Genomic DNA, 56,785 nt, shown 5'->3' with positions numbered 1-56,785 from the left:
GGCGTTGAAGTCGAGCCTGAGGTCCTGCATCGTGCCGCGCAGGTTCTCCACGTACGGGGTGGTGTCGATGGGTTCGCCGCAGCGCTTGCAGGCGAAGATCTCCTCGTCCTGGCGGGCGGTGTACTTGAAGAGCTGCATGCCGACCGCCGCCGGCCGCTGGACGATGTGGAAGAACTTCCCGAACGGGATGTAGATGAGGGTGAAGACCACCGAGACCATGTGCAGGATCGCCAGGAACTCGTAGCCGCCGCCGTGCAGGAAGATCGACGAGAAGGTGAGCAGCAGCCCGGTCACCGAGATCACGATCAGGCAGATCAGCGGGAGCAGGTCGTAGGCGAAGCGCTGGCCGGTGATGGCGCCGCGGTCCTTCATGCGGCGCCACAGGAAGTACGAGGCTCCGGGGATGACGAGGACGGCGGCGATGTCCAGGCCGTGGAACATCAGCCAGCCCAGGATGTCGAGCGAGTTGAAGCCGAGGACTTTGAAGCCCCAGATCCGCATCTCGTAGCCGGGTCCGGAGCCGCTGCCGGAGGTGAACGTGAACCAGCCCCAGGTGAGTGGGAAGGTGATCGCGGCGGCCAGCAGGCATCCCCAGAAGATCAGCTGGTGGGCGGCCCAGCGGGCGCGTGAGCGGGCGCCGAGGAACTTCTGGAAGCCGAGGTAGGTGGCGATCATCTTCGGCAGGGCGGTGGGCGCCTTCTTGAAGTTGGCGGCCGAGAAGAAGCTGCCGAAGCCCTTCTTGAAGAGGCGGCGCGCGCCGGGTGCGGACACCCAGACCGTGTACCGGTAGGCCACGCCGAAGGCCAGGAAGACCGTGGCGACGGCGTACGGGAGCAGGGCGGAGTCGAAGTCCCGCAGAAGGCGGCTGCCCAGCACGATCGCGGCGATGAGCAGGAGGGAGACTGTGGCGCCGGCCGCGGTGGCCCGTGCGGTGACGGACCGCCCGGCCTGTGGCGGGGTCTCGGGCGGCCCGGAGGGTGGGTCTGCGGCGAGTACTTCTGTGGGCTCGGACACAGCACCACGCTAGGTGGTCTATGCCGATTCAGCCCGTTATCTGGAGCTTATGGTTGGTCCGGACGGGTCATACGGCTTTCAGTCCGTGCGCCTCGAAGACGGCCTTGGCCTCGGCCACCTGCGCGGCGGTGGGCGACGGCGTGTCGTGCAGGGTGAAGGGCATGTCCAGGGCTTCCCACTTGCTCTCGCCGAGCTTGTGGAAGGGCAGTACGTCGACCCGCGAGATGTTCCCGAGGCCGCCGGCGAAGGCGGCGACCCCTTCGACGTTCTCGCGCGCGTCGGTGAGCCCGGGCACGAGCACGAACCGCAGGTGCACTTCCTTGCCGAGATCCGCGAGGCGGCGCGCGAAGTCCAGGGTGGGCTCCAGCGGCCGGCCGGTGACCTTCTTGTAGGTGTCCCGGTCCCAGGACTTGATGTCGAGCAGTACAAGGTCCACGTCGCGCAGCAGCGCGTCGGTGGCCCGGGATCCGAGGAAGGCCGAGGTGTCGAGGGCCGTGTGCAGGCCCAGGTCGTTCTTCATGCGGTGCAGGAGCTCGCCTGCGAAGACGGGCTGGAGCAGCGGTTCACCGCCTGAGACGGTGGCGCCGCCGCCCGAGGCGGAGATGAACCGGGTGTACTTGCGGGCTTCGGCGATGACGGCGTCGGCCGAGGTGCGCCGACCGTTGCGCATCCGCATGGTGTCGGGGTTGTGGCAGTACAGGCAGGTCAGCGGGCAGCCGGCGAGGAAGGTCACGAACCGGGTGCCGGGGCCGTCTACTCCGGTGGACAGGTCCCAGGAATGCACCGAGCCCTCGCTCGGCCGCTGCGTCGCGGCGGCGGCCAGGGTCTGCGCGGGGGTGGCCGGGGGCTGCGCAGCGGCGGCCGGGGGGCGGGTGGCGCCGACGACGGCGGCGTTCTCGGGGCCGACGGGGAGGCTCGTACCGAAGTAGACGGTCACGGCAGGTGCTCCAGTCGCGTTCCGGTGTTCCGGTGTTCCGGTGTTCCGGTGGGAACGCGCGGCTCGGGTTCGGGGTGAGGGCCCGGCCCCGGGCCGCGCGGTCTGCGGACGGCGCTACAGCGCACCGTGGAAGGTGCGGTTCAGCACGTCGAGCTGCTGAGCCCGTGTGAGCCGCACGAAGTTCACCGCGTAGCCGCTGACGCGGATGGTCAGCTGCGGGTACTTCTCCGGGTGCTCCATGGCGTCCATGAGGGTGTCGCGGTTCAGGACGTTGACGTTCATGTGGAAGCCGTCGACGGCCATGTAGCCGTCGAGCACACCGGCCAGGTTCCTGATCCGCTCCTCGGGGGTGCGGCCGAGGCCGTCGGGGGTGACGGTGTTGGTCAGCGAGATGCCGTCTTCGGCGTCCTCGTACGGGAGCTTGGCGACGGACAGGGCCGAGGTGACGTAGCCGTGGGTGTCGCGGCCGTTCATCGGATTGGCGCCGGGGGAGAAGGGTTCGCCGGCCCGGCGTCCGTCCGGGGTGTTGCCGGTCTTCTTGCCGTAGACCACGTTCGAGGTGATCGTCAGCACGGACTGGGTGTGCTCGGCACCCCGGTACGTCTCGTGCTTGCGGATCTTCCTCATGAACTCCTCGACGAGCCAGACGGCGATCTCGTCGACGCGGTCGTCGTTGTTGCCGTACGCCGGGAACTCGCCCTCGATGGCGTAGTCGGTGGCAAGGCCGCTCTCGTCGCGCAGCGCGGTGACCTTGGCGTGCTTGATGGCGGACAGCGAGTCGGCGGCGACGGACAGGCCGGCGATGCCACAGGCCATGGTGCGGCGCACGTCGCGGTCGTGCAGTGCCATTTCGAGCCGCTCGTAGGCGTACCGGTCGTGCATGTAGTGGATGACGTTGAGGGCGTGGACGTAGGTCTCGGCGAGCCATTCCATCTGCTCGTCGAACTTGGCCATGACCTCGTCGTAGTCGAGGACGTCGGAGGCCGGCAGGCCGGTCCGCGGTCCGACCTGGGCGCCGGACTTCTCGTCCCGGCCGCCGTTGATCGCGTAGAGGAGGGTCTTGGCGACGTTGACGCGGGCGCCGAAGAACTGCATCTGCTTGCCCACCGGCATGGCCGAGACGCAGCAGGCGATGGCGGTGTCGTCGCCGAAGCGCGGGCGCATCAGCTCGTCGGATTCGTACTGCACCGAGGAGGTGTCGATGGAGACGCGGGCACAGAACTCCTTGAACCCCTGCGGCAGCCGCGAGGACCAGAAGACCGTCATGTTCGGCTCGGGGGCCGGGCCGAGGTTGTAGAGGGTCTGGAGGTAGCGGAAGGAGGTCTTGCTGACGAGTGGGCGGCCGTCCTCTCCCATGCCGGCGATGGACTCGGTGACCCAGGTCGGGTCGCCGGAGAACAGCTCGTCGTATTCGGGGGTCCGCAGGAAGCGGACGATGCGCAGCTTGATGATGAAGTCGTCGACGAGCTCCTGCGCCTGTTCTTCGGTGAGGAGGCCGGCGGCGATGTCACGCTGAAGATATATATCGACAAAGGTGGAGGTGCGGCCCAGCGACATGGCCGCGCCGTTCTGCTCCTTCACGGCGCCGAGGTATGCGAAGTACATCCACTGGATGGCTTCGCGGCCGGTGGCGGCGGGTCGGGAGATGTCGTAGCCGTAGGAGGCGGCCATCGCCTTGAGCTCGGACAGCGCGCGCATCTGCTCGGCGAGTTCCTCGCGCAGACGGATCGTCTCCTCCAGCGAGCGGTTGCCGGCGGGGAGGGAGTTCAGTTCCTCCTTCTCGTCCTTCTTGAAGGCGATCAGGCGGTCCACTCCGTAGAGGGCCACGCGGCGGTAGTCGCCGATGATGCGGCCGCGGCCGTACGCGTCCGGGAGGCCGGTCACGACGCCGGCCTTGCGGGCGGCGCGGATCTCGGGGGTGTAGGCGTCGAAGACGCCGGCGTTGTGGGTCTTGCGGTATTCGGTGAAGACCTTCTCCAGCTCCTCGGCGACCGGGTAGCCATAGGTCTCCAGGGCGCCGGCGACCATCCGCCAGCCGCCGTACGGCATGATCGCGCGCTTGAGCGGGGCGTCGGTCTGGAGGCCGACGATCAGGTCCTTGTCGCGGTCGATGTAGCCGGGGGCGTGTGCGGTGATCGACGACGGGATGTCGTGCGCGACGTCGTAGACGCCCTTCTCGCGCTCCTCCGGGAACTTGTCGGTGATCGCCTTCCACACGGCGATGGTGCGCTCGGTGGGGCCGGCGAGGAAGGAGTCGTCGCCTTCGTACGGCGTGTAGTTCTGCTGGATGAAGTCGCGGACGTCGATGGCGTCGCGCCACAGGCCGCCCTTGAAGCCCTCCCAGGCCTCGCCGTTCTTCGTGATCTCCACAGGGGCGGCAGTCATCACCGGCACCTTCTCCGAGTCGCCTCATTGCTTGTGTCCATTCCACGCCTTTTGATCGATCATTTGGTGCCGCGATGGTCCTGAGCTCAGGCCCGAAAGTCCCCCGACCGCCGGGACTTGGCCACCACCACCGCCTTTGAACTGCGATTTTCCGTGGGACCAAAGTCCATAGTGCGCTTGTGAATGCATTCACAAGATTTTGGGACGGGGCTGGAAAGTCGGAAGAACTGCATTTTGGCGGCGCCTGTGGATAGTGCGGCGCACGTCTTGAGCGACCCCGGCAGCATGAAGGAAGTCAGAGCGAGAACAGAGGCGGAGAGGAGCGGCAGCATGATGGCGAAGAACCAGGGGTGGACCTGCGCAATGCCGGGGCAGGACGGCCCGGACGGCCCGAAGACTTCGATGACGGCGATCCGGCCGAGGAGCAGGAGGAGGAAGAGGAAGGCGTACGCGGGCCAGCGCGCCGGCGGCGGAGGGGCCCCGGGGGCGGGGGTCTCGGCCTCCCCCGCGGTCGGCCGGAGTGTGTGCCCGGCGTCCTGGCCGAGCCCCTCGCGGTCCCCCGCCTGGACGGCGGCCGCGGCCAGGAGCCCCGGCGGGGCCATCGGTACCGCCCCGGCCGCGGGGCGGTGCGGGTGCCGGCCGCCACCGTCGTCCGGCCCGGTCGCGGCGGCCATGCCGGTGGAAACGGGGGACTCGGTAATACCGCAGCCTGCTGTGGTGGGGGGAGGGTGATGGGCCGCTCGGCCCGGACGGCGCCCTCCGGGGCCACGTCGTGGATGACGGGCGGAGGTGGTGAGCGGCGGATGGCATGAGGCGGACCCGACACCGAGGGCGAAGGCCCTCGCGGTGACGGACCAGGGGCGGCCGAACAGCCGGCGCACTCCGGGCCCGCCCCCGGCGACCCCATCTGGCGTGGCCGAGTGTCGGGGGCCGAGGACCGGGCCGGGGCCGGGGCCGGGCCGAGGCCGGGGCCGGGGCCCGAGCCAGGGCCGGAACGCGGGCCGGGGCCGGGCACGGGCCCGGAGCCCGAGCCGAGGCCGGAGCGGGGGCCGGCGCCGGGCCGGAGCGGGGGTCGGCGCTGGAGCCGGGGCGGGGGCCGGCGTCGGGGCCTGGGCCGGGGCGCGGGCCGGCGCGGGGACTCGGCGCTGGCGTCGGGGGGCTGGTGTTTGGGGATCAGGGCCCTGGCCCGTCCCCGCGCTGCTACATCGGACCCGGCGCCGGGCCCGAGGGCAGGGCCCCGAGGTCAGGAGGCGGGGCCGAGTCCCGGGCCCCGGTCCTGGGCCCCAGGCCCGGGTCTGGGCGCCGCAGCCACCTGCCCCGGGCTCGGGGTGGGTGGCTGCGGGGCCGGGGCTTTGGGTGGGGGCCGGGCGGGGGTGCCGCGGCGCCCGAGGTGGGTCAGCTGGGGGCTTCCGCGTTCTTGCGGGCGTAGAACCACCAGGTCACGGCCACGCAGCTGGCGTAGAAGGCGACGAAGCCCCACATCGCGCTGGTCACCGAGAAGTTGGCGAACATCGCCGGGATGAAGAAGAAGCCGTAGGCGGCGATGGCGGCGGTGAAGCCCGTCACCGCGCCGGACTCGATCTCCGCCTGCTTCAGGGCGGCCGAGTACTGCGGTGTGCCCTCCGTCAGGCCCTTCAGGTGCTGCGCCCGGAAGATGACCGGGATCTGCCGGAAGGTCGAGCCGTTGCCGATGCCCGAGAAGAAGAAGGCGGCCAGGAAGCAGAGGAAGAAGCCGTGGAACGAACCATGGTCAGAGCCCGCAGGCAGGAAGGTGATCACGCCGATGATCGAGGCGCCCATGCCCACGAAGGAAAGGATCGTCACCCGGGCGCCGCCCAGCTTGTCGGCGATCCAGCCGCCCGCCCAGCGGGCCAGTGCGCCCAGGGCCGGGCCCATCCAGGCGTAGGTGGCCACCGAGTAGGCGGGGAAGGTGGTCTTGATGAGCAGCGGCAGGGCCGCGGCGAAGCCGATGAAGGAGCCGAACGTTCCGACGTAGAGCCAGGTCATCAGCCAGTTGTGCTTGCGCCTGAAGATGATCTTCTGCTGGCTGAAGGGGGTGGAGGCGACCTTGAGGTCGTTCTGCCCGAACCAGGCGACCGCCGCGAGCACGAGCAGCACCGGGATCCAGACGAAGGCGGCGTTCTGGAGGTAGATCTCCGAACCGTCGGCCTTCTTCTGGCCCGCCCCGATGGCCAGGACGGAGGAGGTGATCAGGATGGGGGTGAGCAGCTGGACCACGGAGACGCCGAGGTTGCCGAGGCCTCCGTTGATACCGGTGGCGTTGCCCTTCTCCTGCTTCGGGTAGAAGAAGCCGATGTTGGCGAGGGAGGAGGAGAAGTTCGCGCCGCCGATTCCGCAGAGGGCGGCGATGGCGACCATGGTGGTGTAGGAGGTGTCCGGGTTCTGCACGGCGAAGCCGAGCCACAGCAGCGGGACGACCAGGACCGCCGTGGAGAGGGCGGTGAAGCGGCGCTGTCCCACCATCGGGCCGAGGAAGGTGTAGAGGATCCGGGCGGTGCCGCCGGTGATGCCGGGGACGGCCGTCAGCCAGAAGAGCTGCGACTGGGAGAAGCCGAACCCGACGTCCTTCAGGTTGGTCGCCGTGATGCTCCACACCTGCCAGGCCACGAAGGCCACGAGCAGGGCCGGGACCGCGATCCACAGGTTCCTGGTGGCGACCTTCTTCCCGTTGGAGTGCCAGAAGGCGGGATCCTCGGGCGTCCACTCCGTGATGGTGCGGCCCGGGCGGTACTGCGCCGGGTCGGCGAGGACCTGTGGCGCTTGCTGCGTGGCGGAACTCATGGCGTGGTCCTGAACATTGAGAAGGGTCCTGACCTATCCAGGCTCGGCTCCGGGGGGTGGGCCCCGGCAGGGGCGAACGTCGTGTGGGTGGCGGGACCTTGTCCCGCCGGTCGTGGTCCCTTCGGCTCGCGGCCGGACGGGGCGGGCCGGTACGAGTCCGCCCGGGGTACCCGGGGGCCGTCGGCCGCGCGCCTCGCCGGTCGGGGGGCCGGGCCCTGGTGTGCTGGGCGGTATGACGTACGTACCGATGACCGCCCGCAGCCGCGCCGAGGGGCACCGCACGGCGACCTCGCTGGAGCTGTTCTTCGACCTCTGCTTCGTCGTCGCGATCGCCCAGGCGGGGGCGCGGCTGGTGCACGCGTTGGCGGAGGGGCATCCGGGGTCCGGGGTGGTCGGCTATTTCTTCGTCTTCTTCGGGGTGTGGTGGGCGTGGATGAACTTCACCTGGTTCGCCTCCGCCTACGACTGCGACGACGTGCCGTACCGGATCGCGACGCTGGTGCAGATCGCCGGTGTGCTCGTCTACGCGGCGGGGGTGAGCCGGGCCTTCGACGACAACGACTGGACGGTGGCGGTCATCGGCTACCTGATCATGAGGGTGGCGCTGACGGCGCAGTGGTTGCGCGCGGCGGCCGGGGAGAGCGGTGCGGCGCGTTCGGCGGCGTTGAAGTACGCGGTGGGGCTGGTGCTCTGTCAGGCGGGCTGGGTGGGGCTGCTGTTCGCTCCGGATGCTTCGAAGCGCTGGCTGTTCCTGGTGCTGGTGGTGGCCGAGCTGATGGTCCCGGTGCTGGCCGAGCGGGGGCACCAGACGGCCTGGCACGCCCATCACATCGTGGAGCGGTACGGCCTGTTCACCATCATCGTGCTGGGCGAGACCATCGCGGCGAGCACGGTGGCGGTGAAGTCGGCGATCGACGAGCACGAGGCGCTGGACGTGCTGCTGCCCATCGCGGGGGGCGGGCTGCTGATCGTCTTCGCCGCGTGGTGGATCTACTTCGCGGTGCCGATGCACGAGCGGCTGAACTCCAACCGGGAGGCGATCCCGTGGGGCTACGGCCATCTGCTGATCTTCGCGTCGGGTGCGGCGATCGGCGCGGGCATCGAGGTCGCGGTGGAGCACGCGGTGGGGAAGGCCCACATCTCGCAGGTCGCCGCGAACGCGGCCGTGACCGTCCCGTCGGCGCTGTTCCTGCTGATGGTGTGGTTGCTGCACTCGCGCCACTTCAAGCGCGGCGCGGCCCAGCAGCTGGTGCTGCCGGTGTCCGCGCTGGCCCTGCTCGCCTGCACCTGGGCGGGGTCGTACGCGGTCCTGTACGCGGGCCTGGTCGCGACGGCCGCGGTGGTGGTCGGCATGACCCTGTCCGTCCGCGGCGGGCACCCCGGGCGTGCCGGGGCCGAAGTCTGAGGTTCCGGCCGTCACCCCCACACCCCCGAACGCGTTCAGCAGCTCAGCGGAACGGCTACAGGAAGAGACAGCCCCCATGACACTCCCCCCGCAACGGCACGGCTCCGGCACCGACCCCGGAGGGGAACTGGCCGAGCCGGGCTTCTGGCAGCGGCCCCCCGACCAGCGGCTCGCGGCCTTCGCCCGGCTGCGTGCGCTGGACTCCCCGGTGTTCGTCCCCGAGGGGGGCGGTCACTGGGCCCTCGTCCGCCATGCCGACGTGCAGGAGGCGAGCCGGCTGCCGAAGGTCTTCGCGAGCGCTCCCGGAGTCACGACGCCGGAGCCGGCCCGGTGGGTGCGGGCGCTGTTCGGGGACTCGATGGTCAACCTGGACGGCCCGGACCACGCGCAGCTGCGGAAGATCGTGCAGCGGGCGTTCACGCCGCGGCTGCTGGCGGCGGCCGAGGAGGACATCCACGCGGTGGCGGCCCGGATCGTGGACGACGTGCTGGCCGAGGGGCCGGAGGAGTTCGTCTCGGCGGTGTCCTCCCGGCTGCCGCTGGAGGTCATCTGCAACATGATGGGGATCCCGGAGCACTACCGTGCGGAGATCGCGGACCGGGTCAACCACGCCTCCGAGAACATCGGCGTGGAGCGCGGGCTGGCGGCACGGCTGCGGATGCCCGGCCGGGGGCTGCGGGCCCTGGCCCGGATGCAGCGGATGGTCGCGGGCATCGGGCGGGAGCGGCGCAAGAACCCGACCGACGACCTGATCTCGGCCCTCGTGTGCGCGAACGTGGACGGCCAGGCGCTCGGTGCCCGCCAGCTGGGCGCCTTCTTCAGCCTGTTGATGGTGGCGGGGGTGGAGACCACCCGCAACGCCATCAGTCACGGGCTGACCCTGCTGACGGACTTCCCGGAGCAACGGGACCTGCTGCTGTCGGACTTCGAGAAGTACGCGGACGGCGCGGTGGACGAGATGATCCGGCACTCGACGCCGATCATCCAGTTCCGCCGGACGGTCACCGCCGAACACACCCTGGGCGGGCATCTGTTCCGGCCCGGGGACAAGGTGGTGCTGTACTACGCGTCGGCCAACCGTGACGAGGCGGTCTTCCCCGATCCGGACGCGTTCGACATCACCCGCTCGCCCAATCCGCACTTGGGGTTCGGGGGCGGCGGACCGCACTTCTGCCTGGGCGCCCATCTGGCCCGGGTGGAGATGAAGGCGCTCTTCCGTGAGCTGCTCACCCGTCCGGTGGGCCTGCGCGCGGTGGGCCTGCCCGACCTGGCGGGCTCGAACTTCGACAACCGGGTCCGCTCGCTGCGGTTCGCCTTCGAACGGCCCTGACGCGCAGGGGCCGGCCGCCGGGCAGGCTGGGAGCCCGGCGGCCGGAGCACGGCGGCCGCCGCAGGCGCGGCGGCGGCTGCCGCGAACAGGGGCGCCCCCTGGCTAGCGCTGCAGGGTCTGCACGGCGACGATGCAGTGGGCGCTGCTGGTCAGCACGCCCTCGTCGCCGGCGAAGGCCTGGAGGAGCTCCGCGCTCACCGGCTTGCCGGGGACGGCCTCGGGCCAGGCGCGCGTGGCGAACAGGAAGTAGGCCTGGCCGCTCTCGGTGGCCGCCGCGACCCACTCGTCGGGGGCGGTGCAGGTGGCGTTCAGTCCGGGCAGGGTCAGTGCGATCTGGTTGTCCGCGAGGACGATCTTCACGTCGAACTTCTGCGGCTTGTCTGTCCCGTTCACCACGTCGCCGATGCCGAGGCCCATCTCCTCCAGCAGCCCGCGGGCGGCCGCCTCGCCCGCCTCCCGGCCCTGCGGCCCGTCACCGAGCGTGTAGGCGAGCAGGTACGGGATGTCGTGGCCCTCGGCGGGGTCGCCGATCCAGGCGAGCACGGAAAGGGTGCCGAGCCGGCTGCGGTCGATTTCGGCTTGCGTAGAAGTCATGCGCGCACCTTAGTGCTCCGGCGCCGGGCCCTTTCACGGCCTTTCACCCGCGCGGGCTAGACCGACCAGAATCCCCCTCCGGAATTCGCCTGCATGTTCGCGTCCTGGTACTGGAGCCGCACGATCCTCTGGTTTTCCGGAATTTCGAACACGACCCAGCCCTCTGCCCGCTCGCCGACCGCGAGGGAATCGAAGACGAGTGGTTTGCCGGTCGTCAGTTCACCGGTGCGCACCACCGGGTGGCGCTTGCCCGCGCCGTCGTACGCCCACATGCGCCCGAGTGCCCCGTACGAGGCCCCGCCGACGTTGACGAACGACATCGAGGCGGCCACCCAGCGCTTGCCGGCGGGCGGCTGGTAGTTCGGTTCGACGCTGACCGCGGGGTCCACGAACGCGGCCAGCACCACCTGGAGGTGGCGGCCCACCTCGTGTCCTTGCACCCGTACGGAGTCACCCACATGGGCGTCCTTCGCCGCACCGGGCACCGCCCCCGCCCGGTCCTGGGCGGCGGGGTCCTCGTCGGCGCCGGGCGCCCCGTCGTCGACCGGGACGGCGGGTGCCGCGGCGGGGGCGAGCGCGGCGCCCTCGGGGGCGCTCTGGCAGGCGGTGGCGGTGAACAGCAGGAAGGGCATCAGGGCGGCGGCGGCGAGGGCGGAGAGCGAGGTGGAGAGCGAGGTGGAGACGGAAGCGGGCTGACGCATGCGGGAACCCCTTCGGGGATCTTCGGGGCGGGGAGTATTTCCGGCCAGTCTCACGCGCCCGAGCGGGGAATTGCACACACCGACACGAGCGCACGGAACGAGTCGCCCGCCAATTGCCAGCACAATGCGTTCCGGTGGAATCCCGCCACCCACACCCACCTGGAGGCAGAATGCGCACGCCCGCCCGCCGAATGGCCCTGGGGGCCTTCTCCGCCCTGGCCGCGACGACCCTGTTCACGGCTCCCGCCCACGCCACCGTTTTCAATCAGGGAATTTCCGTACAGTCGGAAGCTCACATCGCCGAGGACGGTTCCATCACCCTTTCCGGCACCTACCACTGCGAGGCCGCGTCACCCTCGGGGGCGGTTCAGATCAAGGCCACCGTCATCCAGGACGGCACCCGGCTGAGCATCGGCGCGGGCGGGGTCGTCTGCGACGGCGCCGAGCACGAGTGGGTGGCCGGCAGCCCGCTCACCGGAGGCATCCACCCGGGCGCCGCGAGGGCCGTGGCGGAACTCCAGGAGATCCACCTCTCGGGCCTGATGCCGCGCGCCATCGACACGGTCGCGCAGGACGACCGGGCCATCCAGGTCGTCGAACACCCGTAGGGAGCGCGGCCGCCGCGCGGGTGCGGTAGCCGCCGCTACCGGCACTCGGGCGCGACGCCCGTCATCGACATGAACGCGACCGTCTGGCATCCGGGGTCCGTGTGCGGACGCCCCGTCGTCCAGTCGACGACCGCCCGGCCCCCGGCCGCCAGCAGCAGTACCGCCAGGGCCGCCACGATCCCCGTGACCGCGCCCCTGGTCAGGCGGCGCACCATACCCCCGTCGGCAGCGGGGCGCCCGGGAAGAGCGGCGCATCCCGAAGAACCAGCATCCGTTCCATGGCGGCATCATCACCCCGCACCCCGCACCCCGCCACCCGGAGCGACCGTCCGGTCACACAGTGCTGCCGGCCGCATCAAGTCCCGGTCGCACCGAGCCCCCCGGTCACGGCGTGCCGCGCGGGGTGCCCCCGGCGTCGAACTCGCACCAGACGGCCTTCCCGTCGCCCCGGGACTCCACCCCCCAGTGCGTGGCCAGCGCGTCCACCAGCAGCAGCCCGCGCCCCGTGGTGGCCGCCTCGCCCGGGGTGCGCCGGCGCGGCCACACGCTGGAGCGGTCCTTGACCCACAGCCGGATCCGCCGCACCGGCTCGGGCAGCACCTCCATGGTCAGCACCGCCCCGCCTTCGGTGTGCAGCAGGGCGTTGACCAGCAGCTCCCCCGCCGCGAGCTCGACGTCGTCGGCGAGTTCGGCCATGCCCCAGTCGCGCAGGGCCTGCCGCAGGGCGTAGCGGGCCTCGGACAGCCCCTCGGGGTCGGCCTGGTGGACGTACTGGTGGATCCGCGGCGCCCGGTGGGTGCCGGGGTCCGGGGCGCGGCGCAGTACGAGCAGGGCCACGTCGTCGCCGGAGCCCCAGCGTTCCCAGAGCCGGTCCAGGAGGTGGTCCGCGAGGGCGCCGGCGCCCTGGGGGCCGCTGCGGACGGCGTGGGCGAGGGAGTCCATGCCGGCGGTGATGGCGGTGCCCGGTTCCTCCACGAGCCCGTCGGTGCACAGCACGAGCGTTTCGCCGGGCACCAGGTCGAGGCGGGTCTCGGGGAAGTCCTCCTGTTCGAAGACGGAGGCCAGGCCGAGGGGGAGGCCGCCGCGGACGTTGGGCCAGCCGGTTCGGCCGTCCGTGTGGCGGATCAGCGGGCCGAGGTGGCCGGCGCGGACGGCCCGTACGCCTCCGGTCTCCAGGTCGACCTGTGCGTACATGCAGGTGGCGAAGCGTTCGGTGTCGAGTTCGGCGAGGAAGCGGGAGGCCCGCGCGAGCACGGTGGAGGGCGGGTGGCCCTCGCCCGCGTAGGCGCGCAGGGCGATGCGCAGCTGGCCCATGATGGCGGCGGCGTGGGTGTCGTGGCCCTGTACGTCGCCCACGACGATGCCGACGCGGTCGCGGGGCAGGGCGATCACGTCGTACCAGTCGCCGCCGACCTCGCGCCCGCTCCAGGCGGCGTGGTAGCGGACGGCGATCTCCCCGCCGGTGATGTCGGGGATGCGGCGGGGCAGCATGGCGGCCTGGAGGCCGGTGGCGAACTCGCGTTCCTGGTCGAAGAGGAGCGCCCGCTGGAGGGACTGGGCGACGATGCCGGCCAGGCCCAGGCACAGGTTGCGTTCCTCGGGGCTGAACTCGGTGCGCCGGCGGTAGAAGAGCACGAGTCCGCCGATGGCCTTGGCCTGGGCGATCAGGGGGAGGTAGGCGGCCGCGTCGTAGTGGATGCGGCGCAGGTAGTCGGCGAGCAGCGGGAACTCGCCGGCGAGTTCGGTGAGCGAGGTGACGAACCGTGCCTGCCGGCTGAGGATGGCCTGGGAGAGCGGCAGCGAACCGTCCAGTCGGGTGAACTTCCGCTCGCTGAGGATCTCCAGGGTTTCCCCGCTGAGCGCGATGATCTTGATGGTGCCGTTCTCGACGAGGCCCAGCGCCAGCCCGTCCGCGCCGAGCCGCTCCAGCGCGCCCGCGCCGGTCAGGGCGGCCGTCACGTCGTCGACGGTCACCGCCCGCGACAGGGCCTCGGTGGTGCGCTGGACGATGGCGGCCTGCTGGGTGCGGGCGGTCTCCAGCTTCCGCAGCACCGTCGCGTGGGCGAGCTCGGCGGTGGCGTCCCGGACGATCCCGGCAATCCGCAGGGGCCGGCCGTCCTCGTCGCGCAGCACCCGGCCCGTGGTGTGGGTCCACTGGTCGCGGCCGTCCCGCCGGCGCACCGTGAAGTACGAGCCGTACGTCGACCCGCCGGCCTCCAGCACCCCGGCCACCGTGTCCGAGAGCCGCGCCGCGTCGTCGGGCGGGATCCGCGCGCCGAGGGCCTCGGGGGTGCGGTCGAACTCGGCCGGCTCCAGGTCGAAGACGGCCAGACCGGCCTCGTCCAGGCTGAGGGTGCCCGCGTCCAGGTCCCATTCGAAGCTGCCCATGCCGTTGAGCGCGAGCCGCTCCCCCGGGCCCGTCACCAGCCCTGGAGTGTCGCGTTCCGGTTCGTCGCGCTCCGCCGCTGCCACGAGAGACACACCACCTAACGGCCTGGCCAGCACGGCTGGGAGATGAGCCGCTCCCACTCCTCGTCAGGATGCCCCGGAAGGGTGCGCCCAGCCTCCCGCCACCGCTTGACGAGGGACAGGTAGATCGCGGGCTGGTCACCGGCCCCGAAAGGGCCGGGGGACCGCCATCCGTACGACGCCCCGGCCGCCCCCCGCGGCGGCTGGCCCGCGGTCCCCCGCGGCGGCTGGCCCGCCGCCGCCCGGGCCGTGGGCTGCTCCCCGCGGCTGGCGGGGATGCGCACCCAGCCACGGCCGCCCTGTGCTCGCTCCGCGTCCATCGCGGACCCCTCTCAGGTGGATCTCAGCGTAGATACGTCTCCGGTCGCCCGGCGGCGGCCCGGACCGGCCGGGCAGCGCCGGAGGAGCCCGGCAGCGGACCCCGGGCGCCGAGGCGCTTGCGGACTCCCTTCACCAGTCTCCCCGCCGTGAACCCCGCACCGTGCACGAATCGCATGGAAGGTCCGAATGAGGGAGCCGTCAGCAGTCCCGCGAAGAACAGCCCCGGCCAGGAGGACTCGAAGCCCGCGCTCAGCTCCGGCGTGCCGCTGTCGCCCACGGTGGCCAGCGCGGCCCGCAGCCGCGCGTCGAGCAGTTCCAGCCGGTCCAGCCGCGCCGCGAACCCGGTCGCCGCGATGACGTGCGCGGTGTCCAGTACGACGGACTCCCCGGCCGGCGTGGTCAGTCCGAGCCGGGTACGGCCGCCCACCGCCACCGCCCGGTTCAGCCGGTGCCCCATCAGCGCGGGCACCCGCCGCTCGAAGCGGTCCCGCAGCCACCACGCCCCGGCGGGCCCCAGCGCCGTGGCGGCGATCCGCTCGCGCGTCGGCGCGGGCAGCCGCCGCACCGCCCACGGCAGCTCCGACCACACCCAGCTGCGCCACCCGGTGCCGAGACCGCTGTGCGGGTCGCGCAGGGCCCGGGCCAGCGGCCGTTCCAGGGGCTGCGGGACGGTGTTCCAGTTCAGCCGGGACCGCCGGGCCACCAGACACGGCCGGGCCCCCGCCTCCGCGAGCAGCGCGGCCGTCTCCAGCGCGGCCTGCCCGGCCCCCAGGACGGCGACCTCGCGCCCGGCGAAGCGGGACAGGTCGCGGTGGCCGCTGCTGTGCGAGTAGTGGCCCGGGGGCAGCTCGCGCAGCGCCCCGGGGTAGTGCGTGAAGGGCATCACGCCGACGGCCAGGGCGACCGTACGGGCGAGCAGCGGCGGCCCGTCGGCGGTGCGGACGAGGAAGCCGTCGCCCTGCGGGGTGACCTCGGTGACGGTGGCCTCCTCCACCTCGGGCAGGCCGGCGTGCCGGGCGAACCAGAGCCCGTACGCGCTGAAGGTGCCGATCGGCAGGGGGCTGCCGTGCTCGGCGGCCAGGCCCCGGGTGGCGCAGTACTCGGCCAGGGTGTAGCGGCCGCCGGGCGCGGAGAGGTTGGAGGACCAGGGCTCCGACTTCAGGTACATGCCCTCGGGCATGTGGTCCCGCCAGGACGCCATGGGCCGGCCCAGCACCCGTACCCCGAGCCCGGCCGCCGCCGCGTGCGCGGCGATCGACAGCCCGTACGGGCCGGCGCCGACCACCACGAGATCGTCCGTCCGCCTCACGGCCACTCCTTCCACCAGATCGCCACCGAGTCACCACGTCACCAAGCCACCACGTCACCACGTCGCCGAGCCACCACGTCGCCGAGCCGCGAACCACCGCGTCGCCGGGCCCACCCCGGCGCCGCGGTACGACACCGCCGCGCCGCCGCGTCACCGCACCGCCGGAATGCGACGCCGCGTCACATGTCACGGCGTCACATCCCACGACATCACCGCGTCACCGCGCCATCGGCGCGCGTCACCGCGTCACCGGCTCGCGTCACCGCGTCACCTCGTCACCGGCTCACCAGCTCGTCCGGCTCCGCCGAAGCCCCCGGCGGGGTCTGGCCGGCCGCCGGCCCCGAGGGCTGGGACGGCGGCCACGACCGTTCGCCGCCGCGCTGGCGCGGCGCCCGCACCGCCCGGACCGTACGCCGCCCCTGCGCCGGGACACCCCGCAGGGCGCGGACCCCCTTGCCGAAGCCGCGCCCCAGGAACGCGCGGAGCATCGCCAGGAACGGCCACAGGTCGTCGAGGGCGAACCAGGCCGCCTCCACCCGCACCCGCTCCCCGCGCGGCAGCACCCGCACCGGGCCGGGCCCCGCGTCACGCCCCCGCTCCCCGGCCCCGGCCTCCGCCGGACCCGCCGGACCCGCCGGAACGGGCGCGGCGGCGGCGCGGCGCGGCAGCGCACGGCCCCGTACGGCGGCCAGCAGCGCGTAGTTCTCCGCGACGAAGACCCGCCCGGGACCGCCCGACGGCGTCGGCACCCGCTGGCCCGTCAGGTCCAGGTACATGGCCTGGACCACGTCCAGCCCCGAGTCGTCGGCGAACAGCCTGAACTGCGCGCCCGGCCGCGGGTTGAAGTCCACCAGCCGGAACGTGCCGCACTCGTCCCGGCGGAAGTCGAGGTCCAGGATCCCCTGGTAGCCGAGCCGTTCCGCGAGCCGCAGCGCCGATTCCTCCACCGCCGGGTCCGGCAGCCAGCGCCCCACCGCCGTCAGCCCGGTCCGCACCGGCCAGGACAGCTCCTTGCGGCCGGAGCCGGCCAGCAGCGGCCGCCCGTCCCGGGCGAAGGCCCCGTGGAAGAACCAGTCGGTGTCCGGCCCCGCGGGCAGGAACCGCTGGAGCAGCAGCCGGCTCCCGGCTTCGGCGGAGCGCTCGTACAACCGGCGTGCGTCGGCGGCCGTGTTGACGAGCGTGGTGCTCCGCAGTCCGGTGCCGCCCGGCAGCAGCCACGGCCGGCTCCACTTCGCCACCACCGGCAGCCCGAGCCGCCACGCGGCCCGCGCCGCCTCGGCGCCGCTCGCCGGGATCACGGTCTCCGGGTGCGGGACGCCCCAGCGGCCGCACAGCCGCGACAGCTCCGCCTTGTCCGCCACCCGGGCGGGCAGGTCGTCGGGCTGATGGGGAATCCGGAAACGGTCCGTCAGCATCGGTGCGACCCGGGACACGGCGATCGCGCTCATGTCGTCCATGGCCACGAGCACCGCCGGCCGCCCGATCCGCTCCGACACCCCGACCAGGCACTCCAGCAGCACCTCGGGCTCCTCGGGATCCAGCCCGCCCACGGGGCCGGCGTGCACGGCGCGCAGATAGCGCGAACGCCCCACGGGACCTCCCCCGGCTTCGACGACGGCATGGACCTCCACGCCCTTGCGCCCAAGGGATCTGACGGCGCCGAGGGTTCCGTGGTGGAACGGATTCCGATCGAGTCTGAGCAGAACAGCGGGCACATGGCCGTCGAACGCGTTCATGGGAACGGTGTCTTTCACCTAGTCGGACCAAGCGGAGAGGATGCGCACCTGCGAATGGCCTACCCAGCGGCCACCGGACAGGCCATTCGTCAGATCTGATGCCTAACGTCTTTTACAAGCACACCGGTTCGCGAAAGCTCGGGAGACGCCATGCCCAGACCACGCCACCGCCTGGTGAGCACCTGCGTCGGTACGGTGACGGCCGGGCTGCTCGCCACCGGCGCCGCGCTCGCGGCCCCGGACGACGAGCCCCCCAGGGGCTCCGACACCGCCATGGGCGCCTACCTCGGCTACGGGCCGCCCGGGGTCGCCCGCATCCCCTACCTGTCGCGCTGGCTCGGCGGCAGGGAGATCCGGGTCGGGCACACCTATCTCCCCGGCGACCAGTGGCCGGGCATCGAGGGCAACGTGAGCTTCCTCGCGGACTGGGCCGAGTGGCGCCGGGCCGAGGACGACCGGATGTTCGTGCTCAACGTGCCGATGCAGGCCCGCAACGAGGACCGGGTGCCGGACTGGCAGGTGGTCCAGCTGATCCGGGCCGGCGCGGAGGGCCAGTACGACCGGCACTTCCGCAAGCTCGCCGAGCGGCTGGTGGCCCTGGGCGTGCCGGACACGGTGATCGTGCTCGGCTGGGAGATGAACGGCACCACGTACACCCACCGCTGCGGGCCCGACCCGCAGAACTGGAAGGCGTACTGGAAGCGCATCGTCAACGCGATGCGCTCCGTCCCCGGGCAGCGGTTCAAGTTCGATTTCGCCCCCAACCGGGGGACGGACGCGATCGGCTGGACCAAGTGCTACCCGGGCGACGACGTGGTCGACGTCATCGGCATGGATTCGTACGACCAGGGTCCGGGCCGGACCTTCGACGAGCAGGTCCGCCAGCCGTACGGGCTCCAGCAGCACGTCGACTTCGCGAAAGCACACGGCAAGCAGATCTCGTACCCGGAGTGGGGGCTGTTCCGGAACGGGGACAACCCGGAGTACGTCCGGCAGATGCTGAAGTGGATCGACCAGCACAAGCCGCTCTACCACACCATCACCGACTACTGCCCGCACGGCGTCTGGCGGTGCAAGCAGAACCCGCAGTCGGCGAAGGTCTTCCGCGAGGCGATGGGCGAGCACGAGCCGTCCGAGCCGACCCCGCACGTCCCGACGCCGCCCGTGGTCCCGACGCCCCCGGTGGTCCCCAAGCCGGACATCCCGACGCCCCAGGTCCCGATCCCGCAGTTCCCGACGCCGAACGTCCCGAAGCCCGAGGCGCCCAGGCCGGAGGCGCCCAAGCCGGAGGCCACGAAGCCCGAGGCCCCGAAGCCCGGCATCCCCAAGCCCGAGGCGCCCAAGCCCGAGGCTCCGAAGCCGGACGCCCCCAAGCCCGAGGCTCCGAAGCCCGACGTGCCCGCCCCGCAGATCCCGACCCCCGAGGCGTCCGTGCCGCCGGTCGGGCCCGCTCCGGCCGAGCCCGCTCCGGTCGACCCGGCGCCCGTCGACCCGGCGCCGGCTCCCGTCGAGCCCACGCCGGCCGTCCCCGAACCGGTGCCCGTCACCCCGTTGCCGGAGGTCACCGTCCCGCCCCCGTTCCCGCCCGAGCCGGCCCCGGAGCCGTCCCCCGAGGTCTCGGTGCCCGTGCCCCCGGTGCTGTCCCCGAGCCCCCTCGCACCCAGGCCCCAGCCGAGCCAGCCCACGCCGCCCACGCAGCCGACCAAGCCCGAGCCGAGGCCCCAGCCCAACGACAGCAGGCAGTGGTGCCTCCCGCTCGACCTCGGCGAGTGGCTGAACAGCCTCCTGGGAAACCAGTCGATCTGCTTCCGCTTCGACTGGGGCAAGGACTCCGGCTTCTGGCCCTTCTAGACGGGTCACCGGACGGATCGCTGGACGGGTCATCGCACCCGCAGTTCGTTCAGCCGCGCCCGCCAGTCCCGGGCGGCCGGCAGCGCCTCGCGCAGCGCGTCCACCGCCCGCTCGCGCCCCGTGATCTGCGACTCGTACAGCCGCAGCAGGGGCGCGAGCCCGTGCGTGGCCAGCAGCAGGCGCTGGTTGACCACCGTCTCGGGCCGCCAGTGGTTCTTGTACGGCTCGTTGCCGCGCAGGAAGCTCACCACCGGCCGGCCCTCCTCCAGGGCCCGGCCCGCCTCGTAGCGCAGCAGCAGCGTCGCGACGTCCACCTTCCGCTCGCGCAGGTCGGGGTCGGCCCCGTACAGGTAGCCGCCGCTCAGCGCGGCCGAGAGCAGCGTCACGTTGGCCGCGACCACCTTCCCGTCCAGCCGGAACTCGGTGAGCCGGCCCTCCCCCGCCCGCACCATCCGCCGGGTGGCCCGGGTCAGGTGTTCGGCGAAGCGGGGCCTCAGGTGCTCGGGGGTCACCCCGCGGCCCCGCCACTGCTTCTCGTGGAGCCGCAGCAGGGTGCGTACGGCCTGCGGCACCTCCCGCTCGGTGACCTCGTGCTCCTCGATCCCCACGGCGTCGGTCTTGCGCAGCTTGGCCCGCACGCGCTGCGCGCCGGAGGCCGGCATCCGCTTGACGAGCTGGTCGAAGGGCAGCGCGGGCAGCTCCATGCAGGTGGAGTCGGCGGTCTTGGCGCCGACCCCGGGCCACGCCTCGTACAGGGCCTCCGCGACGGCGCCCGGGCGCACCTCGCGCAGGTCGACGACGGCGGCGCGGGCCGCCCGGTGCAGCCCGTTGGCCAGGGCCGGGACGACCTGGTCGGCGTACTCGGCGGCGGCGAGCACGTCGAAGTAGTCGGTGATCGGCCCGCCGAGCGGCACCAGCCGCGGCAGCGGCCGGTGTACGAGCATCAGCGCGGCCGCGCCGACGAGTTCCTCGCCGCGCCGCACGAGCAGGACCCGGAGCCGGCCGTCCTTCCCGTACGACAGCCACCAGGAGTGCAGCCAGGCGTGGCTCTGGAAGGGGGTGGCGGTGGGGCAGTTCCGGACGAGCCGGTTCCAGGACTCCTCCAGCGCGGCGAACTGCCGGGGGTCTCGGCACAGCGTCACCGTCAGGGCCCCGGCGGAGCCCCGCGTCATCGCACGGACTCCTTCTCCTTGGTCTCGGTGTGCTCTCCCTGGGCGGGCAGCGAGGCGTACTCCTCCACCACCGGGCGGCCGGTCCCCTGTTCCTTGCGGCGGGCCGGCCGGGCCAGCATCCACAGCCCGCCGAGGAGCCCGCCGGCGCACAGTCCGACGGCTCCGCTGATGGGGGCGGAGGGGGAGGCGGGGTCGCTGGGCGCGACGGCCTGGTTGAACAGCAGCAGCTGCACGCCGGTGTTCTTCGCGGCCTGGTTGCTGCTCAGCGAGAGGGCGTCGGCGACGGCGTTGGCGATGTCTGCGGCCTCGGAGGGGCTCTTGGAGGTTCCGGTGATGGCGATCATCGGGGAGTCGGGGGAGGTCTCGGCGCGGACCTGGGTGCGCAGCCGCTGGGCGCTGATGCCGGCGCGGGGCTGGGCGTAGGCGAGGGTGGAGCTGCTGGTCGCGATCCGGCCGTAGGCCTGGGCGAAGCCGAGGGCGGTGGCCGGCTCGGTGGTCTCGTTCGGTACGGCGACGACGTAGCTGGTGGCGGCGTATTCGGGGGCCTTGAGCACCCCGTACGCGCCGCCCGCGGCCAGTCCGAGCAGGGCGCAGGCGGGCAGCGGCCACCAGGCGGGCGGCGGCAGGAGCCGGCGCTTGCGCTCGGAGCGGTGGTCGGACTTCTTCTGGTCGGGGGTGTCGGCCATGTGCGGTGCCTTCCTGGGTGGAGGGGGGTTCGTGCGGCCCCGGCCGTTCCCCTGGCCGGGGGTGGAGCGAGGGGGGATCAGCCGTCCCCGCCGGGTTCGGCGCGGGCCGGCCCCGCCTGGGGGCACCTCCCAGCGGGGGCTGGGGGAGTCCGGGGCGCGGGTTCCGCGGCCGGCGCGGGTCCGGGCACGGGCGCGGGCGCGGCCGACGCGGGGTCCTGCGGGCGGGCCGCGGGCAGCGGCCCCGGCACGGCGGGCCCGGACCCTGCCGGGCCGGTGGAGGCGGGCGCCGCACCGGAACCCTCCGCACCGGAACCCTCCGCACCGGACCCCGCCTCCGACGCCGCAGCCCCCGACGCCGGAGCCCCCGAGCCCGGTTCCGCCGCCACGGCCGCGGCGTCCGCCGCCTGCGGCACCGGCACCGGCGCGGCCAGCGCGAGGGCGTACACGTCCAGCAGCTGCGCGGCGGTGCGCGTGATGTCGTACCGGCGCACCACCGGGGGCGGCGGGAGCCGGCGCGCGCCCGCCTCCATGTGCCCGCGCAGCGCGGCGACCAGTTCCTCCGTGCCGGTGCCGATCCGCCGGGCCCCCGGGGCCTGGGCGGCGGGGAGGTCGTCGATGGCGGGGCAGGTCACGTGCAGCACGGGCAGCCCGGCGGCGAGGGCCTCGACGACGGCGAGCCCGAACGCCTCCTCCCGCGACGGCGAGACGAAGACGTCCATGGCGGCCAGCAGGGCGGGGATCCCGGGGGTGCGCCCGTCGGGGCTGTCGCCGAGCGGGTCGCGCTCGCCGAGCAGGTGGATCCGGCTCTGGGCGCCCAGTTCGGCGGCGAGCAGCCGCAGCGCGGCCCGCTCGGGGCCGTCCCCGGCCAGCAGCAGGTGCGCGCCGGGGAGTGCGGCGACGGCCCTGACGAGTACGTCGAACCGCTTGCCCGGCACCAGGCGCCCCACCCCGCCCACCACGAAGGCCCGTTCGGGCAGCCCGGTCCGGGCCCGGGCGGCGCGGCGTACGCCCTCGTCGAAGCGGAAGCGGGCGGCCTCGATCCCGTTCGGGACGACGTGCACCCGGGCGGCGGGCACCCCCCACCCCTCCAGCCGGGCGGCGACGGTTCCGGAGACGGCGACGGTGGCCGCGCCGAGCCGTTCGCTCGCCAGGTACAGGGCGCGTACCCCGCCGGTGAGCGGACGGCCCTCGATCTCGCCCTCGCCGAGGGAGTGTTCGGTGGCCACGGTGACCGGGACGCCGGCGAGCCGGGCCGCGAGGCGCCCGTACACGCAGGCCCGGTAGAGGTGGGTGTGGACGAGGTCGTAGCGGCCGCGCCGGATGAACCGGACCAGCCGCGGCAGTGCGCCGAGGTCGCGGTTGCCGCGCATGCCCAGGTGCACGACCCGGACCCCGTCGGCCCGCAGCCCCTCGGCGACGGGGCCGGGGTTGGTCAGCGTCAGCACGTCGCAGGGCATCGGCATGTGCCGCAGCAGCAGCCGCAGTTGCTGCTCGGCACCGCCGACGCCCAGCCCGGTGATGACGTGCAGGGCCCTGATGTCCTTGACGTCCTTGACGCCCTTGGCGGCTTTCACGCCCTTGCCGCCCTTGCCGCCCTTGATGCCCTTGGCGCCCTTGGCGGCTTTCACGTCGCTCACCGCAGCACCCTCCTGCGCAGCTCCCGCACCTGGTGCCGCAGCCGCTTGACGCGCAGCCGCGCGGGTCCGTCGGCCTGGCTGACGTGGGTGCGGGGCAGGGCGTGGCGGCCGGCGAGCCGGCCGGGGGAGATCGCGCAGGCGTAGTCGTAGCCGGCGGTCCGGGAGGCTTCGACGACCCGGGCGTCGAGGTGCCCGTACGGGTAGCAGAAGCCCTCGGGGAGGGTGCCGGTCAGTTCGCGGATCAGCTCGCGGCTGCCGCGCAGCTCCTGTTGGAGGACGTCGTCGGGGGCGGCGGTGAGGTCCTGGTGGAGCAGGCCGTGGGAGCCGATCTCCTGTCCCGCGGCGGCGACTTCGCGGATCTGCTCGGCGGTGAGGAGGGGCTTGCGGGGGCCCAGCGGGTCCCAGACGTTGTCGACGCCGAGCCGGCCGGGCAGTACGAACAGGGTGGCGGTGCAGCCGTGGCGGCGCAGCAGGGGCAGGGCGCGGGTCAGGAAGTCGGTGTAGCCGTCGTCGAAGGTGAGCCCGACGAGGCCGCGGCCGCGCCCGGCGGCGCGGGCCCGCAGCAGTTCGCCGACGCCGACGCCGCGCAGGCCGCGGGCGCGCAGCCACAGCAGCTGGGCCTCCAGGACGGCGGGGGTGACGGTGATGCCGTACGGGTCCTCGGCGGGGTCGGTGAACTCGGCGACCGAGTGGTACATCAGGACCCACGGGGACCTGCTCCGGCGGGCGGGGCCCGTCACGGCGGCGGGGGCCGTGTCGGTGTCAGCGGACATTGCGGAACCTCTGGGTGAGCTGGGTGATCCGGACGGCGGTGTGGGAGCCGAGCTGGCTGATCTGGCCGGGCAGGGCGGTGATCTCCAGCGCCCGTATGGCCATGCCGGTGGCTCCGAACATGGCGGGGACGAGCAGGCAGCCGAGGGCGGCGCTGACGAGCGGGTCGGCGATCATCGGGCCGGCGAGCCAGCCGGTGCCGCAGGCGGCGGCGGCCGCGACGGCGAGCCGGCCGATGCTGACGGCGACCCGGCGGACCTGGATGGCGATGATGCGGGAGCCGAGGCCGGTGAGGAGCAGGGCGGCGGTGGTGGAGATGCCGGCGGCGTTGGAGGCGGCGATGCCGTAGGTGCCCCACCAGCCGACGGCGAAGGCTCCGGCGACGATGTTGACGAGGAGTCCGGCGCCCATCGCGAGCGCCGGGAACCAGGTGGGCCGGGAGGTCGAGAAGAAGGGCCGGGACAGCGCGCCGACGAGGCAGTGGCCGAGGAGGCCGAGGCCGTAGACCCGCATCGCGGAGGCGGTGGCGAGGGTGTCCTGGTGGGTGAAGGCGCCGCGTTCGAAGAGGACCTGGATGATCTGCGGGGCGTAGCCGATGACGAGGGCGGTGCCCATGAGGACGGCCAGCGAGGCCAGCGCCAGGTCCTGCTCCACCCGCCGGCGGGCCTTCTCGCGTTCCCCGCCGGCCATGGCCTGGGCGACGACGGGGAAGGTGACGGTGCAGATCATCAGGGACAGCACCATCGGCATCTGCGCGACCTTCTGCGCGTAGTTGAGGTGCGAGATGGCGCCGGGCGGGAGGGAGGCGGCGAGGAAGCGTTCGACGAGTACCTGCGACTGCCGGAAGACCGCGAAGAAGATGACGGGGGCGATGAGCCCGAAGGCGATGAGGGTGGGCCGGTCGCGGTCGCGCTGGCTGCGCGGGGCGCCCTTGGCGCGGCTGGGGGCGAAGCCGACGTTGCGGATGAAGGCGGGGAGCTGCACGAGGACCATCAGCAGCCCGCCGGCGGCGACCCCGGCGGCGGCGGCCCGGACCCCCCACAGGGTGTGGAGGGCGACCATGGTGCCGATGATCCCGACGTTGTACGAGACGTAGATCGCGGCGGGCGGCAGGAACGAGCGGTGGGCGCGCAGGGCGGCGCTGAAGTACCCGGCGATGCCGAAGGTGATGACGGTGAGGGCGGTCATCCGGGTGCACTGGACGGCGAGTCCGGGGTCGGGCAGGCCGGGTGCGAGGACGCCGACGACGAGCGGCGCGGCGACGATGAGGACGGAGGCCACGGCGGCGAGGAACACGGCCAGCCGGGGCAGGGTCGCGCCGACGAGGAGCCGTACGGGGTCGGCCGCGCGGGCTTCCATGCGGGTGAGCCCGGCCCGGCTGGCGGCCCGGCGGGCGAGGGCGTGGCTGAAGGCGGGGACCATCAGCAGGGCCATGGCGTCCTCGATGAGGAGCGTCGAGGCCATCTCGGGGACGGTCCAGGAGATGAGGAAGGCGTCGCTGTCGTGCCCGGCGCCGAAGAGATGGGCGATGGTCTGGTCGCGTACGAGCCCGAACACGGCCCCGGCCGCGGTCAGTCCGGCGGTGACGGCGGCGGCCTTGGCGAGGAACCGCCCGAGCGGCGCGGTCCCGCTGCCGCCGGTCTCACCGGCTGCGGGAGCGCCCGCGCCGGGCCGCCCGCCGTGCCGCCCCCGCCGCACGGGAACCCGCCCGCCGGCGCCGGCACGGCCCGGCTCCGGGGCGCGGCGGCGGCCGGCGACCGCGCAGCCGGGCCGCGCGTCCCCGCGTACCGCGTCCCGCGCCCCGTCGCGCACCGCCTCCCGGGCTCCGTCGCGTACCGCGTCCCGCACGTCCGACCCCCACGGCTCGGCCACCGTCCGGCCACCTCCCGCCCCTGCTCGGCCCGTGTCCGGCGCACCGGGTGCGCGCCCGCGGCCGTCCGCCGCGCCCTGCTCCCCCGGGGTCCCGCCCCGGCCCGGGCCGTCGTGTCCCGGCACCGCGGCGGGCGGACCCGCCGGGCTTCCGGGACCCGGCGCGCCCGGGCCGGGGGCCGGGTCCGGGGCGGTGCGGCCGCGGCCGGCCGGTGGTCCGGCCGGGGCGGTACCCGCGGAGCCCGCGGGCGCGGCGACCTCGGTCGCCGCGGCCGCGGGCCGCCGCCAGGGAGTCGTATCGGTCACCGGCCGGCCGGCCCCTCGGCGGCCAGCGGGCCGCGCCCGGGCGGGGAGCCGCGGCCGGAGCCGGAGCCGGAGCCGAATCCCCCGGAGGGCAGGGCCCACCACGCCGCGAGCCCGATGATCACGCCGGTCAGCACGGTGGACGGCCCGCCGATGTCCGCGTACAGGAAGTCGGTCAGCTGCCACACGAACAGCCCGGTCGCGATCAGCCCGCAGTCCCGGACGGCCCGGTCGGCCCCCACCGCGCACCGCCGCAGCCCCGCGACCAGCAGCGCGGCCCAGCCGCCCGCCAGCGCGAGCAGACCGATCAGGCCCTGTTCGCTGAGGATGAGGAGGTACATGTTGTGCGGGGACAGCAGCGGCTGCTTGATGAAGGCCTGTCCGGCGCCGGCGGTGTCGCTGCCGGAGGACAGTCCCAGCGAGGAGTGGCCGTCGCGGTGCGCGGGGAAGCCCTTGAGGCCCACCCCCACCGCCGGGCGCTCCCGCCACATCGACTCGGCGGCGGCCCACATCGTGTAGCGGTCCGTCACGGACTGGTCGGGGGCGCTGGAGACCTGGGTGATGGAGGTCAGCCGCTCCGCGACCATCTCGGAGCCGACCCCGAGTCCGCCGACGAGGACGACGCCCAGCGCGGCCAGCGCGACGAGCACCCGCAGGGCCCGCCGGATCCCGGCCATGGCCATCACCAGTACGGCCGCCCCGAGGGTGGCGATCCAGGCGCCGCGGCTGAAGGACAGCACCAGCGGCAGCACCAGCGCGAGGGCGCAGGCCCCGGCGGTCCGGCGGACCCGCTCGGGCAGTCCGGGCGCGAGCGCGGCGGCGGTCGCGACGACGAGTCCGTACGCGACGACGGTGGCCATGCCCATCACGTCGCCGGGGCCGAAGGTCCCCACGGCGCGGACGTTCTCGCCCTGGTACGAGGCCCCGGTGTGGGTGGCGTACTGCACGACCCCCACCGCTCCCTGGACCAGCGCCAGTACGACGAAGCACCCGGCGGCGATCCGGAACTCGCGGGCGTCGCGCACCAGCAGCACCACGGCCGCCGGGACGAGCACGAAGACCTGGAGGTAGCGCACGAACCCGGGCAGGGCGGCGTACGGGTCACCGGCGGTCATCGTGGACACCGCGAGCCCGACGCCCGGGGCGCCGAGCACGAGTACGCCGAGCGGGCTCAGGGTCCGCACCCGGCCGCGCAGGGCCTGGATCCCGCAGACGAGGGCGAGCAGCAGCGAGGCGGCGTCGGCGGGGCCGACCTTGCCGGAGGCGGTCGCGTCGCCGGCGGGGAGCGGGGCGAGGAGGAACAGGACGGTCGCGGCGAGGGGCAGCAGCGGCCAGTGGCGGCGCAGCGGGCCCGCGACGAGGGCGCGTACGCCGTCGGAGGCGGAACCCGGTGCGGATGCGGCGAGGCTCATGCTCAGCTCCCTCCCAGCCGGAAGCGGAAGAAGGAGGCGGCGGTGCGGGCGAGGATCCACAGGTCCTGCCACAGCGACCAGGTGTCGATGTAGTGGTTGTCGAAGCGGGCCCGGTCCTCGATGGAGGTGTCGCCGCGCAGCCCGTTGATCTGGGCGAGGCCGGTGATGCCGACGGGCATCCGGTGGCGGGCCTCGTAGCCGGGGTGGACGGTGCTGAACTTGGCGACGAAGAAGGGGCGTTCGGGGCGGGGGCCGACCAGGCTCATGTCACCCCGTACGACGTTCCACAGCTGGGGCAGCTCGTCCAGCGAGGACTTGCGCAGGAAGGAGCCGACCGGGCTCATGCGGCGGTCGCCGGCGACGGTCCAGCGGGTGGCGGACTCGTGTTCGTCGGCGCGCAGGGTGCGGAACTTCAGCAGGGTGAAGGGCCGTCCGTAGAGGCCGACCCGCTCCTGCCGGAAGATCACCCCGCGTCCGTCGGAGAGCCGGACGGCGAGGGCGCAGGCGCCCATGACGGGGGCGGCGGCGAGCAGCGCGAGGGCGGCGAGGCAGGAGTCGATGGCCCGCTTCGCGGCCCGTTCCAGCGGCCGGGAGGGGCGCGGCAGCAGTGGTTGTACGGCGTATCCCCAGAGCTGGTCGGCGGGCTGCGCGACGCGCATGCCGGTGACCTTGGCGGTCCCGGCGGGGTCGGCGAGCCAGAGCCGGCAGCCGTGGTCGTGGAAGAGCCGGACCAGGGAGGCGGTGCGTTCGTCGGCCTCGGGGGGACAGGTGAAGACGGCGTGCCGGACGGAGTTCTGGATGACGGCGCGGCGGACGTCCTCGTGGGTGGCGAGGACGGGGAGCTGGCCGGGGTCCCCGTCGGCGGGGGCGGCGGTGTCGGCGATCCCGACGGGGCGCAGTCCGTACTCGGGGCGGCCGTGCAGGGCGGCGGCGACGGCGCCGGTGCCCTCGCCGGGCCCGACCACGAGGGCCGAGACGGGGCGTCGTACGGCGGCACGGCGGCGGAGCTGGTTGACGAACCCGCGTCCCGCGCACACCAGTACGACCTGGAGGCAGACGGCGCCGAGGAGCACGCTCCAGCCGAGGGCGCGCTGGGGTGCGGCGGCGGCGAGGAGGGCGGCGGCCCCGGACCAGAGCACGGCGGCGCGCCCGGCCAGGGCGGGCAGTTCGCGCAGCGCGGAGGGGGCGAGCCGGGGCCGGTAGAGGCCGGCCTGTGCGTGCAGGGCGGTGAGCAGGGCGGCGGCAGGCAGTACGGCTTCGGGGGGCAGGGTGCCGACGGGCAGGGTGGTCGCGGTGACGGCGGCGGCGAGCGCGTCGGCGGTCAGCAGCGCGGTGACGCCTTCGCTGCGGCGGGCCCGCTGCGGCCGGACGGCGGTGCGCGCCCGGTCGGCGCGGGGTCCGCGCGGGGGGTGGATGGCGGTCACGGCACGGCGGGTTTCGGCGGGAGCCGCGGGGGCGAAGGCGCTGCCGCCGGCGTGCCCCGTGCCGCCCTGCCCGGTGTGCCGGGCGGGTGCGCTGTCCATCGTCATCGGCTGATGCGCTCCTGGTTCATGGGCCGGGGCCTGCCCAGCAGTTCGTGGTACAGGCCGGTGACCGCGTCCGTGGTCCGCCGCACGTCGAACTCGGTCCGGGCGTGCTGCTGGGCCTGCTCCCCGAGTTCGGTGAGCAGCCGCGGTTCGGCGAGCAGCCGCCCCACGGCCTTGGCCAGTGCCGTCGGGTCCTCCGGCGGTACCAGGCAGAGCCGTCCCTGGCCGGACGGCAGGCTCTCCCGGGCACCGCTGACGTCGGAGACCAGGACCGGGCGGCCGCAGGCCATGGCTTCGAGCGGGGCGAGCGCCATGCCTTCCCACCGCGACGGCAGTACAACGAGATCGGCGGCGCGAAGCCACGGTCGGATGTCGGCGGCGGCCCCGGCGAAGTGGACGCCGGGGGGTGCGGTGCGGCGCAGCCGCTCGGCGTCGGGTCCGTCGCCGACGAGGGCGAGGCGGGCGTCCGGGACGGTGCCGAGGACTTCCGGCCAGGCGCGCAGCAGGACGTCCTGGCCCTTCTGCGGGCAGAGCCGGCCGACGCAGACGGCGAGGGGGCCGCCGTCGGGCAGCCGGAGTGCGGTGCGGGCCGCGGCGCGGCCGCCGTCGCGGTCGCCGCGGGCGGGGCGGAAGCGGGTGAGGTCGACGCCGTTGCGGATCACCGCCCAGCGGGCGGTGATCCCTTCGGACTCGCCGGCCCGGCGTTCGGCTTCGCTGACGCAGAGCACCCGGTCGGCCCAGCGGGCGCCGACCCGCTCCCAGCGCAGCGCGAGGGCGGCGGTGGTGCCGCTGACGGCGTCGAAGGACCAGGCGTGGGGCTGGAACACGGTCGGCAGGGAGCCGCGTACGGCGAGGCGTCCGGCGAGCCCGGCCTTGGCGCTGTGGGCGTGCAGCAGGTCGGGGCGCAGGCGCTTGATCAGCCGGGCGGCGCCGAGGACCTCGGCGGCCAGGCCGGGTCCGGGGGAGCGTCCGGCGCGCCAGGTGTGCACCTCGGCTCCGGCGTCGCGCGCGGCGTCGGCGAGCTGCCCGCCGCGCGGGCAGCCGACGAGTACGCGCAGTCCGGCGGCGGTCTGCCCCCGTACGAGGTCGGTGACGACGCGGGCGACGCCCCCGTCGACGGGCTGGACGAGGTGGAGGACGGTGAAGGAGGAACCGGAACCGGCCGGTGACGGGTCCGGCGAGGGGTGTTTCGGCACGTGGAGTGGTCTCCTGCGTTCAGCGGCGCGCGTCTGTCTGAACGAAGAGCACACCGAGGAATTGACCTTGGCTTTCGCCCGCGAACTTGAAGCTCAGGCTGCGGGCGCCACCGGACAGGGCGGGACTCAGATCGAACACGTCCGCGTCATATCCGAGATTATTCATATGTTCGGGCTGTCGCACGAACGAGGGATGTCCGAATTCCGTGATCGTGGAATTCATAACATCATTAAAAGGATTTTCTGCATCACTGACATTGACCCGTCGGCCACTGTCGGCGGTCACGGTGAGTGAGTCCCCGAGGGTCCCCCGGTCTCCGTCGTACGCGACCACCCCGGCCTTCCCGGAGGCGCCGGGCGCCACGTCGAGGCCGGCGACCTCCACCGTCTCCCCCGCGGCCTCGCCGGCGCCGGCGGCCAGCGACTCGAAGCCGTCCCACACCGAGACCCGGCGCACCGGCTCCTGCGGGTGCTCGTACGCGACGACCAGCGTCCAGCCGCCCCAGGCGCCCACCTGCGAGTGGCCCATGGCCACGTTGAGCTGGGCCACGGTCCACATCCCCGCCCCGCCCTTGCGCACCATCGGGGTGACGTCGGCCGAGGCCTGGTAGGCATCGCTGCCCTGGTCGGTGTGGTGCCCGATCACGGTGTCGGCCAGCACCGCCCTGTACGCGCCCCCGGGCTCGGCGACCAGCACCCGGCCGTTGTCCTCCGGCGGCTTCTGCTCCCCCACCCGGAGGTTCCCGCCCCAGTACAGGCGGGCGTACGAGACCTTCGCGCCCTGCGGGACCTTGAGCTCGGCCCGGGTGGAGTTGTAGGTGTCCGGGTCCTTGTCGACCTCGTCGTAGAACATCTCGAAGTCGCCGTTGACCCCCGCCGCGCCCTTCTTGACCTCGGCGCAGGGTTCGGCCTGCTCGTTCTCCTCGTGGCGGCAGCTGATGGCGGAGTTGGAGGCCCTGACCAGCCCGCCGTGCTGGACGGCCTGGTAGCGCTGGGTGAAGGGCACCCGGGGCATTTCGCGCGCCGCGGCGGGCACCGCGGCGCCCGCCGGGGGCACGTGTGCGGAAAGTGTGAGGCAGGACAGCAGACCGAGTGTGCCGAGGATTCTGCGGGAGGAACCCATGACCCTGTCTCCATTTTCGATCAAGGGGACAAAACAGGAGTGAACTTTGTCAGAAATCGGGCTGGAAATCACGTCGGACTCGCTCGTACGGCCTTTTGGGCGATAGCACGCACCCTCTACGTGGGCGGGTCGTTATGCCGGTGCACCATCGTTCAAACCGAAAGGAAATACGGAGATGAAGAAGAGGCTGATGCGCGGCAGCACCGTGGCGGTCGCGGGCGCGGCGATGCTGATGGGCGGCGCGGGCCTCGCCTCCGCGCACGGCGGCGCCTCGGCGGACGGGATCGCCGCCGGCTCCCCCGGCGTGCTGAGCGGCAACCTGGTCCAGGTCCCCGTCCACGTCCCGGTGAACGTCTGCGGCAACACCGTCAACGTGATCGCGCTGCTGAACCCCGCGTTCGGCAACACGTGCGTGAACGCCTGAACGTCAACCGCACCGCCCGAAACGGCGGCATCCGGGTGAAGCCACGCAACCCGAGCCGGGCCGAGGGCGTTGATCCGGATGCTCCAGCACCGGGCAATCCTGCAAAAAAGGGACGATAATGATCAAGAAGTTTGCGGCCGGCGCAGCGGTTGCCGCCACCACCGTGGGCCTCGGCGCCGCCATGGCCCCGCAGGCGATGGCCATCGGGAACGACAACGGCATCAACAGCGTCAACGGCAACAACTCGGCGCAGATCTACGGCAACCAGGCCACCTACGGCAACATGAGCCCGCAGATGGCGCTGATCCAGGGCTCCTTCAACAAGCCCTGCATCGCCCTCCCGGCCAAGGTCAACGCGCAGTCGATCCTCGCGCTCATCAACGTCGGCGTCCAGGACATCCCGGTCCTGTCCAGCCCGCAGAACCAGCAGTGCACCGAGAACTCCACCCAGGCCAAGGGTGACGAGGCCCTGTCGCACATCCTGGACAACATCCCGATCCTCTCCGGCAACGTCTCCGCCGGCAGCTGATCGCGCAGCACCCCGAGCGAGGCCGTCGCACCCCCCGGGTCGCGGCGGCCTCGCCGCATGCCGGGCCCGTGCAATTCCGGTCCCGTTCCGACACCCGTTCAAGCCGGTCCGAATTAACGAAACGGCCGCCCTCGGGCATCGGAGTGAATTGCGCAGAATCCCCGATGAATTCGCGGTTTCTTTTCCCGGACCCACTCGTTGATGTTTTTGCAGCGGATACACCTCTGCGGGAAGGATTGGAAAAAGAAATGAAGCACAAGAAGGCAGTGGTGCTGGCCGCCGGCGCGATGATGGCTGCCGGTGTCGCCTCCCCGGCCATGGCCGACGCGGGCGCCAGCGGGGTCGCCAAGGACTCCCCCGGTGTCCTCTCCGGCAACCTCGTGCAGGTTCCCGTGCACATCCCGGTGAACGTCTGCGGCAACACCGTCAACGTGATCGCGCTGCTGAACCCCACGTTCGGCAACACCTGCGTCAACGCCTGACGAAGCCCTCGGCCCGCGAGGGCGGGGCAGACCTCCTCGGGGTGGCCTCGGAGTGCACGGCGGTGCACTCCGGGGCCACCTTCGATCAGTACCGGCCCACGCGCCGGTGGACAGGGAAGGACCCATGCGACAGGTACTGAGCCGACAGGTACTGGGCAAGGGGGTGCTCACCGCTGCGGCCGCATCGAGCCTGCTGTCGATCGCGACCGGCGCGGCCTGCGCGTATCCAGGGGCGATGGCGGAGGCCTCGCATTCGCCGGGTGTGCTGTCCGGCAACAGCGTCTCGGTACCGATCACGGTCACACCGAACGTGTGCGGCAACAGCGTGGACGGGGGTGCTGCCCTCAACCCCGCGATGGGGAACACCTGCGTCAGCTCCACCGGATCCCACGCCGGCGACGACGGCGGCCGCGACTACGAGCGCTACCTGAGCCCCGAGCACCGCGCGGCCTTCGAGCGCTACCTCGACGAGCAGCAGGGCGGCCGGCACGCGCTGCCCCGCCAGCGCCACGAGGAGGAGCGCGGGTACGGGGAACCCCGCGCGCACGCCCCCAAGCACGCCGCACCGCGCCACGAGGCGCCCCGCCACGAGGCGCCCCGCCACGAACCCCCCGCCCCCCGGCACCACCAGGACGGCGGCGACGAGGGCGGCTACGGCGGGGGCGGCTCCGCCCAGGGCGCGGAGGAGTGCGACGACCACCCGCCGCAGCCCCCGCGCGCGGAGCACCCGGCACCCCACCCGGCACCCCCCGCCCCGGCACCGCAGCACCCGAAGCCCAAGCCCGAGCCGCGGCCCGCCCCCAAGCCGAAGCCCGGACCCGCGGCGGAGCATCCGGCCCCCGCCCCGACGCCGGCGCCGGCCCCCGCCCCGGTACCCGCCCCGCAGCCCGCGCCCCAGCCCGCCCCGGCCCCGGCTCCCCCGCCGCAGCCCCCGCAGGCCGAGACCCCGGCTCCGGTCCAGGAGGTCCCGCGGCCCGAGGAGCAGCCCCACACCCTCCCGGCGCCCGTCCCGCAGCCCGCCCCGGCCCCCGCCGCGGAGCTTCCGGCGCCGCGTCCGCCCCACGGCAGCCAGCCGCAGCGGCCCGAGCCCGCGCCGCACCCCGTCCCGGAGGTCGTCCGCCCGGCGGACCAGCCCCCGGCGGCCCCGGCGGGCGACCTTCCGGTGCACCTGCCCCCGGCTCCCGCTCCCGCTCCCGCTCCGGCCCCGGCTCCCGAAGCGGCACCGCCGGCCCCCGTCCCGGCTCCGGCCCGGGCGACCGCGCCCGAGCTGGCGGCCACCGGAGCCGGCGAGGTCTCGGCCATGGCGGCCCTCGCCTCGGCCCTGATCCTCGGCGGCGCGATTCTGTACCGCAGGTCCCGTATCGACTGACCGGGAATACCGGTAATCAGAAGAAATACCGGCCGGAGAATCCCATCGGATTCTCCGGCCGCTGCCGTGCGCCCGGCCCCGCGTTTCCGCAGCCGCCGGTAATCGTTACCCAGGTCGAAAGCGGCGCGACGGTCGCCGCTGGCACCTCTGTCCACGAATAGAAGAGGATTTTCGATAATGAAGCTCTCCAAGGCCGCCGCTGTCGTCGCCGGCTCCGTCGCCGCGCTCGGAGCGGCGGCCCCCGCCTTCGCGGCGGACGCGCCCGCCGTCCCCATGAGCCTGTCGGCCGGATGGAACACGGCGCTGAGCGCCGTCGAGCCGGTCGTCGCCTCGACCCCCGAGACCCTGGGCATGGCCCTCGCCGAGCAGGGCGACACCGTCAACAAGGTCGTCGGCACCGCCCAGGGCGTCAACAAGATCCGCAACAACGCCCCCGGCGAGGTGCTGGGCCTGGCGAACGGGGCGACCAAGGTCTCCCCGCTGCTCGGCGGCGTTCAGCTCAACGGCGGCCAGCACTGAGCAGCCCGGGAACGACTGTGGGCGCCCCCGGCGATGCCGGGGGCGCCCACAGTCGTGTGGTGCGGACCGATGTACGTCAGTCGTTGATGCAGACGTTGCCGAACGCGGGGTTCAGCGCGCCGATGATGTTCACGGAGTTGCCGCAGACGTTGACCGGGATGTGGACGGGGACCTGGACCAGGTTGCCCGAGAGGACACCGGGGGAGCCCACGGCCGCGCCCTCGGCCGCGGAGTCGGCGGAGGCGGCACCGGCGGCACCGGCGACGGCGAGACCAGCGGAGGCCAGGGCCACAGCGGCCTTCTTGGCAGCAGTGTTCATGGGAAGTGCACCTTCTCTTCGATGTCCTGCCCCGATCCGGGGCTCACAGGAAGCGAAACGGTCCAGCTTCCCCGACGACACGGCCTTGAGCCGAAGAAGACCCGAACCAGACCTGTTCAGCCCAATAGTCGTAACCATTGCCGCCGCTCGGCCTCCGCCGGGCCCCGTCTACCTGCGGATGGGAATGTCGGGGATGTCGGGCACATCCGGGATGTCGGGCAGCTCGGGGATCACCCCGGTGGCCGGCAGCGCGGGAGTGGCCGGCGCCGCCGGCACCGCCGGGACGGCCGGGACGGCCGGCACCGCCGGGAGCTCCGGGAGGTTGACCGGCGGGAGGGTCACCCCGGGCAGTTCCGGCAGTTTGATCTCCGGGAGCTTGATCTCAGGGAGCTTCGGCAGCTCGATCGGCGGCAGCTTCACTCCGCCCAGCAGACCCGAGAGGGAGCCCAGCAGGTCCCCCAGGGTCTTGCTCAGGCTCGCGAGGAGGTCATCGATCGGGCCGGCGGCGACCTGGTCGGGGGCGGCCTGCTTGGCCTCCTCGACCCGTTCGATCCGCTCCTGCACGACGGCCGCCCGCTCTTCGACGGCTGCTGCGGCGCCGCCGCCGTCGGCGGCCACCGCGGGGGCGGCCGCGCCGGACAGTATGACGACGGCGAGGGCCGACGGGACGAGGACGCGGAGGCGGGACGGCTTCGTGCGCATGGGGGCTTCCTTCGGGTGGTCGCGTAAACGGACGGGAACAATCCGTCTCCTCACCCACCGTGCGCACCCCTTCTACGGAGCGCAACACGATCTTGGCCGGAGGGGCCGGCCCCTGGGGGCTGCGTACGGGCTTCGCGCAGGCGTCCGCAGCAGCCTCACCCTCACCGGGGAAATCCCCGCCCCGGACGGGCCGTTCGAGTGAAGGAGCGGAACCAACCTCCCGGAGGGCCGGTTGATCAGGGCGCTCCACAAGCGGGCACTCGTGCGACAAAAGGATCAATGATGCTCAAGAAGATCATGGCCGCCGCCGCGGTCACCGCTGCCGCCGTCGGCGCGGGCGCCGCTCCGGCCATGGCCATCGGCAACGACAACGGGATCAACACGGTCAACGGCAACGGTGCCCAGCAGATCTACGGCAACCAGAAGACGACCGGCGACATGAGCCCCCAGCTCAGCCTGGTCCAGGGCTCCCTCAACAAGCCCTGCATCGGCCTGCCCGCGAAGGTCAACGCCCAGTCGATCCTCGCCGCGCTCAACATCGGCGTCCAGGACATCAACGTCCTGTCCAACCCGCAGAACCAGCAGTGCACCGAGAACTCCACCCAGGCCAAGGGCGACGAGCCGCTCTCCCACATCCTGAGCAACATCCCGATCCTCTCCGGCAACGGCTCCGTCGGCAGCTGACCTCCTCTGCTCGACCCCTTCCGGTCAGGGCCCACCGGTGCCCGTGGAGCGAAGTGACGAAGTGACGAAGTGAAGAGGGCCCCGGCGGCGACCAGCCGCCGGGGCCCTCTTCCGCGTACGCCCCCGTCCGCTCCGGTCAGCCCGTCCAGAAGTCCCACCAGCGGGTCAGGACCAGCATCCCGATCACCCCGGTGTGCAGGGCGGGCGGCGCCCAGGCGAAATCGGTGAACAGCCCCCGCAGCGGCCCGGGCACGGGCAGGTCGCCGGTGCGGACGTTGCGGGCGGTGACCGCCCAGAACATCAGCAGGGTCGCCACCCACGCCAGGCAGCACCACAGGCACAGGGCGTTGATCTCGTACAGCGACTGGACCATCAGCCAGGCGCAGAAGCCGGTACCGAAGAGCGTCCCGGCGTTCAGTCCCAGCCAGAACCAGCCCCGGTAGCGGGCGCCGGCCAGCAGGCCCGCGCCGACGCAGACGACGACGGCGTAACCGGCCAGCCCGAGCATCGGGTTGGGGAAGCCGAAGGCGGAGGCCTGCTCGCTCTGCATGACGCTGCCGCAGGACACCACGGGGTTCAGACTGCAGGCGGGCTTGAAGTCCGGGTCCTCCAGCAGGAGGAACTTGTCCAGGGTGATCACCCAGGAGGCGAGCAGCCCGGCCGCCCCGGTGACCACCAGCAGCCAGGCCAGCCCCCGGGAGGCGCCCGGTTCGCCCTCGGGGCGGATGCGGGGGCGGCCCTGCTGGCGGGGGACACCCACTGTGTTCGTTGCCATACCGCCCATGCTCCCGCGCAATGCGACGGACCGCCGCGAACCCGGGCCATCCGTACCCAACTTGACCTGAAGGTGTGGCGGGAACCCCTGATGCTTCCCGGACGTTTTACCGAATCCCGGACGTGATGTCAGCACCAGGGGCTACGTTGTGCTTCCGCGAAGTGACAAGCAGCGACGGCCTGGAGACCCACCTTGAGCGATCCGTACGAGACAACCGAGGCGCACCTCGAGCGACTCCTGGGCCGCGCCCTCAACTCCTTCGACCTGCCGGACAGGTTGGTCGAGCGCCTCGGCACGGCGCTCGCCCACAGCTCTTCGCTGTACACCACCCACCACAGCCCGTCGGCGGGGCTGTGGCGGGAGACCCACCGGCACACCTACCTGCTGCCCGACGGGGGCGCGGCCTCCCTGTGGGAGCTGGCCTACCGGCTCGGGGGCCACCGCAACACCCGGTACGAGGTGTTCGAGAGCAAGGCCGAACTGGGGCTGGCGGTGGCCCGGCTGTTCGGCGAGTCCCCCGCGGAGCCGGTGCTGTCCGAGGCGCACGGCCCGGGCGACGGGGACGGGAACGGGGACGGGGACGGGAGCGAGGGGCTGGAGGGCGATCTGGCGGTGCTGAGCGCACTGTTCGCGGCCCCGTCGCCGCAGCAGCGCCGCCGCGAGTACACGGTGGAGCAGTCCGCCGACCACGCCCGGCGGGTGCTGCGCCGCGCGGAGAACGCCGACCGGCCCGGTGAGGCGGTGGCGGTGCTGCTGCGCTCGGCGTACGCGCACCACATCACGCAGGCGTTCGGCGGCCGGCAGTGCCTGGCGGACGGGCGGGACGCCGGTTTCAGCCTGTACGAACACGCCTTCGTGCTGCTGGACGGGAGCGAGTTCAGCCTGTGGGAGGTCGAGCACACGGCGACTCCGGACGGGCGGCACATGTGCGAGGTCTACGACAGCGAGGCCGCCGCGCGCGGGGCGATGGAGCTGCGGGCCAAGGTCCGCTGACGCCGCCGCCGGCCGGCGGCCGCGGTGGCCGTCAGCCGGCGGCCGCCGGTCGCCGTCAGCCGGCGGACAGCGGGAGGTCCAGCGGCAGGTCCCGGGTGATGCGGACGGCCTCGGGGCGCAGGTCCGCCGGGCCGGGCATGACGCTGCCCGGCAGCTGTACGGCGGCCGCGCCGTGGGCGAGGGCCGAGGCGAGGGCGGCGGTGCCGGTGCCCCCGGCGGTCAGGAAGCCGGCGAGGGCGGCGTCGCCGGCTCCGACGTCGCTGCGGACCGCCGCGACCGGCGCCGTGCCGTGGTGGGCGCCGTCGGCGGTGACCAGGAGCTGCCCGTGTGCGCCGAGGGAGGCCAGTACCGCGCCGGCGCCGCGTCCGACCAGTTCCTCGGCGGCCTTGACGGCGTCGCCGAGGGTGGCCAGCGGGCGGCCCACGGCTTCGGCGAGCTCGGCGGCGTTCGGCTTGACGACGTCGGGGCGGGCGGGCAGGGCCGCCGCCAGGGCGGGGCCGGAGGTGTCCAGGGCGACGCGGGCGCCGGCTTCCCGGGCGCGGGTGACGAGTTCGGCGTACCAGCCGCGCTCCAGGCCGGGCGGCAGGCTGCCGCAGCAGGCGATCCAGTCGGCTCCGGCCGAGCCGCGGACGGTGTCGAGCAGGAGGTCCGACTCCTGGGCGGAGAGCTCCGGGCCCGCCGCGTTGATCTTCGTGAGGGTGCCGTCCGGTTCCACGACGGCGATGTTGGAGCGGGTCAGCCCGGCGATGGAGACGGCGGTGACGTCCACGCCCTCGGCGGTCAGCAGCTCCAGGAGCAGGGTGCCGGCGGAGCCGCCCAGCGGGAGGACCGCCGTGGTGGAGCCGCCCGCCGCCGCGACGGCCCGGGAGACGTTGACCCCCTTGCCGCCGGGGTCGACCCGCTCCCCCGCGGCCCGGAGCACCGCACCGCGATCCAGCGAGGGGACCTCGTAGGTCCGGTCGAGGGAGGGGTTGGGGGTGACCGTGAGGATCATGCGAGCCGCCTGTGGATTCGTGTCCGTTCAATACCGGATGCTGCCGCTTCTCCCCACCCTATGCAGAAAACCGGTGGAAAACAAAGAAAAACGGACATACCCGCTCAGTGGAGCGGGTATGTCCGCACTTCCCGGCCGGAGCCGGGGGCTGTCAGTGGGCGCCCTCGACGGCCCCCTCGCGCTCCGACATCGGGATCTGCCGACGCGGCAGCACGAACATCACCGCGAAGATCACGACGAGGACCGCCACGACCCACCACAAGGCGCCGCGGAAGGCCTCGGCGTACGGCACGCCGAAGATCCGGTCGTCCTCGATGGAGCCGAAGAAGACGACGGAGGTCAGCGCGAGGCCGAGCGCGTTGCCCATCTGGCCGGTGGTGTTGATCAGGCCGGACGCCGAGCCGGCGTGCTCGCGCGGCACCTGGGACAGGATGGTGTCGTTCAGCGGGGCGACGATCAGGCCCATGCCGATGCCCATCACGATCAGCGGGGCGGCCATCTGCCAGGAGGTGATGTCCATGCCGTAGCGCTCGGACTCCCAGATGTAGAGGAGCAGGCCCGCGGCCATGACCAGCGCACCGGCCTGGAGCACCTTGCGGCCGAAGCGCGGGACGAGCTTCTCGACCGAGATGCCGGCGGCGACGGAGACGGCGATGGAGAAGGGGATGCCGGTGCTGCCGGCGTGCAGCGGGGTCCAGCCGAGGCCCATCTGCATGTACAGCGTCCAGACCAGGAAGAAGATGCCGGTCGCCAGGCCGAAGGCCAGCTGGACCGTGATGCCGCCGGCGAAGCTCTTGATCCGGAAGAGGGAGAGCTCGACGAGCGGGGAGCCGTCCTTCTTGATCTTGTACTTCTCGTAGCCGATGAAGACGGCGAAGACGACCGGCGACGCGATCATGCAGATGAAGCCCCACAGCGGCCAGTCGTTCTCCCGGCCCTGGGTGAGCGGGTAGATCAGCATGACCAGCGCGAGCGTGGCGAGGACGACGCCGACGAGGTCCAGGCGCAGGGCCTTGGGGGCCTTGGACTCGGAGATGAACTTGCGGCCCATGATCACCGCGGCGATGCCGACGGGCAGGTTGATCAGGAAGATCGTGCGCCATTCGAGGCCGTAGAGGTCCCACTCGGTGAGCAGCGCGCCGAGCATCGGCCCCGAGACCGCGCCGAGTCCGACGATCGCGCCGAACATGCCGAAGACCTTGCCGCGTTCGTGCTGCGGGAAGGTGACGTGGATGATCGCGAGGACCTGCGGGACCATCAGGGCCGCCATGGCGCCCTGGAGGAGGCGGGAGGCGACGAGCATGGACGGGTCGGGCGCGATGCCGCAGAGCAGCGAGGCGATGGTGAAGCCGGCGACGCCGGCGAGGAAGAGGCGCTTGCGGCCGTAGATGTCACCGAGACGGCCGCCGGTGATCAGGCCGGCGGCGAAGGCGAGCGCGTAGCCGGCGGTGATCCACTGGATCGCGCTGGTCGAGGCGCCGAAGTCCTGGCGCATGCTGGGTATCGCGATGTTGACGATCGTGACGTCGACCAGGTCCATGAAGGACGCGGTCATCACGATGGCGAGCGCCAGCCAGCGGCGGCGGTCGGCCGGGGTGGCGGCGGGGTCGCCGGGGGCGTCTGGTGCGGGTGCCGCTTCGGCGGGTGCGTTCCGCTCTTCTCGTATGGGCCCGTTCTCTCTTTCGGGCGATGCCATGGACGTCTCGGTGCTCATGGAGAGAAACCTAGACGGGATCTAGGCCAGGACGTGTCCTATTTACCTGGCAATCTTGACCTATGAACACCACCCCCGCCCGGCTGCTCACCCTGCTGTCCCTGCTCCAGACCCCGCGCGAGTGGCCGGGCAGCGAGCTGGCGGACCGGCTGGGGGTGAGCCCGCGGACCATCCGGCGGGACATCGAACGGCTGCGGGAGCTGGGGTACCCGGTGGAGGCCACGCTGGGCACCGACGGCGGGTACCGGCTGGTGGCGGGGGCGGCGATGCCGCCGCTGCTGCTCGACGACGAGGAGGCCGTGGCGATCGCCGTGGGGCTGCGGGTGGGGGCCGGGCACGCCATCGAGGGGGTCGAGGAGGCCTCCGTACGCGCCCTGGCGAAGCTGGAGCAGGTGCTGCCGGCCCGGCTGCGGCACCGGGTGGGCGCCCTGCAGTCGGCGACGGTCGCGGTGACCCGGGGCGACGGGCCGAGCGTGGACCCGCGGACGCTGACGACGATGGCCGGGGCGGTGGCGGGGCCGGAGCGGCTGCGGTTCGCGTACCGGGCGCGGGACGGGGTGGACTCGCGCCGGCTGGTGGAGCCGTACCGGCTGGTGAGCACCGGGAGCCGCTGGTATCTCGTCGCCTACGACCTGGAGCGGGAGGACTGGCGCACCTTCCGGGTGGACCGGGTGAGCGAGCCCTTCGCGACGGGGGCCCGGTTCGTCCCGCGCACGCTGCCGATGGAGGCGGCCGAGTTCGTCCGGCGCGCGCTGCGGGGTGAGCGGACGTACCCGGTCGACGTGTCCTTCGCCGCGCCGCCGGAGGAGCTGCCGGCGTGGCTGCGCGAGGCGGCCGCCGCGGAGGCGGACGGGGCGCGGGTGCGCTTCGAGAGCGGGGACGCGCCGGAGTGGCTGGCGGCCCGGATCGCGCTGACGGGGCTGGAGTTCACGGTGCGCGGGCCGGAGTTCCTGGCGGAGGCGGCCGGGGCGCTGGGCGCGCGGCTGGCCCGGGCGGGGGTCTAGGCCGTCTCTTCCGGATCGGGCCGGCCGCGGGGGTGCCCAGGCCTGCCGGCCGGGGTGCCCGGGCAGGGGGAGCCCCGGCGCCGGGGGGGGGTGGCACCGGGGCTCGTTCGGGGGCGGGAGCGCGGGCGGCGGGCGGTGGCCGGTCAGGCCACCGCGTCGAAGCCGGTGTCGCGGGCCATGCGCTTGAGCTCCAGCAGGGCGTGCTTCTCGATCTGGCGGATCCGCTCGCGGGTCAGGCCGTGCTGCTTGCCGACCTCGGTCAGGGTCCGCTCGCGGCCGTCCTCGATGCCGTAGCGCATCTTGATGATGGAGGCCGTGCGCTGGTCGAGCTTGCCGAGGAGGTCCTCCAGCTCCTCGCTGCGCAGCAGGGAGAGCACGGACTGCTCGGGCGAGATCGCGGAGGTGTCCTCCAGCAGGTCGCCGAACTGGGTGTCGCCCTCGTCGTCGACCGACATGTTGAGGCTGACCGGGTCGCGCGCCCAGTCCAGGACGTCGCCCACGCGCTTCTCGGTGGAGTCGAGCTCGGCGGCGATCTCGGCGTGCTCGGGGTCGCGGCCGTGCTCCCGGTTGAACTCGCGCTGGATCCGGCGGATCCGGCCGAGCTCCTCCACGAGGTGGACGGGGAGGCGGATGGTGCGGGACTGGTCCGCGATGGAACGGGTGATGGCCTGGCGGATCCACCACGTGGCGTACGTGGAGAACTTGAAGCCCTTGGCGTAGTCGAACTTCTCGACGGCGCGGACCAGGCCGGCGTTGCCCTCCTGGATGAGGTCGAGCAGGGGCAGGCCGCTGCGCGGGTAGCGGCGGGCGACGGCCACGACCAGGCGGAGGTTGGACCGGATGAAGACTTCCTTGGCGCGCTCGCCTTCGGCGGCCAGGGCTTCCAGTTCCTCGCGGGCGGGCATCTCCCCGTCGCGCTCCATCTCGCCGTCGAGGAGCTGCCGGGCGTACACGCCCGCCTCGATGATCTGCGAGAGCTCCACTTCCCTGGCGGCGTCGAGCAGCGGGGTGCGCGCGATCTCGTCGAGGTACATGCCGACCAGGTCACGGTCGACGATCTCCCCGCCCGCAGCGCGGGCGCTGCTCGTGGACTGACGACGGGCGACGGCGCGGGTTGCCATGCGTGCTCCCTTGCGATGCGATGAATCGGTCGCGGTGCGTCCTCGGACACTCTTCCGAGTGCCCGCTTCCGAAAGGAAACAACGACTGGAATCGGGACAGAATTCCCACGCCGGTCTCCCTTTTCCGAGATCTTGCAGTATCCTGCCCCGCCACCCCCCGGAACCGAGGGTGGAGGCCTCCTGCGAGAACCCGGGAACGCGCAGGTCAGACAGGTCCTGGCGGCCGGTCCGGAGGTGCTCCCGGAGCCGTACGGCGACGGCGCCGGTGAGACCGCCGTCACATCCGGCACCCCCCGGTTCGAGCCCGGGGCGGCGCCGCCCGCGGGCGCGCTCCCACCCTGAAGACGGGCCGCACCGGCTCCTGGTTGCCTGGACCGGCGATCGAACCGCTGGAAGCGCGACAAACGGCACATATCACCTCGAAGAGGCGCCCACACCTCACCCGCACCCCCCATGACGGCCGGGCCGTGGACGCGCGTGCGTCGGACGTGCGTCCGTCCGGGTGATTCGGCCCTCGTCCGGGTGAAGCGCGGGCATATTCCGTCGGCATGCCACATTCCGGCCGTAGCGTGCCGGGAGTGATCGCACACATCCCGCGGCCGTCCCGCACCGCGGCGCCGACGAGCGCCGGTCCCGACCCAGACCCCGAGCTCGACAAGGCCCTCTGGCGGGCCTGGCAGGCCATCGACCCGCCCGAGACCTTCCGCGTCGAGATCGTGGAGGGGCTGATCGAGATGTGGCGGGTGGGGCGGCCGTTCACGCACGCGCTCACCGCGAACCGGCTGCGGTCCGGCCTGGCCGCCCACCTGGAGGGGGGCCCGTACGCCCCCTACATGGCGATGTACGTGGTCGGCGGCTACCAGGCCTGGGCGCCGGACGTGCTCCTCGCGCCGGACGACCTCACCGGGCACGCCGCCCGGGGGGAGCTCGGGATCAAGGCGTCGAGCGTGCCACTGGTCGCCGAGGTCGTCGCCCCGGGACCGCAGGACGTCGCACGGGACCGGGTCCGCAAGCGCCGCGCGTACGCCCGGGCCGGGATCCCGGTGTACGTGATCGTCGACGACTACGACGGCCACGGCACGGTCAGCGTGCTGACCGGCCCCGTGCCCGACGAGGCGCGGTACGCCTGCGAGGTGCGGGCGCCGTACGGGACCGGAGTGGCCGTGCCCGAGGGGCCGGCCCGGGGCTTCGTGATCGGCGAGCCGATCACCGGGCCGGCCCGCGTCCCCTAAGCCGCGGGAAGGCCCGCGCCGAACTGGACGGAGCGCTTCGACAGGCCCATCCAGAAGCCGTCCACCGGGGTGTGCTGGGCGGCGAGGTCGGGTCCGGCCGCCCCGAGGGTGACGAAGAGCGGGGCGAAGTGTTCCGTGCGGGGGTGGGCCAGGCGGCCCGCCGGGGACTTGGCCTCGAAGTCGAGCAGGGCGTCGACGTCCTGCGCGGCCAGCGCCTCGCGGCCCCAGTCGTCGAACTCGGCCGACCAGCCGGGCACTCTCCCCCGGCTACCGCTGGGGGTACCCCCAGGCCCGGTGTGGCGCAGCGCGGCCAGGTTGTGGGTGAAGAAGCCGCTGCCGACGATCAGGACGCCCTCGTCGCGCAGCGGGGCGAGCTTGCGGCCGATGTCCATCAGCCGGGCCGGGTCCAGCGTGGGCAGGGAGATCTGGAGGACCGGTATGTCGGCCTCCGGGTACATCTCGACGAGCGGGACGTACGCGCCGTGGTCCAGGCCGCGGTCCGGGACGTCCTGGACCGGGGTGCCGGGCGCCTTCAGCAGGGCGCGGACCGAGGCGGCGAGTTCCGGGGCGCCCGGGGCGTCGTAACGCACCCGGTAGTAGTGCTCGGGGAAGCCCCAGAAGTCGTGGACGAGCGGGACGGGCTCGACGGCGCCGAGCGCCAGCGGGGCTTCCTCCCAGTGGGCGGAGACCATCAGGATCGAGCGCGGCCTGGGCAGTCCCGCGGACCAGGCGGCGAGCTCGGCCGGCCAGAGCGCGTCGTCGGCGAGCGGCGGGGCCCCGTGGCTGAGGTACAGCGCCGGCATGCGGGGGGTCTCGGTGGTCACGGGAGCGCTCCTCGGTCGTCGGTGCGGGGTGCCGGGAAAAGACCGGCCCCGCCTCGTTCAAATTTGAACGAGGCGGGGTCCCCAGTCATTCCCGCACGGGGCGCGGCCCCGTCAGTGGGCGATCACCGGAACCTTGATCTCGGCGTCCTCGCCGGTGCCCGAGCCGGAGGCGACCGGGCCGGAGGGGCCCGGACGGCCGGTGTTGATCAGCGTGAACGCGATGGCCGCGCTGGCGACGAGGATGCCGACGGCCCACCAGATCGCGGACGAGTAGCCCTCGACCATGGCCTGCGCCTGCACCAGCTTCCCGGCCGGGCCGCCCGCCGCGGCCTCGGCCGCGTGGTCGGTCAGGTAGGCGGTGGTCGCGGAGGCGGCGATGGTGTTCAGCAGGGCGGTGCCGATCGCGCCGCCCACCTGCTGCGAGGTGTTGACCATGGCCGAGGCCACGCCGGCGTCGGCCGGGTCGACCCCGTACGTGGACAGGGACATGGCCGGCATGAAGGCCGTGCCCATGCCGAGGCCCAGCAGCAGCTGCGCCGGCAGGATCAGCGCCGGGTAGGAGGAGCCGACCTCCAGCTGGGTCAGCATCAGCATGCCGGCACCGGCGAGCAGGAAGCCGGGGCCCATCAGCAGGCGCGGGGCGACCCGGGTCATCAGGCGGGCGCCGATCTGGGTGGAGCCCGTGATCATGCCCGCGATCATCGGCAGGAAGGCGAAGCCGGTCTTGACGGGCGAGAAGCCCTTCACGACCTGGAGGTAGTAGGTGAGGAAGAGGAACAGGCCGAACATCGAGATGACGGCCAGGCCCAGCGAGAGGTAGACACCGCCGCGGTTGCGCTCCAGCAGGACGCGCAGCGGCAGCAGCGGGGACTTCACCCTGGACTCGACGAACACGAAGGCCGCGAGGAGCAGCGCCGAGCCGGCGAACATGGCCACGGTGACCGCGTCCGACCAGCCGGCTGACTCGGCGCGGGTGAAGCCGTACACGAGGGCGACCAGGCCCAGGGTCGAGAGGATCACGCCGGGCACGTCGAGGCGTGCGCTGTTGCGGGAGCCGGCCGGCTCGCGGACGACCAGCCAGGCACCGACGGCCGCGACGACCGCGAAGGGGATGTTGACGAAGAAGGTCCAGCGCCAGTTGAGGTACTCGGTGAGGAAGCCGCCGAGGATCAGGCCGACGGCGCCGCCGCCGCCCGCGATCGCGCCGTAGATGCCGAAGGCCTTGGCGCGCTCCTTGGCGTCGGTGAAGGTGACCGCGAGCAGGGAGAGCGCGGCCGGGGCGAGCAGCGCGCCGAAGGCGCCCTGGAGGGCGCGGGCGCCCAGCATCATGGCCTCACCGGTCGCGGCGCCGCCGAGGGCGGAGGCCAGGGCGAAGCCGATCAGGCCGATGACGAAGGCGTTCTTGCGGCCCCACTTGTCGGCGATGCGGCCGCCGAAGAGGAGCAGTCCGCCGAAGGCCAGTGCGTACGCGGTGATGACCCACTGGCGGTTTCCGTCCGAGATGCCGAGGTCGGTCTGGGCGGAGGGGAGGGCGATGTTCACGATGGTCGCGTCGAGGACGACCATCAGCTGCGCCAGGGCGATGAAGACCAGGGCCTTCCACCGGCTGGGATCGACGGCGGCCGGTGGGGCGGTCGCGGCTGTTTTCGGCATGGGGGTACCCACTTCACTGTGCGGATGACTGAAAAATTACGGAAAGTCTGGAAAGTCTGGAAATTACGGAAAGTCTGAGAAGTCTGGTTCTTCAGGCCTGGGGCATGCGCCTGAGGTCCTCCAACGTGGCCGCCGTTCCGGGCAGTTCGGACCGGGCCGGGGCCCGCAGGCCGTCCAGGAAGAGCTGGAGGTGGCGGTGGACGAACCGCTCCACGCCGAGACAGTCGGTCCCCGGCAGGGGGCGGCTGAGCTGGGACAGCGCGACCATCAGGTCGCCGACGCCGATGTCGGGGCGCAGCAGGCCCCCGCTCTGGCCGGCGCCGACCAGGCCGTCCACGGCCGTCTCCAACGCCGCTCGGGCGGCGAGGAGTTCGGGGTGTTCGTGGTCGAAGCCCTCCGCGAGCATCGGGCACAGGGCGCCGATCCGCTCGTCGGCCGCGCCGTGCGTGAAGCGGCAGAGCGCCGCGAAGGCGTCCGGCTCCTCGGCGAGCGCGTCCTCGGCCAGGGCGGTGACCCGGTCCATCACGTAGAGCACCACGTGGTGGACGAGGGTGGCCCGGTCGGGGAAGTGCCGGTAGAGGGTGGCGTTCCCGACGCCGGCCCTGCGGGCGATCTCGTCGAGGGGGGCTTCCGACCCGGACTCCACGAACATCTCGCGCGCAGCCACCAGGATCCGCTCCCGGTTGCGCACGGCGTCGGCGCGGGGCTTCGGGGCCCGGCCGGGCGCCACTGGGCCGGCCGCGGCCGGGCCGGCCGCGGCGCAGGCTCCGGGTCCGGCGAGGTCCACGGCAGCTCGGGGTGCGGCCGCCGGGGTGCGGGCGGGGCTCTTCATTCCGGGGCCTTCCTGGGGCGCGGGATCCGGCGGATCCGTTCGTACGGCCCGCCCTAACCGGGGAGCCGGTCCCCGCTTCGTGGGACTCTCGTTCAAACGGGGATCCAGTCCCCGGTTATTTCACTCGACAGTGTGAGCCGCGCCACACTCTCAAGAGGGGCTTTTGCCCCGGTCGGATCACATTTGGAGGCTTTCGACGCGCGGGCGTGTCGCAATCGTCAGAGGGTGAGCCCACAGAGAGCAGTCCGGACCCGGCCGGCTGCCGCGGACCGAAGGCGATCTCCATGCCGCAGACCCGCCGCCGGATACGCAGACCCTGTCGCACCAGCGCCTTCATCGGCCTCACCGCACTGGCCCTGGGCGTCACCGCCACCGCCAGCGGCGGCATATCCGGCCGCGGCCACTCGGCCTCCGGCCCGGTCGCCACCAGCGCCGAATCCGTACTGGCACCGTGCCGGATCGCCGGGACCATGGGCGTCCAGATGTCGGAGGGCCTGCCGACCCCGCCCGGGTACTCCCGCTCCACCGGCGAGGTCCGCGCACTGAACCTGATGATCGACTTCCCGGACGCCAAGGGCGAGGGCACGGCCATGGACCGGCTGGCGGAGTTCTTCCCCCAGACCTCCGACTGGTTCCGCACCAGCTCCTACGGCCGCCTCAGCTACCGCGCCGAGTCACCGGTGCGGGACTGGCTGCGGATGCCGATGCCGTTCGCGGCGTACGGGATCGAGCGCGGGTCCCCGTACGAGCCGGGCTACCGGCAGCTCGTCGAGCACATCGCGAAGGCCGCCGACGCCGAGGTCGACTTCAGCCGGTACGACCTGGTCAACATCCTGGTCACCCCGAACGCCGGACCGTCCGCACTGGACACCGTCCTGTCGGTCACCTTCTCCGGCAACGGGGAGGCACCCATGGCCGACGGGGTCCCGCTCGCGAACACGTCCTTCATCTACAGCCGCCAGGACGACGGCTCCGGCTCCTACCGGGAGACCGGCTACCGGGTGCTCCCCCACGAGAACGGGCACGTCTTCGGACTGCCCGACCTGTACACCGCCGACGGCGGCGGCACGGTCGGCCACTGGGACATCATGAGCGAGGACTGGGGCGCCAACAACGACCTCCTCGGCTGGCACAAGTGGAAGCTGGGCTGGCTCGACAGCGGCCAGGTCAGCTGCGCCTCCACCTCCGGCAGCAGCGACCACGTCCTGAGCCCGCTGGCCGTCGAGGGCGGCACGAAGCTGGCCTTCGTCCCCCTCTCCGAGAGCTCCGGCTACGCGGTGGAGGTCCGCACCCGCGCCGGGAACGACGAGGCCGTCTGCAAGCCCGGGGTGCTCATCTACAAGGTCGACTCGGACGTGGACACCGGGCGCGGGCCGGTCACCGTCTCGGACAGCGCGACCGGCAGCGGCGGCTGCACCCGGCGGCCCAACGTGCACGCCGAGCTGTCGGACGCGCCGTTCCGGCCGGGCGAGACCTTCACCGACGAGAAGGCTGGCATCCGCATCGCCGTGGTGGGCGAGCTCACGGGCGGCCGCTACCAGGTGCGCGTGACCCGGCCCTGACCCCTTCTCCCGCCCCCACCGCCTGCCCTGAGGAGACCTCCGTGACCGCGACCCCCACGACCCCCGAGGAACGCCTGGCGGCGGCCGGGCTGGAACTCCCGCCCGCCCCCGCGCCCGTCGCCGTCTACGTACCGGCGGTGGTGAGCGGGCACTACGTCCACACCTCCGGCCAGCTGCCCATGACCGGAGGGGCGCTGCCGGTCACCGGCAAGGTGGGCGCCGGGGTCACCCCGGAACAGGGCAAGGAACTGGCGCGGCAGTGCGCGCTGAACGCCCTCGCCGCCGTGGCCTCCGTCGCCGGGGACCTGTCGGCCGTGAAGCGGGTGGTGAAGGTGGTCGGCTTCGTGGCGAGCGCCCCCGAATTCACCGGCCAGCCGGGCGTGGTCAACGGCGCGAGCGAACTGCTCGGCACCGCCTTCGGCGACGCGGGCATCCACGCCCGGAGCGCGGTCGGGGTGGCGGTGCTGCCGCTGGACGCCCCGGTCGAGGTCGAGATCACCGTGGAGCTGCACGCGCCGATGGGGGTGTGAGGGCCCCCGCCGGGCGGGGGCCCGGGCAGGGCTTCAGAACCTCCGGCCCGCCGGGCGCGTCACCAGGGGCATGACCCCGTACGTGACACCCCGCCGCCAGGGAGCCGCGGCCCGGCTCCGCCCTCCCCGCGGGAGCGTGGTCGCGGCCCTCGCCGTCCTGACCGCCCTGCTGCTGGTGGCACATCCCTGGCTGCCCGGCGGCCCGGCGAGCGGCAACCCCCGCAGCCTCGTACAGACCTTCCTGCCCTGGACCGGGCTCGCGGTCCCCGTCCTGCTCGCCGCCGCCCTGCTGCGCCGATCCCGGGGCGCGCTCGCCGCCGTACTGCTGCCGGCCCTGGCCTGGGGGTGGTCGTACGGGCCCGCCCTGGGCGACGGCTCGCGGGGCGGCCCGGCCGACCTCACCGTCGTCACCCACAACGTGGACGACGCCAACCCCGACCCGGCGGGCACCGCCCGCGCCGTCGCCGCGTCGGGGGCGCAGCTGATCGCCCTGGAGGAGCTGACGCGGCCCGCGCTGGACTCGTACGAGCGGGAGCTGGCCGCGAGCCACCCGTACCACGTGGTGCAGGGCACGGTCGGGCTGTGGAGCACCTTCCCGCTGCGCGACGCGGGCGGCACGCCGATCGTGCCGTGGCGGCTCCTGCTGCGCGCCACCGCCGAGACCCCGAAGGGGCCCGTCACCGTGTACGTGGCCCACCTGCCCTCCGTCCGGCTGGGCACCGGCGGCTTCGCCACGGACCGCCGGGACGAGGCCGCCCGCAACCTCGCCGCCCGGCTGCGGGAGGGGCCGGGCGGGCGGACCCTGCTGGTCGGGGACTTCAACGGCACCACCGACGACAGTGCGCTCGCCGCGGTGACGCGGGGCTTCACCGCCGCCCAGGAGGAGGCGGGCGCCGGCTTCGGCCTCAGCTGGCCGGCCCGGTTCCCGGTCGCGCGGATCGACCAGATCCTGCTGCGGGGCGGGCTGACCCCGGTCTCGGCGTGGACCCTGCCCGCTACCGCGAGCGACCACCTGCCGGTGGCGGCGTCGCTGCGGTACTGACCGGCAGCGCGCGCAGGGCGTGGAACCTGAAGGTGGTGGTCCACTCCAAGTCGGCGGCCGGCACGGCGAGTCGCAGGCCCGGCAGCCGGTGCAGCAGGGCGCCGAGGCCGAGGGTGAGCTGCGTGCGGGCCAGGGGCGCGCCGAGGCAGTAGTGGAGCCCGTGCCCGAGCGCGAGGTGTGCCTTGTCGGTGCGGGTGACGTCGAAGCGGTCCGGCTCCGGGTACCGGGCGGGGTCGCGGTGGGCGGAGCCGAGCGAGAGGAGCACGGTGTCTCCCGCGGGGATGCGTACGCCGCCGATCTCGACGGGCTCGGTGGGGAAGCGGCGGATGGCGGTGTGGCTGGCGAGGGAGTGGCGCAGCAGTTCCTCGACGGCGTCGGGGAGGAGTTCGGGCCGCTGCCGCAGCAGTTCCGCCTGCGCGGGATGGGCGAGCAGGGTGAACAGCCCGTTGGCGATGAGGTGCTGGACGTTCTCGCTGCCGACCATCAGGATCAGGAAGGCGAGCGAGACGAGTTCGTCCTCGCTCAGCCGGTCGTCCAGGTCGCGGGCGGCGATCAGCCCGGACAGGACGTCCTCGCCGGGCGCGGCGCGCCGCGCGGCGACGAGTCCGGTGAAGAACCGGTGGATCTCCCCGACGGCACGGGCGAGTTCCTCGCGGCCGGCCGGGTCGAGCATGGTCAGGATCCACCCGGAGAACCGCTCGCGGTCCGCCTCCGGGACGGCGAAGAGGTCCCCGATGACCTTCAGCGGCAGCGGCCTGGCGAACTCGGCGACCACGTCGGCCGTGCCGTCCTCCTCGGCCCGCGCGGCGAGCCGGCCGGCGAACAGGTCCACGGCGGCCTGGATCGACGTGCGCATCCCCTCGACGTGCCGGGGCGTGAACCCCTGCGCGACCAGCCGCCGCAGCCGCAGGTGGTCGTCGCCGTCCATGTTGAGCAGGTTGGCGTCGAGCGCCGGGGGCAGTGCGAAGCCCTTGAAGCCGTTCCCGGCGTGCTTCTTGTCCACCGACAGCCGCGGATCGGCGAGTCCCCGGCGCACATCGGCCTCGTGCGTGACCAGCCACACCTCCGACCCGTCGGGCAGCGCCACCCGGTGCACGGACCCCCGCTCGCGCAACTCCGCGTAGACGGCGTACGGATCGGCCCGGAACCCGTCCCCGAACGGCTGCGGCAGAACACCCTCTTCAACGACTCCGGCCATGATTCCCCCACCCCTCGCCGGCGGCCCCGCACGCGCCGGATCATGGAACCAGGTTAAGAGGCGGCACCCGCGCACCACGATCCGCTAGGCTGTTCAGCGGTCAGCCGAAGACCGGCCCGCGATACCGGGTCGGGCCAGGCAGTCCCGCCTTCGTAGCTCAGGGGATAGAGCACCGCTCTCCTAAAGCGGGTGTCGCAGGTTCGAATCCTGCCGGGGGCACGGGTACAGAGGGGCATCACCTGCCGATTCCGGCAGGTGATGCCCCTCTGGCGTCGGGCGGGAGGAAGGCCGATCCGGTCCCGGCGCGGGTGCGTGAGCCGTGAGGCCCTCCCGGGCTTGCCGGGAGGGCCGCTCGTGTCGTGACTGGGGACGGTGGACGCCCGTCAGCTGAGGCCGGGGCTCCGCTCGCCGATCCGGTCGCCCTGCGGGGTGCCGGCGCGCTTGAGGGCCGCCTTGGTGTGGGCGCCGCCCTTCACCTTGCTGCGGACCGGGCCCTCGAAGCCGTGGCCCTGCGCCCGTGGCGCCTGGAGCTGCTCCGCCGCCTTCTCGATCGCCGTCCGGACGTCCTGCTTCTGCTCTTTGCTCATCCCGTCGTCAACTCCCTCGGGAAGCACCCAATCGGATTACTGGGATCGTATGCAGATATGCGGGCGAATGCACCCGGGACGGACGTAAAGAATCCGGCGCGGGGAGGACGGGTCAGGGGCGCCGGGGAAGGCCCGTGGCCTGCTGGATCAGCTGTTCCGGGCACGGCGTACCGCGCGGGAGCTGGTACTTCGCCGAGACCCGGTACTCGCCCGGGGCCGGGGCCAGCAGCTCCGTCCACACGTCCCCGGCGGCGTCCGGGGCCGCCTTGAACAGGCACCCGGACGTGTTCGCGTCCCGCGGCGGCGCCACCGGCCTGCCCGCGCCGTCCACCAGCCCCAGCCACGGGGAGTGCGGGATCCGCACCAGCACCCGGCCGGGCGCGGAAACCTCCACCACCAGCTGGTCCGCGCCCGCCCGGACCACCTTCGCGGGGCCCGAGACCAGGCTCGCCGGGGCGTCCACGCGGAACAGCCGCCAGTTCGCGTCGCCCCACACCTGGCTCAGGTACGGCAGGCCCCCGCGCACGAGCTCCGCCTCGGCCTCCCCGCCCGAGTCGGGCTTGTCGGCGGGCAGCACCACGTAGTGCACGGCCCAGCGCTCCAGCCAGGCCCGGTAGCTCTCGGCGGTGAGGGTGTCGTCGTAGAAGAGCGGATTGCGCTCCAGGTCGGCCTGCCGGTTCCAGCCGCGCGCGAGGTTCACGTACGAGGGGAAGGCCGAGGACTCCCGGTGACTGCTGGCGGGGACCACCTCGACCCGGCCGCGGTCGGCGCCCGCCTTCTGGAGCTGGTCGACCAGCGGGGCCAGCTCGCGGTTCCAGGCGGCCACCGGGGTGGTGCGGACGATGTCGGTGACGCTGTTGGTGGTGATCCAGGCGGTGAGCCCGGCGAAGGCGAGCAGCACCGCGTACCGGTGCCGGGTGCGCGGGGCCGTGTACGGCACGGCGGCGAGCAGCACCGCCCCGCCGAACAGCATGACCAGCCGGGTGACGTTCGAGCCGACCTGGGAGTCGATCGCCCAGGTCAGGAACACCCCGAGGGTGTACACGGCGGCGGCGGCCCGGACCGTCCGCCACGCCTTCGGCACGAGGAGGGCGACGGCCAGCCCGAAGACGAACGGCAGCCCGGCCGAACCGATCTTCATCGGCTGCGTCCCCGAGAAGGGGAACAGCCACGCCGACAGCCCCACGACCGCCACCGGGGCCAGCCCGAGGGCGTACGCGCCCGGCCGCCGCCGGCTCAGGAACAGCGCGGCCGCGACCACCCCGAGGAAGAGCCCCGCCACCGGGCTCGCGGCGGTCGCCAGCCCGGCCAGCGGCGCCGCGACGGCGGCCTTGGCCCAGCGCCGCCGGGCCCACTTGCGGGGCCAGCAGAACACGGCGGCGACCGCGCCGAGCGCGAAGAGGGTGCCGAGCCCGAAGGTGACCCGGCCGGACAGCGCGTTGCACAGCAGCCCGTAGACCCCGGCCAGGGCCGGCCACAGGGGGCGCCGGACGGCTCCGCGGCAGCGGGTGAGGATCAGCGCGAGGAGTCCGGCCGAGGCGGTGCCGGCGATCATCATGGTGGTCCGGACGCCGAGCACGTGCATCACGTACGGGGACACGACGCTGTACGAGACCGGGTGCATGCCCCCGTACCAGGCGAGGTTGTACGCCGTGTCGGGGTGCCGGCCGACGAACTCCGCCCAGGCGTCCTGCGCGGCGAGGTCCCCGCCGCTGTTCGCGAAGCAGAAGAACCAGACGACGTGCAGGACCGCCGCCGCGGCGGTGGCCACGAGCACCGGGTGCCGGTGCGCCCAGCCGGGCGTGCGGGCGGGCGGGCGGGTGTGCGGGCCCTCGGGCGCGCCGGGCCCCCGCGGCGGCTCCGGCTGCCCGGCCGCCCCCGCGTGCTGCTGCTCGGCTGTGGTCACGAACGACACCCTCTCCCGGTTCGACTCCCTGGACGCGGCGCGGCGCCCCGGGGTTGCCCGGGGCGCCGCGTCCGCCGGCCGTCAGCCGATCCGGGTCAGCTTGCTGCCGAAGCCCGGGGTGTCCAGCGCGCTCTGGAGCGCCACCGGCACCTTGACCTGGCTGGCGCCGTCGCCGACGGTCAGCACGCCGACCTGGGTCCCGGCCTTCGCCGACTCCGGGATCGCGGTGCCGCCGTCGCCGAGCTTGATGTCCACGGTCAGCGAGGACCAGCCGACGGCCTGGACGTCGGCGGTGGCGACGACCGGGGTGTGACCGCCGAGCCCGTCGTCCACGTAGCCCACGACCTGGCCCTTCTTCACGACGGGCGCCCCCTGGACCTCCTTCTGCGTGGCGATCAGCAGCGAGCGGCTCGCGGCGATGACGGTGTCGATGATCGGCGGCTTGTGCTGGCCGAGGACCGCGCCCACGAGCAGCTGGTTGGTGTCGCCGACCTTCTTCTGAGCGGCGAAGAGGAGGTTTCCGCCCGCCTTGGTCGTCGTACCGGTCTTGATGCCGAGGGAGTCGTTGAACGGAACCAGGCGGTTCCAGTTCGGCCAGGGCTTGCCGGTCTGGTCGGTCCAGCTCGGCATGCGGGTGATGTCGATGAGCGCCGGGATCTCGACGATCTTCAGACCCAGCTTCACCTGGTCCTCGGCGGTGCTGACGGTGGTGGCGTCCAGGCCCGAGGGGTCGGTGTAGGTGGTGTTGGTCATGCCGAGTTCCTTGGCGGTGTCGTTCATCTTCTTGACGAACGCCTCCTGGGAACCGGAGTCCCAGCGCGCGAGGAGCCGGGCGATGTTGTTGGCCGACGGGATCATCAGGGCGGCGATCGCGTCGTACTCGGAGATCTTGTCGCCCTCCTTGACCGTGTTGAGGGTGGACTCGTTGTCCGACTTGTCCTTCTGGCCCTCGGTCTCGGCGGTCTTGTCGACGTCGATCATCGCGCCCTTCTCACCCTTCTTGAAGGGGTGGTCGCGCATGATGATGTACGCCGTCATCGACTTCGTGACGCTCGCGATCGGCACCGGCTTCTGCTCGCCGGAGCTGCCGATCGTGCCGAGGCCGGCGGCGGCCATGGAGGCCTGGCCCTCGGTCGGCCAGGGCAGGTTCGGCGCCCCGCCGGGGAAGGTGTACGTGGCCTTCGCGGTCAGCTTGAGCTTCGGCGCGGGCAGCGGGCGCACCAGCTGCACGACGGAGATCACGACGACCAGGAGCAGCACGAGCGGCGCGTAGATCTTGACCCGCCGGACCGCGTTCCGCATCGGGGTGGGCGGCGGGGGCGGGTTGTTGGTGAGGTCCGCCAGCATGTCGAGCGGCGGCCGGGGCGGCAGCGGCTGCTGGGTGGTCCGCTCGCTGGGGTCCAGCCGGGGCGGGGCCGGCGGGGCGGGCTTCACCGGGGGCTTGGCGGCGGGGGCGGCCCCGCCCTCGCCGCGCAGCGGTACGAAGGTGCTGACGCGGCGGTCGCTCTCACCGGCGCCGGAGCCTGCGGCGCCGGAGCCTGCGGCGCGGGGGTCCTGGGAGGGCTTCCCCGGCGCGCCGGGCCGGTCCGTGCCGGGCCGGGCGGTGCCGGGCTTGGCGCCGTCGGGCTTGGCCGCGTCGGGCTTGGCGCTGTCGGCCTTGGCCGCGTCGGGCTTCCCGGGCTTCTCGGCACCCTTGGTGCCTGCGGAGTCCTGCTTCACCACCCCGAACGCGGTGGTCCGCACGTCGGCGGAGGGCTTCGCGGCCGGCTTCTCCTTCTCCGCGTCGGGCGAAGCGGAACCCGGCTTCACGGCGCGGAAGACGGCGGTGCGCTCGCTGTCGGAGTCCGCCGGGGGCGTGGCCGGCTTCTTGGAGTCCTTGGAGTCCTTGGAGTCCTCGGCGTCGGACTCGGCGTCCGGCTTCACGACACCGAACGCGGTGGTCCGCACATCGGCGGACGGCTTCGCGGACGGCTTCTCGGCGGGCTTGTCGGCCGGCTTCTCGGCGTCCGCCGAAGCGGAACCCGGCTTCACGGTACGGAAGACGGCGGTGCGCTCGCTGTCGGCGGCGGCCGTACGGGGGTCCCGGGCGGGCTTGTCGGCCTCCGGCGCGGGCTCGGACGTCGCGACACCGAACGCGGTGGTCCGCACGTCGGCGGACGGCTTCACGGCCGGCTTGTCGGCAGGCTTGTCGGCAGGCTTGTCGGCGGGCTTCTCGGCATCCCCCGAACCGGAACCGGGCTTGGCCGAACCGGAACCAGGCTTCACCGCACGGAAGACGGCGGTGCGCTCACCGTCCGCGGCGGGCTTGTCCGCCGCGTCCGCGGACGGCTTTTCGGGCGCGGAACCGGAACCCGGCTTCACGGTACGGAAGACGGCGGTGCGCTCACCGTCGGCAGCGGCCGGAGTCGCGGCCGGCTTCTCGTCGCCCTCGGCGTCGGCCCCGGCGTCCGGCTTCACCACGCCGAACGCGGTGGTCCGCACATCGGCGGACGGCTTCGCGGCGGGCTTGCCGGCCGGCTTCTCGGCATCCGCCGAAGCGGAACCCGGCTTCACGGTACGGAAGACGGCGGTGCGCTCACCGTCGGCAGCGGCCGGAGTCGCGGCCGGCTTCTCGTCGCCCTCGGCGTCGGCCC

At 73.3% G+C, this 56,785-nt stretch carries 48 protein-coding genes, 1 tRNA gene and 1 pseudogene (1 of these 50 running past the window's edge); 17 read left to right on the top strand and 33 right to left on the bottom strand.

Features of this window, described 5'->3' with window-relative positions; genetic code table 11:
- From ACZ518_RS27045 to ACZ518_RS27025, 5 genes are all read right to left on the bottom strand, one after another.
- Window positions 1-1,014, bottom strand: the 5' portion of a protein-coding gene (locus ACZ518_RS27045) for an MFS transporter (protein WP_469115598.1). Its footprint begins 81 nt before the window's first position; only the first 1,014 of its 1,095 coding nucleotides appear in the window; its start codon is at window positions 1,012-1,014; its stop codon lies beyond the left edge, outside the window.
- Between the two features lie 67 nt (window positions 1,015-1,081).
- Window positions 1,082-1,951: a pyruvate formate-lyase-activating protein gene (gene pflA / locus ACZ518_RS27040; protein WP_469115597.1), complete on the bottom strand. Its 870-nt coding sequence runs from the start codon at window positions 1,949-1,951 to the stop codon at window positions 1,082-1,084.
- A gap of 114 nt (window positions 1,952-2,065) precedes the next feature.
- The gene (gene pflB, locus ACZ518_RS27035; protein WP_469115596.1) at window positions 2,066-4,336 is read right to left on the bottom strand and encodes a formate C-acetyltransferase; all 2,271 of its coding nucleotides are present in this window, start codon (window positions 4,334-4,336) and stop codon (window positions 2,066-2,068) included.
- 86 nt (window positions 4,337-4,422) lie between these two features.
- Entirely contained in the window at window positions 4,423-5,010 is a 588-nt protein-coding gene (locus ACZ518_RS27030) for a hypothetical protein (protein ID WP_469115595.1), read from the bottom strand.
- Window positions 5,011-5,731: 721 nt separating this feature from the next.
- Window positions 5,732-7,138: a NarK family nitrate/nitrite MFS transporter gene (locus ACZ518_RS27025; protein WP_469115594.1), complete on the bottom strand. Its 1,407-nt coding sequence runs from the start codon at window positions 7,136-7,138 to the stop codon at window positions 5,732-5,734.
- Window positions 7,139-7,370: 232 nt separating this feature from the next.
- On the opposite strand from ACZ518_RS27025, the gene ACZ518_RS27020 reads away from it, so the two are divergent.
- Together ACZ518_RS27020 and ACZ518_RS27015 are read left to right on the top strand one after the other, a co-directional pair.
- Window positions 7,371-8,543 (top strand): low temperature requirement protein A, encoded by a 1,173-nt coding sequence (locus ACZ518_RS27020; RefSeq protein ID WP_469115593.1) that lies wholly within the window; start codon window positions 7,371-7,373, stop codon window positions 8,541-8,543.
- A gap of 76 nt (window positions 8,544-8,619) precedes the next feature.
- Window positions 8,620-9,873, top strand: coding sequence for a cytochrome P450 (locus tag ACZ518_RS27015; RefSeq protein ID WP_469115592.1), 1,254 nt, complete (start codon window positions 8,620-8,622; stop codon window positions 9,871-9,873).
- Between the two features lie 102 nt (window positions 9,874-9,975).
- On the opposite strand, the gene ACZ518_RS27010 is transcribed toward ACZ518_RS27015, so the two are convergent.
- Window positions 9,976-10,467: a DUF5949 family protein gene (locus tag ACZ518_RS27010; RefSeq protein ID WP_469115591.1), complete on the bottom strand. Its 492-nt coding sequence runs from the start codon at window positions 10,465-10,467 to the stop codon at window positions 9,976-9,978.
- Window positions 10,468-10,523: 56 nt separating this feature from the next.
- Window positions 10,524-11,168 carry a DUF4352 domain-containing protein gene (locus tag ACZ518_RS27005; RefSeq protein ID WP_469115590.1) on the bottom strand — a complete coding sequence of 215 codons (645 nt, stop codon included), beginning with the start codon at window positions 11,166-11,168 and terminating at the stop codon, window positions 10,524-10,526.
- A 170-nt stretch (window positions 11,169-11,338) separates the two neighbouring features.
- On the opposite strand from ACZ518_RS27005, the gene ACZ518_RS27000 reads away from it, so the two are divergent.
- On the top strand, window positions 11,339-11,776 hold the full coding sequence (locus ACZ518_RS27000; protein WP_469115589.1) for a DUF6299 family protein: 438 nt from the start codon (window positions 11,339-11,341) through the stop codon (window positions 11,774-11,776).
- Between the two features lie 35 nt (window positions 11,777-11,811).
- Here ACZ518_RS27000 and ACZ518_RS26995 read toward each other — a convergent pair whose 3' ends face one another.
- From ACZ518_RS26995 to ACZ518_RS26980, 4 genes are all read right to left on the bottom strand, one after another.
- Window positions 11,812-11,991, bottom strand: a complete 180-nt coding sequence (locus ACZ518_RS26995) for a hypothetical protein (RefSeq protein ID WP_469115588.1) — start codon at window positions 11,989-11,991, stop codon at window positions 11,812-11,814.
- Window positions 11,992-12,160: 169 nt separating this feature from the next.
- Window positions 12,161-14,257: a SpoIIE family protein phosphatase gene (locus tag ACZ518_RS26990; protein WP_469115587.1), complete on the bottom strand. Its 2,097-nt coding sequence runs from the start codon at window positions 14,255-14,257 to the stop codon at window positions 12,161-12,163.
- 331 nt (window positions 14,258-14,588) lie between these two features.
- Window positions 14,589-15,875 carry an NAD(P)-binding domain-containing protein gene (locus ACZ518_RS26985; RefSeq protein ID WP_469115586.1) on the bottom strand — a complete coding sequence of 429 codons (1,287 nt, stop codon included), beginning with the start codon at window positions 15,873-15,875 and terminating at the stop codon, window positions 14,589-14,591.
- Between the two features lie 275 nt (window positions 15,876-16,150).
- Window positions 16,151-17,467 carry a carboxylate--amine ligase gene (locus ACZ518_RS26980; RefSeq protein WP_469115585.1) on the bottom strand — a complete coding sequence of 439 codons (1,317 nt, stop codon included), beginning with the start codon at window positions 17,465-17,467 and terminating at the stop codon, window positions 16,151-16,153.
- 294 nt (window positions 17,468-17,761) lie between these two features.
- On the opposite strand from ACZ518_RS26980, the gene ACZ518_RS26975 reads away from it, so the two are divergent.
- Window positions 17,762-19,462 carry a glycoside hydrolase family 26 protein gene (locus ACZ518_RS26975; RefSeq protein WP_469115584.1) on the top strand — a complete coding sequence of 567 codons (1,701 nt, stop codon included), beginning with the start codon at window positions 17,762-17,764 and terminating at the stop codon, window positions 19,460-19,462.
- Between the two features lie 29 nt (window positions 19,463-19,491).
- On the opposite strand, the gene ACZ518_RS26970 is transcribed toward ACZ518_RS26975, so the two are convergent.
- The 9 genes and pseudogenes from ACZ518_RS26970 to ACZ518_RS26930 all read right to left on the bottom strand — a co-directional run bounded on the left by ACZ518_RS26970 (window position 19,492) and on the right by ACZ518_RS26930 (window position 31,229).
- Window positions 19,492-20,634, bottom strand: a complete 1,143-nt coding sequence (locus ACZ518_RS26970) for a GNAT family N-acetyltransferase (protein ID WP_469115583.1) — start codon at window positions 20,632-20,634, stop codon at window positions 19,492-19,494.
- Window positions 20,631-21,320 carry a YveK family protein gene (locus ACZ518_RS26965; protein ID WP_469115582.1) on the bottom strand — a complete coding sequence of 230 codons (690 nt, stop codon included), beginning with the start codon at window positions 21,318-21,320 and terminating at the stop codon, window positions 20,631-20,633. Before ACZ518_RS26965 ends, ACZ518_RS26970 begins: the two co-directional genes overlap by 4 nt.
- A gap of 413 nt (window positions 21,321-21,733) precedes the next feature.
- Window positions 21,734-22,858, bottom strand: a pseudogene (locus ACZ518_RS26960) (glycosyltransferase); the annotation flags it as partial.
- A 95-nt stretch (window positions 22,859-22,953) separates the two neighbouring features.
- Entirely contained in the window at window positions 22,954-23,730 is a 777-nt protein-coding gene (locus ACZ518_RS26955) for a polysaccharide deacetylase family protein (protein ID WP_469115581.1), read from the bottom strand.
- Window positions 23,720-25,540 carry a murein biosynthesis integral membrane protein MurJ gene (murJ, locus tag ACZ518_RS26950; protein WP_469115750.1) on the bottom strand — a complete coding sequence of 607 codons (1,821 nt, stop codon included), beginning with the start codon at window positions 25,538-25,540 and terminating at the stop codon, window positions 23,720-23,722. Before murJ ends, ACZ518_RS26955 begins: the two co-directional genes overlap by 11 nt.
- Window positions 25,541-25,899: 359 nt before the next feature.
- Window positions 25,900-27,318, bottom strand: coding sequence for an O-antigen ligase family protein (locus ACZ518_RS26945; RefSeq protein WP_469115749.1), 1,419 nt, complete (start codon window positions 27,316-27,318; stop codon window positions 25,900-25,902).
- Window positions 27,315-28,841: a sugar transferase gene (locus ACZ518_RS26940; RefSeq protein WP_469115580.1), complete on the bottom strand. Its 1,527-nt coding sequence runs from the start codon at window positions 28,839-28,841 to the stop codon at window positions 27,315-27,317. The genes ACZ518_RS26945 and ACZ518_RS26940 overlap by 4 nt, the downstream gene beginning before the upstream one ends.
- A complete protein-coding gene (locus ACZ518_RS26935) occupies window positions 28,838-30,034 on the bottom strand; it encodes a glycosyltransferase (protein WP_469115579.1) in 1,197 nt (398 codons plus the stop codon). Before ACZ518_RS26935 ends, ACZ518_RS26940 begins: the two co-directional genes overlap by 4 nt.
- A gap of 19 nt (window positions 30,035-30,053) precedes the next feature.
- Complete coding sequence (locus tag ACZ518_RS26930; protein ID WP_469115578.1) at window positions 30,054-31,229, bottom strand: DUF3344 domain-containing protein; 1,176 nt, start codon at window positions 31,227-31,229, stop codon at window positions 30,054-30,056.
- Window positions 31,230-31,332: 103 nt separating this feature from the next.
- On the opposite strand from ACZ518_RS26930, the gene ACZ518_RS26925 reads away from it, so the two are divergent.
- The 5 genes from ACZ518_RS26925 to ACZ518_RS26905 all read left to right on the top strand — a co-directional run bounded on the left by ACZ518_RS26925 (window position 31,333) and on the right by ACZ518_RS26905 (window position 34,480).
- Window positions 31,333-31,581 carry a chaplin gene (locus ACZ518_RS26925; RefSeq protein ID WP_469115577.1) on the top strand — a complete coding sequence of 83 codons (249 nt, stop codon included), beginning with the start codon at window positions 31,333-31,335 and terminating at the stop codon, window positions 31,579-31,581.
- Window positions 31,582-31,699: 118 nt separating this feature from the next.
- Window positions 31,700-32,110, top strand: coding sequence for a rodlin (locus ACZ518_RS26920; protein ID WP_469115576.1), 411 nt, complete (start codon window positions 31,700-31,702; stop codon window positions 32,108-32,110).
- Window positions 32,111-32,358: 248 nt separating this feature from the next.
- The gene (locus ACZ518_RS26915) at window positions 32,359-32,592 is read left to right on the top strand and encodes a chaplin (protein WP_469115575.1); all 234 of its coding nucleotides are present in this window, start codon (window positions 32,359-32,361) and stop codon (window positions 32,590-32,592) included.
- 124 nt (window positions 32,593-32,716) lie between these two features.
- Window positions 32,717-33,961 (top strand): chaplin, encoded by a 1,245-nt coding sequence (locus ACZ518_RS26910; RefSeq protein WP_469115574.1) that lies wholly within the window; start codon window positions 32,717-32,719, stop codon window positions 33,959-33,961.
- A 177-nt stretch (window positions 33,962-34,138) separates the two neighbouring features.
- Entirely contained in the window at window positions 34,139-34,480 is a 342-nt protein-coding gene (locus ACZ518_RS26905; protein WP_469115573.1) for a hypothetical protein, read from the top strand.
- Window positions 34,481-34,556: 76 nt separating this feature from the next.
- Here the strand turns inward: ACZ518_RS26905 and ACZ518_RS26900 are convergent, their stop codons facing one another.
- Complete coding sequence (locus tag ACZ518_RS26900; protein ID WP_469115572.1) at window positions 34,557-34,799, bottom strand: chaplin; 243 nt, start codon at window positions 34,797-34,799, stop codon at window positions 34,557-34,559.
- Window positions 34,800-34,967: 168 nt separating this feature from the next.
- Complete coding sequence (locus tag ACZ518_RS26895) at window positions 34,968-35,501, bottom strand: hypothetical protein (protein WP_469115571.1); 534 nt, start codon at window positions 35,499-35,501, stop codon at window positions 34,968-34,970.
- 282 nt (window positions 35,502-35,783) lie between these two features.
- Between ACZ518_RS26895 and ACZ518_RS26890 the strand changes: the two genes are divergently transcribed.
- Window positions 35,784-36,185, top strand: coding sequence for a rodlin (locus ACZ518_RS26890; protein ID WP_469115570.1), 402 nt, complete (start codon window positions 35,784-35,786; stop codon window positions 36,183-36,185).
- 136 nt (window positions 36,186-36,321) lie between these two features.
- Here the strand turns inward: ACZ518_RS26890 and ACZ518_RS26885 are convergent, their stop codons facing one another.
- Complete coding sequence (locus ACZ518_RS26885) at window positions 36,322-36,960, bottom strand: vitamin K epoxide reductase family protein (protein WP_469115569.1); 639 nt, start codon at window positions 36,958-36,960, stop codon at window positions 36,322-36,324.
- A 192-nt stretch (window positions 36,961-37,152) separates the two neighbouring features.
- Here ACZ518_RS26885 and ACZ518_RS26880 point away from each other — a divergent pair, with 192 nt between their 5' ends.
- Entirely contained in the window at window positions 37,153-37,953 is an 801-nt protein-coding gene (locus ACZ518_RS26880) for a DUF6227 family protein (RefSeq protein ID WP_469115568.1), read from the top strand.
- 55 nt (window positions 37,954-38,008) lie between these two features.
- Here the strand turns inward: ACZ518_RS26880 and pfkB are convergent, their stop codons facing one another.
- A complete protein-coding gene (gene pfkB, locus ACZ518_RS26875) occupies window positions 38,009-38,947 on the bottom strand; it encodes a 1-phosphofructokinase (RefSeq protein WP_469115567.1) in 939 nt (312 codons plus the stop codon).
- A 151-nt stretch (window positions 38,948-39,098) separates the two neighbouring features.
- Window positions 39,099-40,661: an MFS transporter gene (locus tag ACZ518_RS26870; RefSeq protein ID WP_469115566.1), complete on the bottom strand. Its 1,563-nt coding sequence runs from the start codon at window positions 40,659-40,661 to the stop codon at window positions 39,099-39,101.
- Between the two features lie 62 nt (window positions 40,662-40,723).
- Between ACZ518_RS26870 and ACZ518_RS26865 the strand changes: the two genes are divergently transcribed.
- Window positions 40,724-41,665, top strand: coding sequence for a helix-turn-helix transcriptional regulator (locus ACZ518_RS26865; RefSeq protein ID WP_469115565.1), 942 nt, complete (start codon window positions 40,724-40,726; stop codon window positions 41,663-41,665).
- A 143-nt stretch (window positions 41,666-41,808) separates the two neighbouring features.
- On the opposite strand, the gene ACZ518_RS26860 is transcribed toward ACZ518_RS26865, so the two are convergent.
- Window positions 41,809-42,786 carry a sigma-70 family RNA polymerase sigma factor gene (locus ACZ518_RS26860; protein ID WP_469115564.1) on the bottom strand — a complete coding sequence of 326 codons (978 nt, stop codon included), beginning with the start codon at window positions 42,784-42,786 and terminating at the stop codon, window positions 41,809-41,811.
- 578 nt (window positions 42,787-43,364) lie between these two features.
- Here ACZ518_RS26860 and ACZ518_RS26855 point away from each other — a divergent pair.
- Window positions 43,365-44,018, top strand: a complete 654-nt coding sequence (locus ACZ518_RS26855) for a Uma2 family endonuclease (protein ID WP_469115563.1) — start codon at window positions 43,365-43,367, stop codon at window positions 44,016-44,018.
- Here ACZ518_RS26855 and ACZ518_RS26850 read toward each other — a convergent pair.
- The 3 genes from ACZ518_RS26850 to ACZ518_RS26840 form a co-directional block, all read right to left on the bottom strand.
- Complete coding sequence (locus ACZ518_RS26850) at window positions 44,015-44,821, bottom strand: dioxygenase family protein (protein ID WP_469115748.1); 807 nt, start codon at window positions 44,819-44,821, stop codon at window positions 44,015-44,017. The genes ACZ518_RS26855 and ACZ518_RS26850 overlap by 4 nt on opposite strands.
- A 132-nt stretch (window positions 44,822-44,953) precedes the next feature.
- The gene (locus tag ACZ518_RS26845) at window positions 44,954-46,495 is read right to left on the bottom strand and encodes an MFS transporter (RefSeq protein ID WP_469115562.1); all 1,542 of its coding nucleotides are present in this window, start codon (window positions 46,493-46,495) and stop codon (window positions 44,954-44,956) included.
- A gap of 91 nt (window positions 46,496-46,586) precedes the next feature.
- Window positions 46,587-47,327 (bottom strand): TetR/AcrR family transcriptional regulator, encoded by a 741-nt coding sequence (locus ACZ518_RS26840; protein WP_469115561.1) that lies wholly within the window; start codon window positions 47,325-47,327, stop codon window positions 46,587-46,589.
- A 284-nt stretch (window positions 47,328-47,611) separates the two neighbouring features.
- Between ACZ518_RS26840 and ACZ518_RS26835 the strand changes: the two genes are divergently transcribed.
- The 3 genes from ACZ518_RS26835 (at window position 47,612) to ACZ518_RS26825 (ending at window position 50,461) form a co-directional block, all read left to right on the top strand.
- Complete coding sequence (locus tag ACZ518_RS26835; protein ID WP_469115560.1) at window positions 47,612-48,889, top strand: M6 family metalloprotease domain-containing protein; 1,278 nt, start codon at window positions 47,612-47,614, stop codon at window positions 48,887-48,889.
- Between the two features lie 41 nt (window positions 48,890-48,930).
- Window positions 48,931-49,419 (top strand): RidA family protein, encoded by a 489-nt coding sequence (locus ACZ518_RS26830; protein ID WP_469115559.1) that lies wholly within the window; start codon window positions 48,931-48,933, stop codon window positions 49,417-49,419.
- A gap of 70 nt (window positions 49,420-49,489) precedes the next feature.
- On the top strand, window positions 49,490-50,461 hold the full coding sequence (locus tag ACZ518_RS26825) for an endonuclease/exonuclease/phosphatase family protein (RefSeq protein WP_469115558.1): 972 nt from the start codon (window positions 49,490-49,492) through the stop codon (window positions 50,459-50,461).
- On the opposite strand, the gene ACZ518_RS26820 is transcribed toward ACZ518_RS26825, so the two are convergent.
- Entirely contained in the window at window positions 50,415-51,659 is a 1,245-nt protein-coding gene (locus ACZ518_RS26820) for a cytochrome P450 family protein (RefSeq protein WP_469115557.1), read from the bottom strand. The two genes, ACZ518_RS26825 and ACZ518_RS26820, sit on opposite strands and share 47 nt — an antisense overlap.
- Before the next feature lie 146 nt (window positions 51,660-51,805).
- Between ACZ518_RS26820 and ACZ518_RS26815 the strand changes: the two genes are divergently transcribed.
- Window positions 51,806-51,878, top strand: a tRNA-Arg gene (locus ACZ518_RS26815).
- Between the two features lie 164 nt (window positions 51,879-52,042).
- Here the strand turns inward: ACZ518_RS26815 and ACZ518_RS26810 are convergent.
- The 3 genes from ACZ518_RS26810 to ACZ518_RS26800 form a co-directional block, all read right to left on the bottom strand.
- Window positions 52,043-52,246: a hypothetical protein gene (locus tag ACZ518_RS26810; RefSeq protein ID WP_469115556.1), complete on the bottom strand. Its 204-nt coding sequence runs from the start codon at window positions 52,244-52,246 to the stop codon at window positions 52,043-52,045.
- 112 nt (window positions 52,247-52,358) lie between these two features.
- Window positions 52,359-54,161, bottom strand: coding sequence for an MFS transporter (locus tag ACZ518_RS26805; RefSeq protein ID WP_469115555.1), 1,803 nt, complete (start codon window positions 54,159-54,161; stop codon window positions 52,359-52,361).
- A 72-nt stretch (window positions 54,162-54,233) separates the two neighbouring features.
- Window positions 54,234-56,785, bottom strand: a 2,552-nt coding sequence (locus ACZ518_RS26800) for a D-alanyl-D-alanine carboxypeptidase family protein (RefSeq protein WP_469115554.1), incomplete at its 5' end; no start/stop codon positions are given.

The sequence above is a fragment of the Streptomyces sp. NPDC033966 genome (assembly GCF_055575955.1).
The sequence above is the reverse complement of the archived record's forward strand: the minus strand, read 5'-3'. Positions and strand labels throughout refer to the sequence as shown.

Coding starts and splice junctions, on each gene's coding strand:
- pflB (WP_469115596.1), bottom strand. CDS start 4,336: ATGACTGCCGCCCCTGTGGAGATCACGAAGAACGGCGAGGCCTGGGAG.
- ACZ518_RS27030 (WP_469115595.1), bottom strand. CDS start 5,010: ATGGCCGCCGCGACCGGGCCGGACGACGGTGGCGGCCGGCACCCGCAC.
- ACZ518_RS27025 (WP_469115594.1), bottom strand. CDS start 7,138: ATGAGTTCCGCCACGCAGCAAGCGCCACAGGTCCTCGCCGACCCGGCG.
- ACZ518_RS27020 (WP_469115593.1), top strand. CDS start 7,371: ATGACGTACGTACCGATGACCGCCCGCAGCCGCGCCGAGGGGCACCGC.
- ACZ518_RS27015 (WP_469115592.1), top strand. CDS start 8,620: ATGACACTCCCCCCGCAACGGCACGGCTCCGGCACCGACCCCGGAGGG.
- ACZ518_RS27010 (WP_469115591.1), bottom strand. CDS start 10,467: ATGACTTCTACGCAAGCCGAAATCGACCGCAGCCGGCTCGGCACCCTT.
- ACZ518_RS27005 (WP_469115590.1), bottom strand. CDS start 11,168: ATGCGTCAGCCCGCTTCCGTCTCCACCTCGCTCTCCACCTCGCTCTCC.
- ACZ518_RS27000 (WP_469115589.1), top strand. CDS start 11,339: ATGCGCACGCCCGCCCGCCGAATGGCCCTGGGGGCCTTCTCCGCCCTG.
- ACZ518_RS26995 (WP_469115588.1), bottom strand. CDS start 11,991: ATGGTGCGCCGCCTGACCAGGGGCGCGGTCACGGGGATCGTGGCGGCC.
- ACZ518_RS26975 (WP_469115584.1), top strand. CDS start 17,762: ATGCCCAGACCACGCCACCGCCTGGTGAGCACCTGCGTCGGTACGGTG.
- ACZ518_RS26970 (WP_469115583.1), bottom strand. CDS start 20,634: ATGACGCGGGGCTCCGCCGGGGCCCTGACGGTGACGCTGTGCCGAGAC.
- ACZ518_RS26965 (WP_469115582.1), bottom strand. CDS start 21,320: ATGGCCGACACCCCCGACCAGAAGAAGTCCGACCACCGCTCCGAGCGC.
- ACZ518_RS26955 (WP_469115581.1), bottom strand. CDS start 23,730: ATGTCCGCTGACACCGACACGGCCCCCGCCGCCGTGACGGGCCCCGCC.
- ACZ518_RS26940 (WP_469115580.1), bottom strand. CDS start 28,841: ATGACGATGGACAGCGCACCCGCCCGGCACACCGGGCAGGGCGGCACG.
- ACZ518_RS26925 (WP_469115577.1), top strand. CDS start 31,333: ATGAAGAAGAGGCTGATGCGCGGCAGCACCGTGGCGGTCGCGGGCGCG.
- ACZ518_RS26920 (WP_469115576.1), top strand. CDS start 31,700: ATGATCAAGAAGTTTGCGGCCGGCGCAGCGGTTGCCGCCACCACCGTG.
- ACZ518_RS26915 (WP_469115575.1), top strand. CDS start 32,359: ATGAAGCACAAGAAGGCAGTGGTGCTGGCCGCCGGCGCGATGATGGCT.
- ACZ518_RS26910 (WP_469115574.1), top strand. CDS start 32,717: ATGCGACAGGTACTGAGCCGACAGGTACTGGGCAAGGGGGTGCTCACC.
- ACZ518_RS26905 (WP_469115573.1), top strand. CDS start 34,139: ATGAAGCTCTCCAAGGCCGCCGCTGTCGTCGCCGGCTCCGTCGCCGCG.
- ACZ518_RS26900 (WP_469115572.1), bottom strand. CDS start 34,799: ATGAACACTGCTGCCAAGAAGGCCGCTGTGGCCCTGGCCTCCGCTGGT.
- ACZ518_RS26895 (WP_469115571.1), bottom strand. CDS start 35,501: ATGCGCACGAAGCCGTCCCGCCTCCGCGTCCTCGTCCCGTCGGCCCTC.
- ACZ518_RS26890 (WP_469115570.1), top strand. CDS start 35,784: ATGCTCAAGAAGATCATGGCCGCCGCCGCGGTCACCGCTGCCGCCGTC.
- ACZ518_RS26885 (WP_469115569.1), bottom strand. CDS start 36,960: ATGGCAACGAACACAGTGGGTGTCCCCCGCCAGCAGGGCCGCCCCCGC.
- pfkB (WP_469115567.1), bottom strand. CDS start 38,947: ATGATCCTCACGGTCACCCCCAACCCCTCCCTCGACCGGACCTACGAG.
- ACZ518_RS26870 (WP_469115566.1), bottom strand. CDS start 40,661: ATGAGCACCGAGACGTCCATGGCATCGCCCGAAAGAGAGAACGGGCCC.
- ACZ518_RS26865 (WP_469115565.1), top strand. CDS start 40,724: ATGAACACCACCCCCGCCCGGCTGCTCACCCTGCTGTCCCTGCTCCAG.
- ACZ518_RS26860 (WP_469115564.1), bottom strand. CDS start 42,786: ATGGCAACCCGCGCCGTCGCCCGTCGTCAGTCCACGAGCAGCGCCCGC.
- ACZ518_RS26850 (WP_469115748.1), bottom strand. CDS start 44,821: ATGCCGGCGCTGTACCTCAGCCACGGGGCCCCGCCGCTCGCCGACGAC.
- ACZ518_RS26845 (WP_469115562.1), bottom strand. CDS start 46,495: ATGCCGAAAACAGCCGCGACCGCCCCACCGGCCGCCGTCGATCCCAGC.
- ACZ518_RS26840 (WP_469115561.1), bottom strand. CDS start 47,327: ATGAAGAGCCCCGCCCGCACCCCGGCGGCCGCACCCCGAGCTGCCGTG.
- ACZ518_RS26835 (WP_469115560.1), top strand. CDS start 47,612: ATGCCGCAGACCCGCCGCCGGATACGCAGACCCTGTCGCACCAGCGCC.
- ACZ518_RS26825 (WP_469115558.1), top strand. CDS start 49,490: ATGACCCCGTACGTGACACCCCGCCGCCAGGGAGCCGCGGCCCGGCTC.
- ACZ518_RS26820 (WP_469115557.1), bottom strand. CDS start 51,659: ATGGCCGGAGTCGTTGAAGAGGGTGTTCTGCCGCAGCCGTTCGGGGAC.
- ACZ518_RS26810 (WP_469115556.1), bottom strand. CDS start 52,246: ATGAGCAAAGAGCAGAAGCAGGACGTCCGGACGGCGATCGAGAAGGCG.